The organism is Ralstonia sp. GX3-BWBA (assembly GCF_003290055.1).
In the GTDB taxonomy this organism is placed as follows: Bacteria; Pseudomonadota; Gammaproteobacteria; order Burkholderiales; family Burkholderiaceae; genus Ralstonia; species Ralstonia holmesii.
Genome location: NZ_QMKS01000022.1, coordinates 115,343 through 173,013, shown reverse-complemented (window position 1 = coordinate 173,013; position 57,671 = coordinate 115,343). Strand labels below are relative to the sequence as shown.

The following is a 57,671-nucleotide window of genomic DNA, read 5'->3' as shown; positions in this document are numbered from 1 at the left end:
GGCAATCGATCAGGTCCACCGCCAGAATCAGATGCCGTGACCAGCGAAGCGCACCGCCGCCCCTTCGATCTCGCCACGCTGGCCCCCAATGGCCTGCGCCGCGGCCGCACGACCGGCAGTTGCGCCACGGCCGCGGTCAAGGCTGCGCTGTTGATGCTGTTGCGCGGCGAGGTCGCCAGCGAAGTCGAGGTCAGCCTGCCCGACCCCGACTACTACCTGCTGGTGCCGGTGGAGAACGTGGAGCGGCTGGCAGACGGCTCGGTGCGCGCAGACGTGAAGAAGTACGGCGGCGATGATCCCGACAACACCGACGGCGCAACAATCTTCGCCAGGGTGACGGTCAATCACCAAGGCGCGGTGCGCTTTCTTGCGGCCGAGGGCGTCGGCATGGTCACCCAGCCGGGCCTGCGCGTGCCGCCGGGGGAGGCGGCCATCAACCCCGTGCCACGCCAAATGATGCAGATGGCGGTTGACGAGGTGCTCAACGGCGCAGCCAACCCAGGCTTTGACCTAGCCATCGGCTGCGTCGACGGAGAGAAGATCGCCAAGCGTACGTTCAACCCCATGCTCGGGATCGTGGGCGGTATCTCGATCCTCGGCACCAGCGGCATCGTTGAGCCGATGTCGCTCGCTGCGTGGATGGCGTCGATCGAGGTGTACATCCGCGTCGCCCTGGGTGAGCAGCCAGAGGCCATCGCGTTCACCCCCGGCAAGATCGGCCGGCGATTTGCAACCGACACGCTGGCCCTGCAAAAGAAGCAGGTGGTGCAGATCGCCAACTTCGTCGGCGCGTCCCTCGACTATGCCCAGCAAGCGCTGGAAGAGTCGCAGGCGCGTCTGGGAACGCTGTGGGTGCTCGGGCATCCGGGCAAGCTTGCCAAGCTGCTTGATGAGCGAATGGGGGACGCGTGGGACACGCATTCGAGCAAGAGCCGCATGGCCATGCATTCCGTGGCGGCCGTGGCGGCCGACCTGGGCTTTGCCAGCGGACTCACCCAACAGATAGAGAAAGCCAACACCGTGGAAAACATCGTGGAAATCATGCGAAATGAACCGGGCGCGCAAGCGTTCTGGACCGACATCGAACGGCGGCTGGCCGCCCTGATGCAGCCCCGGGTCCCGAGGGTCGACCGCGTGGCGGTCCGCCTGTTTGCCATGGACGGCACACCGCTCGGAGCGGCCGCGTGAGCGCGCTCGGTCATTTCGTTGGCGTGGGCGTCGGGCCGGGCCCGGCAGGGCTGATTCCGGTCGCGGCCCTGGCCGCATTGCAGGATGCCGAGCGCATCTACCTGCCGCGCGCGCGTGGCAGTGAAACCTCGGTCGCGCGCCAGTGCCTGGCAGGCTTGCCCATTGCAGAAGCCAAATTTTGCGAGATCGAGTTCCAGATGGACCCCGACCGCAGCGTGCTGTCGGAGCACTACGGCGAATTGGCAGACGCGATTGCCGGCGAGCTGCGCCAGGGGCGCAACGTCGCCTACCTGACCATCGGCGACTCGATGACATATTCGACCTACGGCTACCTGCTGGCCGCGCTGCGCGACAAGGTACCCGGCTTGCGCCACACCACCTTTCCGGGGGTCACGAGCTTTGCGGCCACCGCATCGGCGCTGTCCTGGCCACTTGGCGAGGGCAAGGAACGGATCCTGATCCTGCCGTGCCCCGACGACATGGCGGCCTTGCGCACGGACATCGAAAGCCATGACATCGTCGTGCTGATGAAGATCGGCGCACGCCTGCCGGCCGTACTGCAACTGCTGAACGCGCTCGGCATTGCCGGGCACTGCGCATTCGCGCGCCGCATCGGGCTGCCCGGCGAGGTGCTGTGTCAGGACGTATCGCGCTTGGATTCCAGCGCCAGCGGCTACCTCGCAACAATGCTGATCCGCAGTACCGCCAGAGAGAAACGTCACGCATGAAAGTCTATTTCATCGGCGCCGGCCCTGGCGCTGCCGACCTGATCACGCTGCGCGGCAGCCGCATCCTCGGCAACGTGCCGATGGTGTTGTATGCCGGCTCGCTCGTGCCGACCGAGATGCTGCAGCACTGCCGACCGGACGCCGAAAAATTCGATACCGCCGAGTTGTCGCTCGACGCACAGGAAGCGCTTTATCGGCGCGCCCAACTCGAAGGCAAGGACGTGGCGCGGCTGCATTCGGGCGACCCGTCCATCTACGGCGCCACGGCAGAGCAGATGCGCCGCCTGGAGAAGCTCGGCATCGCCTACGAGATCATCCCTGGCGTCTCGTCGTTCACTGCTGCTGCGGCGGCGCTCGGCAGTGAACTGACCCGCCCCCTGGTATCGCAGTCGGTCATTCTGACGCGGGTGTCGGGTCGCGCATCGGCCGTGCCGGAACTGGAGTCCGTCCTCCGCTTCGCGGAGCACCAGGCGACGATGTGCATCTTCCTCTCCGGCCAGCGCTTGAAGCAAACCGTGGCCGACCTGCTGGTGCACTACCCGGCCGACACGCCAGCCGCGCTGGTGCGGCGTGCAAGCTGGCCAGACCAGGCGATTCATCGCAGCACGCTTGGCACGCTGATGAGCGAGGTGCAAAACAAGGATTGGCTGCTCACCACGCTACTGCTGGTCGGCCGCGCACTTGCACACGAGGACGGTGTTGAATCCAGTCTCTACGCTGCGGGATTCACCCATATCTTCCGCGACGGCACCGACCGCAAGACGCGGCGCCCGCGCAAGGCTCGTGTAGCCCCAGTCACGCAAGCCGCCGGAGATCCGACATGAAGCCGGTCGCCGTCTGGTTGACGCGCAGCGACGCCCTCCCGCTCGGACACCGGCTGTCGGCCGGGTTGGATGCAGACGTGTATCAGCCCTGGCTGCATGCCGATGAAAGTCCGCGCGAGCACTTCCGTCGGCACTTCCGCCTGCACCGGCAGTGGGTCATGGTGAGCGCAAGCGGCATTGTCGTGCGCTACCTCGACGGCCTGCCGCAAAACAAGTACGAAGACCCCGCCGTGGTGGTGCTCGACGAAGCCGCACGCTTCGCGATCCCCCTACTGAGCGGGCACGAGGGCGGCGCGAATGCACTCGCCTACGCAGTCGCCAGGCTCACCGGTGCGAGCCCGGCCGTGACCACTGCAACCGAGGCGCTCAAACCGCTCACGCTCGGCATCGGCTGCCGGCGCGGCAAATCTGCCGAGGCGATCGAGCAGGCGATCGTGCACGCGTTGGGCGGCCGGAGCCTGACTGAAGTACGGGAGATCGCAACGATCGACCTGAAGGCCGACGAGGTTGGGCTGCTGGCGTTCTGTATGCACCACCAATTGCCCTTGCGCGTGATTGCGCGCGCCGACGTGGCCGCGCGCGCGTGGGTGGGACATTCGTCCGACTGGGTGCAGCAGCAAATTGGCGTGGACGGTGTATGCGAGCCGTGCGCGCTCATCGCCAGCCCGCGTGGCCAACTGATCGTGCCCAAGACCGCACTCGATGGCGTTACCGTCGCCATCGTCGAAGACCACATACTGCCCATTGAACACAACTGACCCATCCATGACCGGCAAACTTTATTTGGTGTCCGTCGGCCCAGGAACGCGCGAGCTGATTCCCCCGATGGTTGAAGCCGCGCTGCAGGCCAGCGAGGTGATCGTCGCCTACGACCTTTACCTCACCTGGATCCAACCCTGGATTGCGGGCAAGACCATCCACACCTTGCCGCTGACCCAGGAGCGCGACCGCGCACAACTTGCCATCGCGCAGGCACGCGCAGGCAAGACCGTGGCCCTGATCTCCAGCGGCGATATCGGCATCTACGCCATGGCGGCATTGGCATTCGAAGAGATGGCGGAGGACGACCGCTATGACGTGCAACTGATCCCCGGCATCACCTCGGCCAACGCCTGTGCATCGCTGCTCGGTTCTCCGCTGTCGCATGACTTCGCCACCCTGAGCCTGTCCGACCTGCTCTGTCCGTGGGCATGGATCGAAACACGCGCCCGCCACATCGCCCAGGCCGACCTCGCTGCAGTGTTCTACAACGTGCAGAGCAAGCAGCGCCAGGAGGGGGTCTACCGCATCCTCGACATCATGCTCGAACATAAGCGTGCGGAGACCCTGTGCGGTATCGTGCGCAATGCTTACCGCGAAGACCAGACCGTAGAAATCCTCACGCTGGCCGAGCTGCGCACGCGGCGCTTCGACATGCTCACCACCCTGGTGATCGGCAACCGTTTCACCAAACGCAAGCGCGGCTGGATCTATACCCCGCGCGGTTACGGCAACTGGGACGACACACCGGACACGGTTACCGCTGCCAACCTGCCGGTCGGCGCGACCTGGGTCTTCTCCGGCACCAGCGACGGCAACGCGCTGGCGCGGGAGATCGTTGCGGCGGGCCACTGCACCGTGGTCTCGAGCGCCAGCGAATACGGCGCCGAACTGGCCGGACAAGCGTGCCCCGGGGCCACCCCGATCGCGGGCCGGCTAGGCATCGAGCGCCGGCGCGAACTGCTGCGGGGAAGCCGTGCGCGCGCGATTGTCGATGCCACGCACCCCTACGCCACGGAGATCTCGCAGCAATTGATCGCGCTCGCCAAGGAGCTCGATCTGCCCTACCTGCGTTACGAACGGCCGCGCGCCATGAGCCTGCACAGTGCGCAGCGCGCAGCGTCGATCGAAGACGCCGCGCAACTGGCCATGCAATACGGAAAACGCATCTTCCTTGCCACCGGCTCCAAGGACGTCGCGCGCTTCGTGCAGGCGCCAGGCGCGGTGGACCACCAATGGTTCGTGCGCCTGGCGCCGGACCCGCAGCACCTTCAGCGTGCAATCGATGCCGGTATTCCGCGTTCTCACATCGTCGCCATGCAGGGCCCCTTCTCCCAAACGGCCAACGAAACGCTGTGGCGCGACTGGGCGATCGACTGCGTGGTCACCAAAGACTCCGGAGACGCCGGCGGGGTCCGCACCAAGGCGGCAGCGGCGGCAGCGCACGGTATTGCGCTGATCGTCGTCGACCGGCCCAGCCTCGACACTCCGGCCACGGCCTCTGACTTTGCGTCGGTGCTGGCCATGCTGCGAGGGCTGCACGCATGAGCCAGCCACGCATTCCCGTGACCGTCATCACCGGCTTTCTTGGCGCCGGCAAGACCACGCTGCTGTCAAATCTGATGCGCGACTGCAAGCAGCGCCGCCTCGCGATCCTGGTCAATGAATTTGGCGAAGTATCCATCGACGGTGCGCTTCTTCGCGGTGAGGGCGGCGAGGGCAAGGAAGGCAGTGGGGTTGAAATCCACGACCTGTCCAATGGCCTGGTGGCCTACGACGACGACGCGGATTTCCTGCCGACCATGCTGGCGCTCTGGCAACGCCGCAGCCTGATCGACCACGTGCTGATCGAAACCTCGGGACTCGCCCTGCCGACCGCCGTGATGGAGCAACTGCAGAGCGAAGCGCTGGCCCCCTACTTTGTTCTCGACGCCACGCTGGCAGTGGTCGACACACCGTTGCTGCTGGCGGGCGAATTCCGTCAGGCCACCGCCGGTGCGAACCAGGACCTCGATCAATCCGTGGCCGGTCTGTTCGACATGCAATTGGCCAACGCCGATATCGTGGTCTTGAACAAGATCGACGCGCTGGGCGAGCCAGCCTTGCTCGATGCCGAGGCACGCGTGCGTGCGCTTGCGCCGTCCATCCGCTTCATTGAATTGGCCCAGAAGGCGAAACTCGATACTCGCTTGACGCTGGGCCTGCATCTGCACGAGCCGGCCAACACAGAGCATCGGCACTATGGGCCGATGGCCAGCATACCCGGCCTGAAAATGCGCCCCCTTGCAAACCAGCGCCTGTTCGACGGCCACAGCCACGGCAGCCTCGGCGCACACAGCCACGGCCTCAGCACGCACAAGCATTTTCACGAGCAGGACCCGGGGTGGCTGTCATTCCTGCTTCGCAGCACCCAGGCGCAGGACGCCGACACGCTGCGTGAGGCCATCGCCGCCATTGCGCGCAGCGAACCCCTGCTGCGCATCAAGGGCTTCGCGCCCACGACCAGCGGTGAAGGCCGATTGCTTGTCCAAGGCGTACGCAGCCGGATAGAGCTGCGGCACGAAGCCGATGCGGCACCGGCGCGGCACGCACAATTGGTCTTCATCGGCTATCACCCAAGCCGCGCGCGCGTCATGGAAAAACTGAACGCGTTGACAGGCACCACGTGGCGGTAAGCGGACGAACCCAAGGAAGATCGCACCATGCAGACAGACCCGACCGCGCACCAGCGCATGACCGAACGGCGAAAGGCCGGCTTCGAAAAAAAGAAGGCCGCGGCAACGCATGAAAAGGGATTGCTGATCGTCAATACCGGCACCGGCAAGGGCAAGAGCAGCGCCGCCTTCGGCATGGGGCTGCGCGTGGTCGGCCACGGCATGCGCCTAGGTGTTGTGCAATTCATCAAGGGCGCGCTGCATACCGCCGAGCGTGACCTCTTGGGCGGCTTTCCCAACTGTGATTTTCTGACGAGCGGCGACGGCTACACCTGGAACACGCAGGACCGCGACGCGGATATCGCAACCGCCCGCAAGGGCTGGGCAGAGGCGTGCCGCATGATCCAAAGCGGCGAGTACGACATGGTCATCCTGGACGAGCTGAACATCGTGCTCAAGTACGACTATCTGCCGTTGGCAGAGGTGCTGGCCGTCTTCGCAGCGCGCCCGCCCGCGCTGCACGTGGTCGTGACCGGTCGGCACGCGCCCGAGGCCCTGATCGAGGCGGCCGACCTCGTCACCGAGATGCGCCTGGTCAAGCACCCTTATCGCGAGCAGGGTGTGAAGGCACAGCAAGGGGTTGAATACTAGAACCGAGCCATGCCTACGCAAACCGCAGCCCGCTCCTGTCCCGCGTTGTTCCTGACGGCGCCGGCCTCTCACCAGGGCAAGACCACGCTCACGGCCGGTCTCGCGCGCCATCACCGTAACCTCGGTCGCTCCGTCCATGGGTTCAAGACGGGGCCTGACTTTCTTGATCCCTTCATCCTGGAACGCGCATCGGGCAATCCGGTGTATTCGCTCGACCTGTGGATGACCGGCGAAGCCGAGTGCCGCCGCCGGCTCTACGATGCCGCCGCCAGCGCAGACCTGATCCTCATCGAGGGCAGCATGGGGCTGTTCGACGGTACGCCATCGAGCGCTGACCTGGCGGCGGTGTTCAACGTGCCCGTTCTTCCGATCATTGATGTCAGCGGCATGGCACAGACGTTTGCCGCGGTAGCGCACGGCTTGGCGACGTTTCGGCCCGGCCTGCCGTTTCACGGCGTCGTGGCCAATGGTGTCGCCAGCGCCCGCCATGCCGAGATGCTGCTTGAGATGCTGCCGCCATCGCTACCCTGCGCCGGTGCGGTGATGCGCGACCCGGCGATGGCGCTGCCCGAGCGTCATCTCGGCCTCGTGCAGGCGCAGGAGATCGACGATCTCGAATCGCGCATTGCCACCGCGGCAGCACGCATTGCCGAGACCGGGCTGGCCGAACTGCCCCCGCCCGTGGCGTTTGCGCCGGCAGCGGCTGTGGCAGTGCCACGACTGCTGGCCGGCGTGCGCATTGCCGTGGCCCGAGACCTGGCGTTTTCGTTCCTCTACCCGGCCAACCTGGAATTGCTCAGCGCGTTGGGTGCAGAAGTCGCGTATTTCTCGCCACTGGCCGATGAACCGCTACCTGCCGCCGATGCGGTCTACCTGCCCGGTGGATACCCCGAACTGCACCTGAAAGCGCTCGGTGCCCACGGGGCCACCCGGGCTACGCTGCGCGCACACGTCGCTGCCGGCAAGCCCCTGTTTGCCGAGTGCGGGGGCATGCTTTACCTGCTTGACGCGCTTACTGAGCGAACCGGCACCACGGGCCCGATGCTCGGGCTCCTGCCGGGCCACGCCACGCTGCACAACCGGCTTGCCGCGCTCGGCCTGCAATCGGTCGAGCTCGGTGGCGAGACGCTGCGTGGTCATGCCTTCCACTATTCAAGCGTGCAGACTCCGCTTGCACCCTATACCCATGCGCGCCGGGCCAATGGGGCAGCGCCTGGCGAGGCCATCTATCGCCACGGCAGCATCCTGGCGAGCTATCTGCACTGCTACTTCCCCTCCAGCCCGAGTGCCACCGCCGCGCTCTTCAAGCCATGAACCGACATCGTTACAGCGACAGTGAAATCGATGCCGTCTATCGGGTCATCCGCGAGCGTCGTGATATGCGGCATTTCCGTCCGGGCCCGATTGATCCTGATGTGCTGCGGCGCTTGCTGCATGCCGCACATCTCGCCCCCAGTGTGGGGTTCATGCAGCCGTGGCGCTTCATCCGCATTACCGACCGGCAACTGAGAACGCAAATGCATGCTCAGGTTGATGCCGAGCGCAGACGCACGGCCAGCGCGCTGGGCGAGCGCGAAGACGAGTTCATGCGGCTGAAAGTCGAGGGCATTCTGGACTGCGGCGAAGTTCTGATCGCCGCCCTTATGGACGGACGCGAGCGACATATCTTCGGCCGTCGCACCATGCCCGAGATGGATCTCGCCTCGGTCGCCTGCGCGATCCAGAACCTGTGGCTGGCTTCCCGCGCCGAGGGAATCGGCATGGGCTGGGTGTCGCTGTTCGATCCACAACTGCTTGGGCGATTGCTGAAGTTGCCAGCCGATGCCCGGCCCGTTGCCATCCTCTGTCTAGGCCATGTCGACAGTTTCTACGACAAGCCGATGCTCGAACAGGAAGGCTGGGCAGAACGGCAATCACTGTCCGACATGCTGCTCGAAAACTACTGGAGCACGGATTGAAGGGATCGGCATCGACGCATGGCCTGATTCTCCGGGATGCCTTCTCTGAGCGCATAACCGGCCAAGCGGGCGAGAAAATCGCTCTCGAATTCCGCCCGGACCCAGCACCGACACGGCTCGTCGCATGTCTCTGGTCACACTGGGCGAAGCCAGGCGAACCGGATCTGCTACTGGGACTACATCGCTGGTGAGGCGCGGCTAGCCGTCACGCTAGGCCGATCCAAAGAGGGGTTTCCATAGGAACAGTGGCAGATAACCGCTGCCGGCAAAGACGAATAGGCCGTCTTAACAGCAGTCAATACCTGCGTATATCAAGCTAAGCGCCGCGTGCCCACTTCGCCCGTCTCGTGGCCGCACCTCAATCAATAGGGATTAACGTTGCGTCAAAGCGCGGCCGCCCGACCTGCCCGCTCTTGCGATGCTGAAACGGCCGCGCGTGGCGTCGGCCACTGGCGACGGCACGGTACCGGCAAAAGCATCCGCCCAATGGCCGGGTATCACCGAAACTTGACGCTTACGATGAGCCTGAGCTCGGCTTCGGTGGTATCCAACGCGATGCGTCGCTTCGGGGCCGAGCAAGTATTCCCCCCCCGGTACGCAGCGGGCGTTCAGAGGCTTATTTCAGGGGGCGCACGCTCATGCCGTTACTTAGTGTCGTTGGGGGATACGTGACCACAGTGTCGTGGTCCTGAAGCCCATCGAGTATCTGGGCTTCTTCCGCGTTGCGCTGCCCGATCTGAATGATTCGCTGGGCAGCTTTTCCATTCTTGACGATGAACGTGCACCAGTGGTCGCCACAGCGGAATAACGCGCCGATCGGCAGCTTGAGCACATCAGGCTGGTCCGAGATGATGATGCGGCCTTGTACGCGGTAGCCATCATTCAATCTTCCCGGTGGGTCCACAAGGTCCGCGACAACATGGACGCGCTGCTCTTCGACCCCCAGCGCCGACACCTTGGTAAACGCCCCCGGGCCGACTGTCCGTACCGTGGCGTTGACCGCCAATGGGCCACCCCACTCCACGACCGATACACGCATGCCGGCGCTGATCTTGACAGCATCGGTCGACAGCACGTCGACCACCAGTTCATAGCGCGAAGGGTCAGCTAAGACCATGAGGACCGTACCTGCGAGCACGACGCGCTCACTTTGCTGTTCGATGCGTAGCAGCACTGAGTTGGCCGGTGCCCGGACTTCAACAGGCTGCCCTGCTTCCAACGCCTTCAGATTAGCCATCGCGACACGAACGTCGGCTGCGGCCGACGTCTCCCTCGCGCGTGCTGCGGACAGATCGCTGGCACTGGAGGCAGACATGGTCCGCATCTGCTCCACTTCCTGCCTTGACATGGCACCGCTGCTCAGAAGCGTTTCGCCCCGGGCCAGGTCTCGGCGAGCCTGTTCGTAGTCCGCCCTGGCGTGAGCGGCCCGCGCCTGGGCCTCACGAAAAATTGCCTCTGCCGCATCAACACGCGCCCGTTGCGAAGCTCGCTCCCCCGGCGTCATCGGCACTGGCACCAGAGCGGCGATCACCTGCCCGCCTTTAATCTGATCGCCTTCATGCAGTTCAACGCGAAGCAGTCGGCCTGTGATCGGTGCCGTGATGACGTAACGATCATGCGCACGAATTTCGCCGTCTTCGTCGATCGTGACTTGAAGCGGCCCACGTGTGACGCGCCCTGTGTCCACTGTCGCAGGCGTTGGCCAGAGCGCGTACGCGAGCGTCAATGCCAACGCAAGCGCGGCACCAGCAAGAGCAAGGGACTTTCGCAGAGCGCCGCGCTTCATGATTCTCTGGCCTTAAGCACTGCGACGATATCCAGCCGTCTGATCTTGCCCGCCACCAGCAGCCCCGAACACACAACCGCCCCACCCGCTACAAGGAATGCGTAAGCGAAGGTCGCGGCATGAACCACGAGCGGAAGGCGGTATAAATCTGTTGCCAGCCGAGTCGAGAGGAGCCCGCACACGCCATAGCCAAGCAGGAGTCCGGCTGGGAGCGCAATGGCGGTGAGCACAAACTGCTCCCCAAGCAGAATCCAAGCGACCTCGGTCTGCGTGAACCCGAGCACGCGCAGGGAAGCCAACTGCTGAACGCGCTCCGAGTAAGCGATTCGCATGCCATTGAACGCCACACCAAACGCAATCACACAGGCAAAGGCGAAGTTGATGGACGTGGACAGACGAACGCTTTCGTCCATGATCTTACGGAAGCTGGCGATGACGGACTGGCGCACTGCCACCGCATTCACCGTCGGCAGCCGCTTGAGCGTCGCATACAGATGCGCAGCCGCATGCTGATCGACTGACAGCCTTGCCCCTGACCAGTTTCCGCTCTCCCCCAGCAGTTTCGCCAGCGCTTTCTGGTCCATGTAGGCCGCGACGCCCACCAGATCGCCGGACAGCTGCATCAACGTGACCTGTCTGGTTTGACGCTCGCCTTCAAGCACTTCGATGGTGACCGGATCACCGGGTTTTATGCCAAGAACGGCGGCAAGTCTTGCCGAAACCACTAAGCCATCCGGGGGAATATGCAGCGGTCTGCCCTCATCATCAACCAGCCTGTGCAGATCTGCCTTCTGAGCGATTCCGCTCAGCGACACGCGCCGAGACCGATACCCAGCGGATAGCTTGACCGGTACATCGCGAAACCCCTCGACCTTCAGCACGCCGGGCAGACGCTCGATCGCGTAGACGGCGCGGTGAGATAACGGCTGAGAAAAGGCCACCGTCACTTCCTGGCGCTCGATTTGCTGAAATTGCGTATCGAAAAGGAAATCGATTGAATCGAAGAAGAACCCGCCGACGACAAGAATCGCGCTCGCGCATGCAATGGCTAAGGAACCAAGGAGCGACTTGACGGGTTGGCGCGCGATATTGCGCGCAATCATTCGCCACACCACGCTGAGTTGCCGATAGATGCCCGCCCGCTCCACCCAGCCCACTGAAAACGCCGGAGGAACGACTGCGCGAAGCGCCTCGACGGGCATCAACCTCATGGCCTTCGCAGTGCTCATGATGGCACCGCCAAGTGCCGTTCCGAAGCTGATGAAGAACGCCCAGGCCATCGTCGAAAGATCGGCGCGAAATTCGAGGTGAGCCAGCCGATAGTACCGGGCGTAGAGATCGGTCAGATACGTCCCTAATGCCAATCCGCCACCAATACCGATAGCAGTACCCGCCGCAGCAACGACGCACCCGAGCTGCAGGTAATGCAAACCTACTGAAAGATCACCGTATCCAAACGCCTTCATCAAGCCGATCTGCGAGCGTTGTGTATCGATCAGCCGGGTCAGGACGTTCTGCAAGAGAAACATCGCGACGAGAAAAAAGATGGCCGGCACATAGGTGGCAGTCACGCGGTTCTGTGCGATCTCGTCGGTAATGAACCGATTCGATATCTGGTCTTCCCGGCTGATTGTTCCAAGTCCGCCGTACGGCAACAACATTCGATCGATCTGCGCCATGAGGTGCGGCGCGGGCACGCTTGCATCGAGAGACAACACGAGATCATTGAAAGCGCCGTCCATGCGGAACGCTGCTGAAACCGCATTCGTTCCCATCCACACCACGCCGTAGTGACGGTTGTCGGGGAAGATGGAGCCGGCGCCTGCCTCGTAGACATACTCCGGCGAGATTGCAAGACCAACAATGTGCAGGCGCTTCCAGCGGCCGTTCAAGATGGCGCTGAAGTATTGGCCGGGGCGCAGGCCATTGGCATCTGCAAAGGCCCCGCTGACCAGCACCTCGTCTTCGCGGCCCGGCGAAATGTATCGGCCGCTTTGAAGATGCAACAGGTTCAGCGCGGGCCAGCCGAGTTCCGGGATCGAAACAAGGCGCGCCGTGGCTGGCTCGGAAAGGCCGGGTATGTCGACCGTGACATCTGACACCACGCGTGCGTCCACATGTGACACCCCCGGTAATGCAGCAATGCGCGAAGCCGTCTCCAGTGGTGCGCGCTTCAGATGCACGAAAAGATCGGCAAAGCGATATGACGCGTAGTAGTCCTGCTGGGCGTTCAACAAAGCCAGATAGGTGCTGCGCATCGCCACAAACGTAGCAACGCCGCATCCGACAACCAAGACCGCCGCTACCACCTGCGCCCGCATTTGCCAGAGGTCTCGCCAGAGTAGCCGGACAAGCATGGTCACCATGCCAGATCCCCCACGCGGGCACGCTGAGCGTTGCGGCGTTGCTCGACAATGGTGCCGCTGCTCATGCGAACGACACGATCCGCCATGTCGGCGATGACGGCGTTGTGCGTGACGATGACGATCAGGGTGCCGAACTCGCGGTTCACCTGTTCGAGCACCTCTAGCACCAGTTGCCCCGTCCGGAAATCCAATGCGCCTGTCGGCTCGTCGCACAGGAGGACATCTGGCCGCTTTGCGACAGCGCGGGCGATGGCAACACGTTGCTGCTCACCCCCCGACATCTGCGAGGGAAAGTGATCCGCCAGCGCCCCGATCCCGACCCGGTTCAGGGCCTCAGTGGGGTCCAGCGGGCGCTCTGCGATGTCCGTCACCAGTGCGACGTTCTCGCGAGCAGTCAGGCTTGGAATCAGGTTGTAGAACTGAAAGACGAATCCAACGTGTTCCCGGCGGAATCGCGTTAGACCTCGTTCCCCCGCGTGGGAAAGATCGTGGTCCCGATACACGATGGAACCGGTTGTTGGTGTATCCAGCCCGCCCATCAGGTTGAGTAACGTGGATTTGCCACTGCCCGATGCCCCGAGCAGCACAACGATCTCACCCGCGCCGAGTTCCAGATCGACGTGTTCCAGGGCGCGCACGCTCACGCTTCCCATTGGATAGACCTTGCTGACGGCCTGAATATTGAACACCGTTTCCACGACACACCAGTCGGCTAAGGCGGCTGGCGAGTAAGCCGCTCAGATGTTCGGCGCTGCCCAGAAAGCGACGTCCAGCGTTCTGCGATTGCCCTTCCGACCAGCATGCCTGCCGCAATTGCAACATCCACAGAATCAAAGTCCGGAGAGACGTGGTGGAAGCGCTCCAATTTGGGATATTCCAGCGCGGCTGACTTGGGCGAGCAGACAAAGCCGGTGTAGGCGTACTTGAATTCATCGCACCGCCCAACGACCGCCAAGATATGAATAGAGCAGCCCCGGTACTGTTCAATTGCCCAGGCCGACATATCGATCTCCTGCAAAGCATACGGGGCTGTCATGCATGCCAGCCTCATCAAGCTCTGCCCTCGCATGTCTGGGCAGGGTTTTCCGGGCGAAGAAGAGAGGGCCAGCGCACGGGTTCTTTCAGGCTACTTGCATTTGCCCGCCAGACGTTGACTTACCTCAATCAGTACAGATGCCAGCGCTGAGGGGCCAACGTATCGGTAATCCGCCGCGTATTCAGTGAGTTGATATCCCACTCCAAATGCGCACTGTCGATGACATGCGCGACGACCGGTCCGGAACCAGGCGCTGCCCATTGCATTCCCGACTCAAAGCTTGTGGGTCTGCTCATCGCCCTGCCTTTGTCCGTGCGGCTTTGGCGGACGATGCGATTGAATCCGGTCGCCGCCAGCGCAGACGCTTCGCTTGCACAAGGTACTGCCAATCCAGTTTGGCAAACCCATAAACGAGCGCCAGAAACACGAGCTGCGACACGACGAAGTACACACCCATATACGCGCCGTCGATCTCCGTTTCCACATCCAGATAACGGGCACCAATCTGGGCAATGCGCGTCCAGGTCAGGTAGCTTATCCAGCGGCCAACGAAGAACGGAAGCCCGATCAACCAAAGCCGCATCCCGGTCAAGCCGTAGGCTATGAAGATGTAATTGGACGGGAACGGGCTGAACGCGTACGCGAGCATCAGCCCGACCGTCATACCTTTGCGGTCTTCGAGCCAGGCGCGGACAACGTCGATGTTCTGACGATCCGCCTCGCGCATCCAGCGATTGCGTACGAGCGAGCAGGATAGCCGCGCCAGAACCAGACGGCCGAGGGTTGCCGCGCAAGCGGCAATGCCCGCAAGAAGCACCGGGTTGGCATCAGGCCGTGAGAAGCCGATCCATGACATCACCATCCACGTCGGCGGTGCGAAGGCCGGCATCACATTCAGCAGCAGGACGGTCGCGAACAATGCGAGCAGGTTTGTCATGACGATCAAGCCTCTCCTCCGAGCACATGGAACAGTTCGTCTTCTTGTGCGCAATGCAGCCGCAGGATGGCATCGAGCCCATACAGCAAGCGTTGCAGCTCCTGCGTCACAGCGGCGTCAGGGCCGTCGGAGGAAACATCCGCCACGATCCGGCCCAACAGGTTTGTCACGCGGAATATCTCGCGATGCATGGCGCTCATGGCAGCCATCGGGTCATCCCCACCAAGCAGGCGGGCGACGTCAGGATAGAGCTGGGTATCGTCGCGGCGCTCATGCGGCACCAGTACGTCTGCCAAGGACTGGTTGAGCGATAGCAGCGCGGCTTTTGCCGCACCACCGGCCATATGGGGCAGTGAGTCCGCGACCACGCGGATCCGGCTCAGGATGGGTTCCAGCTCCGCGTGTTCGGCCGTGAGGCGCTCGACGTCTGCAGAGACGAGTGACCGGGTTGCCTCGTCTTCTGTTGGCCGCAGTGCTCGCAACGCGCTGGCGATCGCCAATACATCAATGACCTCTTGCAGCATTGCGCCTGGCAAAGGCGCCAGATAACCGAGTGCAGCGACAACCATAGCGGCCAGCGATAACGACATGCCGATCATCACGCTCTGCAGCGCGACGCGGCGTGTGCGGTGCGCTATCCGGACCGCGTCAACGAGCCGATCCAGACGGTCCACCAACAAGACAATGTCTGCAGCTTCCGAAGAGGCAGCAGCGCCGCGCGCACCCATTGCCACGCCAATGTCCGCAGCAGCGAGCGCAGGCGCATCGTTGACGCCATCGCCAACCATGACCACCCTGCCGTCGGCGCGTGCCCCCCGGATCACCGCAAGCTTGGCCGCCGGAGACAGGGCCGCATAGACCTCCGTCACCCCCAACATGGATGCGACGGATTCGGCAACGTCTGCCCGGTCCCCGGTCAACATCGCCTGCCGGGTGATGCCCTCTCGACGCAGGAGTCGCAGCGCGCGAGGTGCCTCAAGGCGAACGCGGTCAATCAACTGCAATGCGCCCACCAGTTCACCATCCACGCCGACAAAGACAGCCGACGCACCGGCATAGCTCACGCGCTTGACGAACGCTTCCACCCAGCGCGGCATATCAGACGAACCCAAGACATACGGCAACGCGCCGATGGAAACGACATGCCCTTCAACGCGGCCGCAAACGCCGGCTCCCGGACTCTCGACAACGGCACTCGGAAGTTTCAGCGTCGCGCCCTGTTCGCGCGCGGCCTTGGCGACGGCTTCTGCCGTGACGTGATTCGATGCCTGTGCGAGTGAACCGGCCAAGCCCAGCACAACATCGGATGCGTATTGCGGGGCGCATTCGACGTCGACCAATCGTGCATATCCGCTGGTCAGGGTGCCCGTTTTGTCGAAGAACAGCGTGTCGGCCAACGCCAGTCGCTCCAATGCGCCGCCGCCTTTGACCAGTACGCCTCGCTTGGCGCAACGCGATAGCCCTGAAACGATGGCGACAGGCACTGCCAGGATCAATGGGCACGGCGTGGCCACGACGAGCACGGCAAGACAACGCGCCGAATCACCGGTAAGGATCCAGCTTGCCCCCGCCAGGAGAACGGCGACGCCCCCAAAGGCAAAGGCGTACCGGTCAGCCAACCTTACGGAGGGGCTACGTTCTGCCTGCGCTGCACTGACCAGCCGGACAACGCCCGCAAACGTGCTCTTTTCGGCAGACGCACTGGCGATCATTTCGAAAGCGGCGCCCACATTCAGCACGCCGCTGCAAATGGCATCTGCCGCCTGGCGATGGCGGGTGAGGGATTCTCCTGTCAACGTGGATTCATCCAGATCGGCAGGCTCGGACAAGGTGCCGTCCACCGGCACGACTTCGCCGTGCCGCACCAGCAACCGGTCACCCGCTTGAACCTTCTCCAGGCTGACCTGATGCCACTGCCCGTCGTCGAAGCGATTGGCCCGCTTGGGTGCATGGCCAAGCAGCGCAGTCATCTCGCGCTGCGCACGCGCTTGGGCAAAGTCTTCCAACGCGCGCCCGGTCGCGAGCATCAACGCAATGACCGAGGCGACCAGCACCTCGCCCGACAAGAGCGCAAAGGTAATCGACGTCACCGCCAGAACATCCACCCCGGCCTGGCGTCGCATCAGTGACTGAACAATCGTGACGACCAGGGCCACCCAGTTCGGCACGACGCCAATCAGCCAGAGTTGCCGCGCGAGCACATCGGCACCGAGGTACCGTGCCCATAACCCTGCCGCCAAGGTCAGCACCGACAAAGCAAGCAATGCAACGTTGGCAAGCAAGCGCGCGGAGTGCATCGCTGAGGCTCTTGTCGGCGCAGTTTTCATGTGGGCTAGATCATGCGGCGCAGCAGCCGATCCTTCAGGATGAACTCATGCCAGAGCGCCGCGGCGGCATGCAGCCCGACCACGATATAAACGACCGTCGCGCCCGACTCATGAATTTCCTTGGCCAAGTGGGCCAACGACTTGTCCTGCGCCAACGCCAGCGTCAGATTCAGTCCGAACGGTTGAATCGGCTTGCCTGCCAAAGCCAGCGCCAGCAAACCCAAAACGGGCATCCCCACCATCAGGACGTAGAGCACGCCGTGCGTGAGTCGCGCGACAAGCTGAACCAGCGGTGTGCCCGGCACGGGAGGCGGTGCCTGCGTGCCCACCCGGGCCAGCAAGCGCAACACCATCAGGGCGAACACGGAGAGCCCTGCTGTCTGATGGACCATGAACAGAGCGGCACGCTCGGCGCTGCCTTTCGGAAAGAAATCCATGATTTCGATGGCCACGACGGCGATCAACACCGCCAGAACCACGAGCCAATGGAGCGAGCGCATGGTGAGGGAGTATTTCGGTTCAGATTGCATAGCGTTATCCAGAATGTGTTGAGTAAGGGGTGAGGCTGGAGCAGGTCAATCGTCAAAGTCCCACATCCGGTGCAGATCGAGCTGGAGGCGGCTGTCTGCCTCCAGCAGGTCGACGCGTGCGAGCCGCTCGCCAAGCAGGGCCTCAGCCAGACTACGGCGCGTTGCCAGTAGTTCAGTCAAGCCCGACTCACCTGCGCGATATGAACGGGTTGCCCTGTCGGATGCGCTTTTCTGCAGCGTAACCGCTTCCACCTGCGCTTGCGCGCTCGCCCGTTTGCCTTGCAAGTTGCCATAGAGCACGTCGAACTCGGCACCCAGCCGACGCTCAGAACCCAATCTACGCCGAGCTGCCGCTTCCGCATCGGCCGCCGCCGCAGCAGCCGTTGAGCGCCGATGCGCCGAACCGATCGGCATGGCAACGCTCACGCCCATGATGCGTTCCGCACCGCCGCGCTCCACCGTAACAAACATGCCGACGGTCGGGTCAGGCCGACGCTCCAGATCTGCACGCTTGGCCATTTGTTGTGCCTGGGCCTCTTCTGCCATCGCAAGACGGTATTCGTGGCTGTCTTGAATGTACTGTGTCCGTAATCGATCTGGTGGATCTTGCGGCAATGCGGGCAGCGCGGTGTCGGGGCCAGACGTGGGGTGGCCCAACCCCGGAAACCGCGCTTGCAGCTCCGCCTGCGCCGTCTGTTCCGTAGCAACGGCTGTCGCCAGCGCAGCTTGCGTGCGCGCCCGATCGGCGGCGGCCAATTCAGCATCCAGGCGAGAGGCATCGCCCAGTTGCACCCTCCGGGCAGTCAGCGCCGCCAGATCAGTGGCCGCTTTGGCATTCTCCTGCGCCGCCTGGCGTGCCTGCCCTGCACGCACGGCGGCAAACCAGAGGGCCAGAATCTGGCGCGATGCCTCGTGGCGCGCATCCTTGACGGCCAGCTGCCCAGCCTCGGCGGCGGCATCGGCAAGCTGCCCATCGGCCTGCGCTTTGCCCCAAAGCCGCAACGGCCGCTCCACAGCGATCTGCCCTTCGGCATGGCGCTCTGAGGGGTCGCGTACCTGGCGCCCTTGGCCAATTGCGCGCACCACAGTTTCCGCTGTGCCAGCGCGGATGCCTTCTGCCCGAGCCAGTACGGCATCGCGGCGGGCCTCTGCCGCAAGCACGTCAGGCGACTGCGCGACGGCCTCGCGCACTGCGCTCTCCGCCGGCAGATAGGTCGGCGGGATTTGCGCTTGCGCTGCGGCACTCCAAAGCAGCATCGCGCTAGCTCCCGCCAATACGATGCGAAACAGGTCCAACCTCATTGTGAATCTCCCTGCCCGGCGGCCGCACGCGGCCGAGGCAACCCAAAGCGTTCAAACAGCAGGGGTAGAAGAAGCAGCGTCAGCGCAGTCGAAGAGATCAGCCCGCCCGATACGACGATCGCCAGCGGCCGCTGAATCTCTGACCCCGGCCCGCTTGCCAGCAGTAGCGGAATCATCCCCAGTGCGGTAATGCAGGCCGTCATCAGGACGGGCCGCAGGCGGTCGCGTACGCCGTCGCGCACGGCTTGCGCCATACCCAAGCCGGACTCCAATAGCGTGTTGAAGTGCGAAACCAGCACCACGCCGTTGAGCACCGCGATACCGAGCAATGCGATAAAGCCAACGGAGGCCGGCACCGAAAGGTATTCGCCCGATATCCGCAGCGCCGCAATGCCGCCGACGAGCGCGAACGGAATGTTGGCGACCACCAGCACTGCCTGCCGCACCGAGCGGAACGTCAACATCAGCAAGAGAAAGATTGCGCACAGGGCCAATGGGACAACCAACGCAAGGCGCGCTGCGGCGCGTTGCTGGTTCTCGAACTGGCCACCCCACACCACCCGCAATCCTTTTGGCAACGTGCCAATACCGCCGACTGCTGCCTGGGCTTCCTGCACGAAACCCGCCAGGTCACGACCGTCAACATTGGCCTGGATCACGGCAAACCGGGCGCCGTCTTCGTGGTTGATACGCACGGGCCCATCCACGCGTTCGATACGTGCCAGAGAGGTGAGCGGCCATGCTTTGCCGTCGGGTGCCGTTACCAGAAGGTTGGTCAGGTTTTCGGGCGCCTGCCGCAAGCCTGCTCCGCCACGCAAGATCAACGGCGTGCGGACGATGCCCTCGGGCACCACGCCAATCCGGTCGCCCTCGATCAGGGCGCGCAGTTGCGCCTGGAGGGCGTCGCCGGAGAAGCCAGCCTGACCGACCGCAGCGCGGTTCAGTGACACTTTCAGGTATTGCACGCCGCTGTTGCTGGGCGCAATCACCTCTGCCGCGCCCGGGATGGTGCGGACCTTGGCAGCAATGGCCTGCGCGGCTGCATCGATGGCAGCAAGGTCGCTGCCGAAGAGCTTGATGGCAACGTCGCCACGTGTGCCGGTCAGCATCTCCGAGACACGCATCTCAATGGGCTGCGTGAAGCCGTAGATCACGCCCGGGAAGCGCTCCATCACGCGCCGGATCGCAATCGCGATGTCTTCCTTGCTGCCGCGCCACTGATCCTTGGGCTTGAGTACCAGGAAGGTATCGGTTTCGTTCAGCCCCATCGGGTCAAGGCCGAGATCATCCGAACCCGAGCGTGCGACGATCGAGCGTATTTCCGGCACCTCCTTGAGCAGCGCCTGCTGCACGCGTTGGTCCATGTCCAGCGAAGCCGTTAGCGAAACGGACGGTGCTTTCTGCAACTGCACGATCAGGTCGCCCTCGTCCATCGTTGGCATGAATGTCTTGCCGACCGACATGTACAACACCACGGCCAGCGCCAACGCCGCCCCGGCCAGGCCGAACACCGTGCGGCGATGCGTTGTCGTCCATGCCTGGATTCGCGCAAAACCGCTCGCGACCTTACGCATCAACCAGGGTGGCTCATCTGCATGCGCAAGCAAGAGCAAAGAAGCGAGCGCCGGGACCACCGTAAAGGCAATGACCACGGACGAGGCCAGCGCCAGCACGATGGTGAGCGCCACCGGCCCGAAGAGCTTGCCCTCCAGACCTTGCAGTGACAGCAGCGGCAGGAACACGATGGCGATAATCGAAACGCCCGACAGCATCGGTACCGCTACCGTTGCCACTGCATGGCGGATGACCGCACCGCGCAGAGCAGGATCTGTCTTGTGGTCTTGTGCGCGCGCCATGGCCGTCTCGATGTTCTCGACCACGACGACGGCTGCATCCACGAGCATGCCCAGTGCAATGGCGAGCCCCCCAAGGCTCATCAGGTTGGCCGTCAGGCCCACATAGCGCATCAGGAGAAAGGTCGCCAGCATCGACAGCGGTAGTGTGGCCGCCACGACCAGGGCCGACCGCACCCCACCCAGGAACAGATACAAGGTGATGACGACCAGCACGCTGGCCTCAATCAAGGCGCGAACCACAGTATTGGCCGCCCGTGTTACCAGCTCACCGCGGTTGTAGAAGACGTGGGTCGACATGCCCTTCGGCAACTGGGGCCCTAGCGCATCCAGCCGCTCCTGCACCGCCTCGACCAGCTTGCGGGCATCGCTGCCGCGCAGGCCCAGCACCAGCCCTTCAACCGCTTCACCGTTGCCGTCTTTGCTGACAGCGCCGTTGCGGGTGGCTTCACCCAGCCGCACGGTCGCAACATCACCAACCGTGACCGCAGGGGCGGAAGTCAGGCTCTGCGCCGGTACCACGACAATCGCACGCAGATCATCCAGCCCGCGTATGCCACCTTCCACGCGCACGACCCAGTGCTCGTCTCCGCGGTCCAGCCGCCCTGCCCCGTCGTTGCGATTATTGGCGTCCAGCGACTGACGCAGTTGCTCAAGGGTGACGGAGCGTGCGCGCAACCGGGCTGGGTCGGGTGTTACCTCATAGCTGCGCACCTCGCCGCCCAAGGCGTTGACGTCGGCCACGCCTGCCACGGTGCGCAGCGCTGGCCGGATCACCCAGTCCAGCACGCGGCGCCGCTCGGCCAAGGAGTAGCCATCGCCCTCCACCGTGAACATGAACATCTCGCCCAACGGCGTGGTGATAGGCGCCAGGCCGCCCACTGCGGTCGACGGCAGATCACGCGCCAAGCCGGCCAAGCGCTCCGATACCTGCTGGCGCGCCCAGTAGACGTCTACGCCCTCTTCAAAATCGACGGTCACGTCGCTGATGCCGTATTTGGATACCGAGCGCACGATCGTCTTGTGCGGCAGGCCGAGCAGCTCCTGCTCAATAGGCGTCGAGACCCGCTGTTCGACCTCCTCCGGGGTCATGCCCGGCACCTTCAGCACGACCTTGACCTGCGTCGGCGAGATATCGGGAAACGCGTCGATCGGCAGGTTCAGATACGCCCACACGCCGGCCACAGCGAGCACGCCAGCCGCGATCAGCACCAGCACGCGTTGGCGCAAAGAGAACTCAATCAGGCGGGGCAACATCACTGCTCTCCCGCCAGCAAGCCCTTGAGCGCGCCGACACCTGTCACCGCCACGCGTGTACCCGCTGGCAGGTTGGCACGGACGACAGCGACGGCGTCGTCTGTACTGGCGACTGCGACATCCTGGAAGCGGAAACCCTTGTCGGTCGCGACGAATACGCCGGGCACACCCCGCACGTAGACCAGCGCAGCCACAGGAACCCGCAGCAGGCCCGGCGCGTTTGCATTGGCCGCGCTGCGCAGCTTGAGCGTGACGTTGACGCTCTCTCCGGCACGCAGGTCCCCACGTCGCTCCAGCGACGCACGCACGCGCACACCAGCAGTGCCATCACCGGAAGGCGCGACACCGATGACGGTGCCGCCCGCGCCGCGTTGTGCGATCTCGACCCGGTCGCCTGGGGCCGGCACCGGTATGTCGCGGCCAACGAGCAGGTCCAGCTCCAGAGCCGCCGGATCAACGATCCTGAAAAGCGGTGCCGCCGCATCTACTCGCGCCCCCGGAACGGCGTTGACTTCGGACACCACACCGCCACGGCTGGCAACCAATTGCGCCTCACCGCCCGCGCCGCTGAATGCGATGCCTGCGGAGGCCAGCTCTGCCCTGCGCGCCTTGACCATGGCGCTGGCTTCAGCGGCCCGCGCCTGCGTGGCCTGCCAGCGGCTTGCAGCGATGATGCCGTCGTCGTATAGCGCCTTGTCGCGCGCGAGCGACTGCTGCGCGAGCCGCGCCTGGGAGTTGGCTTCCGTCAGTGCGCGGCTGGTTTCGAAGAGCTGCGGGCTCAGAAAACCGGCCAGCGGCTGGCCCGCCCGGACGGTTTGCCCGACCGACACCAACACCCGGGGCACCATGCCCGCGTATGGGGCAGCCACCACATATTGTGCATCTGGCTTGAAGACGACACGCGCATGCGTGCCGACCTCCAGCCCTGAAGAAGCGGCGACTGGGCTGAAGCGCACGCCGAGGGAGCGCGCCTGCTCAGCCGATAGCGGCACCACCTGGGGGCCTGCTTGGGCAGCGGCCTGCTCAAGGGGAAACGCGATCAGCGCAATACACGCACTGGCCGCGACGATTCGTTTGAAAGACATGCCTGACTCCAATCCTCGGAGGCAGCGCCACGGACGCTACCTCTGATTGCCGCGCATACGCGAGCGACCTAAAGATCAACCGTCGCTCAGCATTTCCATGCGACGCGAACGACAAACTCTTACGGTGGATGGCCGATGGAAGTGGAATTGCTACCACCGCGTAGCGTCAGGCGTGCGCCATGAATCAGAAGACAACACTTCTGACACATTCATCATCGCCAATGCAGACACGAGAGGCTTGTTGCAAGTCAACAAGTTGCGGAGCAACCCGCCCGCCGGCCGTCAACCGGGTACGGATCAGAACTGCAGCGGAGGTGCCTGGGCAGGAGGCGGCCGATTGATGCGATCGCGCCAGCGCGCTCGAACGGGCGTTGGGCGATAGGCGGGACGAAATACTGCGGCGAAAGCAAGCGCCGCAAGCAGGAGGAACGTCAGCGCGGATACCCCCGGCGCCGCCGCTGCCCAAAGAAATGCACCCAGGTCCGCAGGGCCAAGGGCGGGCTCGACGTCCACCTCGAAGGGCTCGTGGTTCGTCAATGCCCAGTCATGAGGGGCGGCGTCGACCGATTCCTTGATGGAAGCGCGGTGGGCAAACGGTAAAGATTGGAAATGAGAATCAACCGCAGCAGGAAGCGCGGTGTGCACGTGCAGGCCAAATTGTTTCGGTGTTCCGAGATGGCCGTGCAGAAGCGGGCTTAGCAGCTGCATCAACACGATGGTCAACAACAGCATTGCCCGAAGCGAGATGCTTGCGGTCGCACGTGGCATTTCAAGATTGTAACGCAATGTGCCTTTCGTTTAGTGCTTGATATCAGCCCGCGTCCATCGGAGACAGACCCACCACAGCATGCGTCAACGCATATGCCGACGAATACTCCAGCTCACCGGACGCTTGCGCGTGAATCGTAAACAGCGGCTGCCCAACACTGACCTGATCGCGCAGTCGCACATGCATTTCCACCCCCGCGACTTGACGCATCGGTGCGCCTGCAAGTTTTGCGATGCGCGCAAGGTGGCGGTTGTCGATGTTCGTGACGATGCCATTTTGCTCGGCAACGACCTCTCGGCGGAAGACGGCTTCTCCGGGGATGCGCAAGCCGCCCTGCGCCTCGCAAATCGCCTCGAACTTCCGCCATGCGGCGCCGCTATCCAGCAGGCCGGTTGCCATGTCGAGCCCCGTTCCGGCAACCGCTGCGCCGCAGAACTCCAGCAATGCGCTGGCGAGCAATAAAGACCGTTCCCGCAAGTCGAAAGGCGCCGTAGGAGACCGCTCAAGTACAGCCAGAACGTCTCTGGCTTCCAGCGCGGGGCCAATTCCACGGCCAACGGGCTGCGCGCCATCCGTGCGCACCATCAGCACCTGCACCCCAAATGCCTGGGCCACGCGCTTGAGCAGCATTTCAAGGCGCTCGAGGTCTTCGACACTGCGGACTTTGGCCGTCGGGCCCACGGGCACATCGATCAACACATGCGTGGACCCGGCTGCAATCTTCTTGGAAAGAATGGACGCCACGAGCTGTGCATCGCTGTCGACATCGAGTGCCCTTTCCACGCGAATCAGCACATCGTCCGCAGGGCTGAGGCTCAACGCCCCGCCCCACGCAAGCGATGCCCCAACCTGCCCGACAACGCATCGCAGCTCGGCAGCGGTCAGGTTGACCCGGGTGAGCGTTTCCATCACGTCTGCGGTACCCGCCGGCGAGGTGATGGCGCGTGATGAGGTTTTGGGCAGCAGCAGCCCCGCCGCCGCACAGATGGCAACGACGATGGGGCTGGTGCGATTGCCGGGCAACCCGCCCACGCAGTGCTTGTCTGCCACGACGGCGCGATCCCACTGCAGGCGCTCGCCCGAGTCGACCATGGCTTGTGTGAGGTCGATGGTTTCCTTGATGGTCATGCGGCCCGATGCACAGGCACTCAGGAAGGCTGCGATATGGACATCGGCGTAGCGCTCGTTCGAAATGTCCGCGATTATCTCGTGCAACTGCTTGGCGTCCAGATGCCCACCATAGATCTTGGCCCGCAAGGCGCGCAGGGACTCGAGCGACGGCGCATGCCTGACACAGATCTCGTCACCCGGGCGCGCCATCAATGCATCGACCGCGCTGGCTGACAGGCTCACCTCATGCTTTTCCAGCAGCCCCGACCCGACCAGGTTCAGCGTGGCGATCGTCGATCGCTGCCCGATCTGGACTTCCACACGGGCCTGCGCGGTAAAGCCCTCCGACCGGCAGATCGCGCTGTCCGGGTGCATGTAGATGACATGCTCCTGCCACGTGTCAATGCCAAGCGCCTTGAACCGGAGGCACCCCTGCGGCACAACGGCTGCGTCAACCGCGAGCATGGAGAGGGTGCTCATGACACGCGCATCAACCGGCGAACCGGAAGTGCCCGCTGTGTAGCGTGATCTCCTTGGAACCGGTCTGCTCGAACAGCATGCGTGCGACTTCTTCGATATCACTGCGGTGCACTTTGAATGCACTGAGCAGATCGTCCGACTGGCAGGAGCGCGCGCCAAAATGGTCCTCAAGGGCCTCGGCCGTGATTGCATAGCTTGCGGAGCTGCCATCGACCGACGCGCTGCATTGCAGACGCGGACCCGCTGCGCAGTATGTCGGGTCGTCAGGCAGGAACCTGATCTGTTTCATGATGGCCTCCAGATACGAAAGCGCCCTCGTCAAACAAGCATCTGCTTGCTCGAAGGCATGGGTAAATCAAAGATGCGTGAAATGGCGTCGACCAGCGGCTCTGTGAGTGCAATCTGGTTCGAGGGATGCGGGATGGTGTCGCACGTGACCACCTCTGCGCTGGCGGCACACAGTTGGCTATACGCGTTGTCGGCAAACACAGCGTGTACCCCAACGCAAACCGGCTTCGGCTGACCGGCGCGCCGCAGCAAGTCCGCTGCGGCGAGCATCGTGCGCCCGGTCGAGATGATGTCGTCGATCAGTACAGGCACACAGTGCGTTGGAATATTCGGCAATTCTGCGATTTCCACGTGCCACGCGCTGTGCCGCGTCTTGGTCAATGCTGCCCATGGGGCTTGGCAAATGCCGGCCACATGCGCGACCCACTGTCTGCTTTCTTCGTCTGGCCCGATCAGGAACGGCGCCTGTACATGGGTTTGGATCCATGCGGCAATGGCAGGCGCGGCTTCCACGGCGGCCGTCGGCATGCAATAGACATTCGACAAATGCGAAATGCGATGCAAATGCGGATCCACCGTGACAAGCCAGTCGAATACGGGATTCAACAAGGCAGCAAAGTGTTCTGCAGCGCGAATCTCGCCCGCTTTGAAGATGACGTCCTGCCGCATGTAGGGCAGGTATGGCGCAATCAATCCAACGCGGCGCGCGCCGCCCTCGCGTGCGGCAATCGCCAGCCACAGCAGCGGCAACAGTTTCTCGTCGGGATGATCGAGTGTGCACACAATGGCAACTTCGGCGCCGTGCACGGGCGTGCACAGGCGCACGTAGGATTCCCCGTCCGGAAAGTGGCTCACGGCGGCATGCCCCAGTTCCGCGCTCAGCGGGGTGGCAAGTCGCATGGTGGCGGCTTCGCAGCCGGGCATGGCAATCAGCACACGCTGCGAAGCCAGACCAACAGCCGGCGCGGTCATGAACCCTCCAGATCGTAGGACTGGCGATACTCCGGCATGCGGACTGGCCACTGTAGTTCGCGCTCGATGCGCTGACGCAACGCGTCGCTGGCGGACGGCTCGCCATGCACGATGAAGGTCTGCCGTGGCGGCCGCGTAAAGCCCCGTAACCAGGCCATCAGTTCATTGGCATCCGCATGGGCGGACAGATTCTGAATCTGCTCAACCGAGGCCCGGATGGCGACCTCACGTCCGTGCACGCGCAACGCCCGCTGACCGGCCAGCAGCGCCGCGCCCCGTGTGCCGGCCGCCTGGAACCCAGACATCAGGATGGCGTTGCGCTTGCCGCCGCCAAAGCTCTTGAGGTGATGCAGCACCCGGCCACCCGTCGCCATACCGCTTGCCGCAAGGATGATCTTAGGCGCGCGATCGCTCCCCAAATGCCTCGACTGTTCGGGGCTCTGCACCGGAACGGCCAACGCACAAGCTGCCTGGCAGTCGGCAGCCCCGATATGCAGATCGTCAACATGATGCGAAAACACCCCGGTCGCCAGTTCGGCCATCGGGCTGTCGAGGTAGATCGGCACATGCGGAATCCGATGTTCGCGGATCAGCGTGTAGAGGCAGTACAGCAGCTCTTGCGTACGCCCCACCGCAAAGGCAGGAATCAGCAGCGTGCCGCCCTGCCCGATTGTCCGCTGCACAACCTGCTGGAGTGCATCGAGCGGGTCACCCTCCGGATGCACGCGATCGCCATAGGTGGATTCGACCAGCAAGGTATCGGCCTCCGCAATGGGTTCGGGTGGCCGCATGACGGGATCGACCTGCCGCCCCAGATCGCCAGAAAAAACAATGCGACGGCCCTCGGCCAGCAATGTCGCCGTTGCGGCACCGATGATGTGTCCTGCACGGTGGAACTCCGCTTCCACGCCCTCGGCAACGGGAAAGCGCTCGCCGTAATCAACGGGATGCAGACGGCGTAATGCCCTGGCAGCGTCCTTTTCATCGTAGAGCGGCAAGGCGGGATGATGGCGGGAGAACCCCTCGGCATTGGCGTAGTGCGCATCCTCCTGCGCAAGCCGAGCGCTGTCAGGCAGCAGGATGTTGCACAGTTCCGCCGTGCCTTTCGTACAGTAGACCGGGCCATGGAACCCATTTCGGACCAGCAGCGGCAGGTAGCCGCTGTGGTCGATATGGGCATGCGTGAGTACGACCGCATCGATGTGGTGCGGATTGACGGCGAGCTTGTCCCAGTTCCGCAATCGCAATGACTTGTAGCCCTGAAACAGCCCGCAATCGACCATGACACGGCGTGCGCCGGTCTCAAGCACGTACTTCGAGCCGGTCACCGTGTCGGTGGCGCCAAGAAATTGCAGCCGCATGCCACACCCCTCACGCTCAGCGAATCGTGACGCGCTGCTGTTGGGACGCTTCCTTCTTGGGCAGCGTCACGCGCAACAGTCCGTTCTCGTACGTTGCGTCGACCTTGGTTTCATCGACCGCCGCATCCAGCGTGAACATGCGCTGCATGGATCCGCTGTAGCGCTCGCTGCGGATGATGCGCTCGCCTTCCTTCTCCTCGGAGTTGCGTTCCACCTTGGCCGAGATCATGACCGTGCCGCGATCGACCGTCACCTCGATGTCTTCCTTCTTCGCACCCGGGATTTCTGCGACAACGTTGTATGCCTTGTCGGACTCGGTCACGTCCACCTTGAACGGCAGCGCGCCATCCATGCCGCCGCGAAACGAGCGCAGGAGCCCTTGGAAAATGTCGCCAACCGGCTCGATGGCGAACGGGTCATAACGCTTGAGTTGACTCATGGCTGCCTCCTGATGATTGGGCCCCGGGGATCTTCGGGCTAACAGATTCATCGTGGCACGGCCGTGCCGGAGCGCCTTGCGGCAGATCAACGGCGGCGCACTGTGGCCGCCGCACAGGCGCCGTGGGATTCGTACCCAGCACATTGCTTCTGAGGCGCCGGCCACCTTGTCAGGCTTTTCTGACATGGAAACCCGCAGCTCCGACAGCATTCTCAGCACAGCCTGCATGACGACGGCGAGCACGCTGCCAATACTGGTGAAACGCCAACAAGCAACGCTGCGTCTTGTCGAATCGCCCCCGGGAACCCGACAACGAGCCAGTACAACGGAGCGCGCCATGAGCCAGAACATCGAATGCATTGCCCAGTGGATTGACTCGCGCGACTCCGCCGCTTTCGACACGGTGCTTCCTGTTGGCGCGCACCTTGTGGCGGAACGCGATGGATACGAACATCACGGCATCTATGTCGGAAACGGGCAGGTGATTCACTACGCCGGCTTCGCTCACCGTCAGCGCCGCGGGCCGGTCGAGTGCATCTCCATTGGCTGCTTTGCGTGCGGCTTTGCAGTGACCATCCAGCGCGACGCCAGTCCCTGCTACGACGGCGAAGAAGTCGCCCGCCGTGCCGGGTCACGCCTGGGGGAGCGCGACTATCGGCTGCTGACCAACAACTGCGAGCACTTCTGTTCGTGGTGCTTGTTTGGAGAGTGCCGCAGCGCACAGGTGGAGGCGTGCATGAAAAGCCCCGCGCGGGCTGCGCGCACGCTATTGAAGCTGATGCTGCTGGCACTTTTCGCCGAATGCCGCACTGCACAGCCACCGGCTCAGGCCGTATGACGCCGGAGAGCACCATGCCCCAATACGACACCTCGCTGCGCGGTCTGGTAGCCAAGTGGTTTGGCATAAGCGACACACCACATCTGCGAATCACGCGCCTGCATTGCCCCGGCGTTGATTGTGGCTGCGTGCGAGCAGAGTTGACGACATCCGCCCGCCCACTTGCGATCGTCTTCTTCCGTCACCAGGCGGGTTGCTGGAGGCTGTTTCCGCCATCGCACGTACGCCGCCACTAGCGGCAATGCGAGTCTTCCTGCTGGAAGGCAACGCCGACTTGCGGACTGGTTGATCCGCATCAACCGTCTTTCCGGCCCAAGCACGAACATCAAGGTTCGATCAGACGTTGGTTGACGCACGACCATGCGAAGGTGAAGAAGTGAAAGAGAGTATGCAGCCACGGCAGCAAAGGTTCTCGCTCTGGTACGCCGTCATCGTCGCGTTGACCGTGCTCGCGTTCCAAACGCTGTTCATGTCTGAACAGGTCGACACCCTCCCCTATAGCGATTTCAAGCTCCTGCTGCATGCGTGCAAGATCAAAGACGTCGCCATTGGTGATCAGGACATCACCGGCACCTTCTCGACGGAAGGCGTCGAGGCGTTGCTGACGCAGCAGCAGATCGATGCCATCCGACGCACGGGCACGGGCAAGGGCGACCATCCTTTCCAGACCCTTCGCGTGAATGACCCGGCTCTGGTTCAGGAACTGGAGGCGGCCAAGGTGCGCTTTGTCGGTCGGCCGGACAACAAATGGTTGAGCACGCTCCTGTCGTGGATTGTGCCTGCCCTGCTGTTCTTCGCTGTCTGGAACTTTCTGATCCGGCGCATGGGCGGCGCCGCAGCCGGTGGGCTGATGGAAATCGGAAAGAGCAAGGCAAAGGTCTACATGCAAAAGGAAACCGGCGTGACCTTTGCCGACGTTGCCGGCATCGACGAAGCCAAGGAGGAACTGTCAGAAATCGTGAGCTTTCTGAAAGAGCCACTGCGGTATCAGCTCCTGGGCGGCAGGATCCCAAAGGGCGTGTTGCTTGTGGGTGCGCCCGGCACGGGCAAGACCCTGCTTGCCAAGGCAGTTGCCGGTGAGGCGGCCGTGCCATTTTTCAGCATGAGCGGCTCGGAGTTTGTCGAAATGTTCGTCGGCGTAGGTGCGGCGCGCGTGCGGGATTTGTTCAGTCAGGCCGAATCCATGGCGCCGTGCATCATCTTCATCGATGAACTCGATGCCTTGGGCAAGACGCGCGCGTTCAACCTGGTCGGCGGCAATGAAGAGCGCGAGCAGACGCTGAACCAGCTTCTGGTCGAGATGGACGGCTTTGACAGCAACAAAGGCGTCATCATCATGGCCGCGACGAACCGGCCCGAAATACTCGACCCTGCCCTGCTTCGTCCCGGACGGTTCGACCGCCATGTCGCCCTGGACCGGCCGGACCTCAAGGGACGAGAACAGATACTCAAGGTCCACGCCAAGAACGTCACGCTGGGGGCCGACGTCGACCTGAGCAAGATCGCCGCGCGAACGCCGGGCTTTGCCGGTGCCGACCTGGCCAACCTGGTGAATGAGGCGGCGCTTCTTGCGGCGCGTGAAGGTAAATCCGCCGTGGAGACCGTCGATTTTGACGAGGCGCTTGACCGCATCGTGGGCGGCCTGCAGAAGAAGAACCGCGTGATGAACGCCAGGGAAAAGGAGACGATCGCCTACCACGAAGCAGGTCATGCCATCGTGGCCGAGCACCGGCCCCTGGCCGATCGCGTTTCGAAGGTTTCCATCATTCCAAGAGGTATCGCCGCCCTGGGCTACACACAACAGACCCCCACGGAGGACCGCTACCTCCTCAAGCACAGCGAATTGCTGGACCGGATCGATGTGCTGCTGGGCGGCTACGTTGCCGAGCAGATCGTGTATCACGACGTATCGACTGGTGCGCAGAACGACTTGCAACGGGCAACTGACATGGCCCGTCAGATGATCACCCAGTTCGGCATGAGCGAACAGCTCGGTCTGGCCACCTACGAACAGACACCCAACCCGCTGCTTGCCGGTGCCGGCTTGATGCAGCGCGAGCGCAAGGAATATAGCGAAAACACAGCTCAGTTGATCGATGCGGAAGTCCGCAAGGTGTTGTCCGATGCCAGCGCACGCGTGACCGCCACGCTGGAAGGCCAGCGTGCCAAACTGGAAGCGCTGTCGCGCATGCTGCTGGACAAAGAGGTGGTTGACCGCCACGACCTGGACATGATCCTGTCTGGCAATGTGACCCCAATGCCGCCTCCGAAATCAGAAGCGGGGTCCTCCGCCAGCGCTCCGGCGCCGCTGCCCGCGCAACAGCCGCATTAGCCCACGGGACACGGGCAACGCTATCCGACAGACACGTGTGGTCAAGGTAGCAGCGCTGTGCTCAATGGTTCGATGGCAGAGGTTTCGTCCAGATGGAACAGCGCGTCAAACTGCGCGCCGATGGCCGCGTCGAAGTAATGCGAGGCGTACTCGGTCTTCGGCAGGTACAGCACACCGATTGCCCGTTCCAGCATTGGCTCGCGAAACACCTCTGCCGCCGTATCTCCAAGCGGCAGGAAGAAGCGATCCAGCCCGGTGCTATGGAACAGATGCTCCCAACTGTCTGGCCGCGCTGGCCGTACCCATTTCCGCTCGGCCTCGCCGCCCCACTCGGATGCGGCGCAGACGTGGCCCGTATACGTAGTAAAGCCCACAAGCAATGCGGCACCGCCCACCTGCTCACGCACGAGTTGCCCAAGATTCCACTCACGCCGGTTGGCGGATTCCGTTGCCCGTGCATCGCCCACATGCGAGTTGTGCGCCCACACGACGATCCGCCCTTCACCGCCACGGCGCTGCCGATACGCAGCCAAACCAAACAGCGTTTGCGCCATGTGGGCATCGCGCAGGTTCCACGTATTGACGCGGTGCCCGAATGATTCGCGGTAGTACGCTTCTGCATTGACGACGACGACGGCGTTTTGCTCGGCAAAGAAATGCGAGTCGATGGCACCGAGGCCGTCCTGCTCGATCAACCTGGCCTCGCTCGCCCGAAGCCGTCGCAGTTGCTCGATCACCTCGCGTTGCGCTGGCAACCTCAAACCTGCAGCAGCTTCGTAGCCGTACGTCATGGGTTCACGCACGTGGTCCAACGCCGCATAGTGCATGCGTGCCACCGCTGCCTGCTCCGGGTCGGTCTTCTGCAGGTATTCGACGACAGCCTCGGCTGACCTGTACAGGCTGTACAGGTCCAACCCATAGACGCCAACACGTTCCGAGGCGGCAAGGGCCGCGTTGTGCGCATGCAGCCAGCTGATGAAGTCGAGCATCTGCGGATTGCGCCACATCCACTCAGGAAACCGCTGGAAATCGCCCAGCGCCTCGGCGGCGGTGTCGGTGCCATCGCCCTGAACATAGCGGTTGATGCGCCACACATCCGGCCAATCTCCTTCGATGGCGACAGCGTCAAAGCCGCCTTGCGTAATCAACTGCTGTGTGATGTCTGCGCGTGTCTGATAGAACTCACGTGTTCCGTGCGTCGCCTCGCCAAGGAGAACGTAGCGCTTTCCACGTGCCATCTCCAGCAGCCGGTCGTAGTCGGCAGCGCTGCCGGTGAGGCGGCTGGCCACTTCACGTACACCAAGGAAAGGTGTGAGAGGTGTGGACATGGGCGATGCACTCCATGGACGTAACGGCAGTATCTGCAGTCTAGGCAGCCCCGCCGCACGCTGATTGCGCTATCGCAAACGACGGCCCCCCGGTAGGCGTACCGCCGTGCGCGCGTTCTGGCGCGGATGTTGCCCATGCGTTGACGCCCGTCAATCGCTGTCCTATCCAATCGCCCAATATGAATCGGGGCCCCGCCCAGTTTGCGACGTGTGGCCGCCATTCTTTGCGGAGGCAGCCAATGAAGGTGCAATGGGTAAAGCAGCTGGCCATTGCCCTGGCACTCCTGCTCTTGTTTGGCCGCCCGGCGATGGCGCAGCCAGACGCATTGGAAAACGATCCGCAACCGGCTACCGCGGCACAGCTCGATCAAATGCTGGCGCCCATCGCGCTGTATCCGGATGCGTTGGTCGCGCAGATCCTCATGGCAGCCACGTATCCGCTTGAAGTGGTGCAGGCCGATCGCTGGGTGCGTGACCCCGCTCATGCTGCCCTTGGTGGCGACCAACTGGCCGAAGCCCTGGCGCCGCTGCCGTGGGATCCGAGCGTGAAGTCTCTGGTGCCGTTTCCCGGGCTCTTGCACATGATGAACAGCAACCTGGATTGGACAGAACACGTGGGCAATGCGTTTCTGGCCGACGAAGGCGCCGTCATGGACTCGATCCAGCGTTTGCGCAGCCGGGCTCAGGCCAACGGCACCCTGGGATCGACAACGCAAGCCGTCGTGTCAACGCAGGATGGCGCCATCATCATCGAGCCTACCAACCCGAACGTGGTCTACGTTCCGGTCTATGACCCTTACCTCGTCTATGCACCGTGGCCATATCCCGCTTACCCGCCATACATCTTTCCCGACATCTGGGGCGGGGCGATCATTAGTGGCATCGGGTTTGGTTGGGTGGGTTTTTCGGTGGTCGTTCCGTTGTGGGGCTGGAGCCATTGGAACTGGCACGGTCGCCACATCGATATTGACCGTGGCCGCTTCGGGAGCATCGACCGCCATCGTCCCCCACCCAGCGGCATCTGGGCCCATGACCCGGGGCATCGCCATGGCGTGCCATATCCGGGAGCATCGCGGGGGCGGTTTGGCCCGGGCTCTGCCATCTCGCCGGACGCGCGACGCGGTTTTCGCGGCTACCCAACGCCCCCGAGCCCGCCAGCAGGCTCCGTGATACGTCCCTCCCCGGTTTCGCCTGCGCATCCGGCAATCCGGCCGCCGCCGGCCCGGCCGGCGCCTGCTCCCGGAGCACGCTCCTCCCGGCGCCAGTCACCTGGCTACCCGCCCACGTTCGAGTCGTTCGGGCGCGGAGCTGATGTGCGCGGACAGGCCCAGCGTGGGCAAGCCAGCCGCATGTCGCCCGCAATGCCGCAACCGCAACCGGCTGGGCCGCGCTCTGGTGGCTTTGCACCCCATGGCGCGGCGGGCGGCGGAACCAGGAGACGATGATGCGCACGATCTGTAGAACGCTGCGCCTACGCCGCCTAGCCATGCGACTCGCGATGCTGGCTGCCTTTGCGAGCACCCTTCCGGCCTGGGCCGACAAGCCCACACAGCAGGCATTCTCTTCGCCCGAGAACGCTGCCGAAGCATTGGCATCCGCATGGCGCTCGGGCAATGCGGATGCCCTGCTCGTCCTGTTCGGTCCGGCCGGGGCAACGCTCGTGAAATCCGGTGACCCCATCGGCGAACAGATTGCCCGAAGCAAGCTGGCCTCCGCGTACGACGAGGCGCATCGAATCGAACGAGACGCTGAGGGCCATGCCGTCATCCTCCTGGGCAAAGACGAATGGCCCTACCCGATCCCGCTGGCAATGCGGGGCACGCGCTGGCGCTTTGATACGAAAGCCGGCGCACAGCAGATCATCGATCGACGCGTTGGCCACCACGAGGCACACGCAATCCGCGTCTGCCGAGCGTATGTCGAAGCGCAACTGGCCTATGGCGTTTCGCACCGCACCGGAGATGGACGCGCCGAATTTGCCCAACGCCTTGGCAGTTCACCAGGCAAGCATGATGGCCTGTTCTGGGTGCCTTCCGCCGGAGAAGAAGAGAGCCCGCTGGGCCCGCTCATCGCGCTCGCCGATGCACGGCGCCAAGACACGTCGGGCGCGGGCAAAGTCATCCCCTTTCATGGCTACCTCTTCCGGGTCCTGACCCAGCAAGGAAAACACGCACCGGGCGGCGCGCGTGGCTATGTCGATGGTGGGCAGATGACAGGCGGATTCGCGCTGGTCGCCTTTCCTGCAACGTTTGGGGCATCGGGCGTCATGACGTTTATCGTGAACCAGGATGGCGTCGTGTACCAACGGAACCTCGGCCCGCATACCGCCGAGATCACGCGGCACATGCGCGCGTACGACCCCGACGAGAGCTGGAGCCCAGCATTACCGTGACGCTGCTGCCTGGCCGCCGGAAACGCTGCTCGCCGTGTCGGCCGTGATGCTCGGTATCGCGGCGCATCTGTACGCAAGCCTGGCCCGATGCGTGCTGCTACGCGCAGACTTGATTCAGCCCAAATCGTGTCGCGCTGCGGGGGGTACTCTGAGAATTGTCCACCGCGACTGCGTTGCAGGTTTTGGTCTGCAGCAGGCCGGAGGAATTCGCCCTCATAGGAGTCAACATGAAACAACGCTCTCAATCCGAACGAGTGCGGCCGGCACGCTGGAGCCCATTTGCCGTCGAGCCGATCCACAACCGGTATCGGCAACCCGACAAGGCACCGGCTGTAAGCTGCTGCCCCGTTTGCGGCGCCGTCTATCTCAAGGGCCGCTGGCTGTGGCGCAGTCCACCGCCCGGGGCCACCTCATTGATCTGCTCGGCATGCCAACGTGCCGCCGACCAGATGCCTGCGGCCCGAATCCACCTCTCAGGGGAGTTCGAGGCGGCCCATCGGGAAGAGATCCTGACACTCGCCCGCCACCGCGAGGCAGATCTGCGCGCGGATCATCCGATGGAGCGCATCATGGCCGTCGAAAGCACGAGCAGCGGCACTGACATCCTGACGACCGGGTTTCATCTGGCGCGCGACATCGGCCACGCAATCCACCATGCATTCCACGGACACCTGACGTTTGACTATGGCAATGCAGAAACCGAACTGCACGTGAAATGGAGTCGGTAAAACTCCGGGGGCGTTCCGCAACGCCTCCTGCTGCCTTTCACACAGATTGGTCATCCAGCCAAGAGATCATGGAGCCGCCCTTGCAAGCCAAGCGGCGGTCACCCCGGTCCAATCCCGCCCAGGCAGGCGCGTATCAAGACACTGAGACCTCTGCGTAGCGCTGCTCGATCTCGGCGGCGCTGCCAAGTTCGGTACCGGCATGGCTCAACGCTGCTGCTGCGGCGGCCATGCCGTATCGAAATGCCTCCTGCATCCCCGCATTCCGGTTAAGCGCCCAGACCATTCCGCCCACGAAGCTGTCACCCGCCCCAATGGTGCTGAGGAATGACGTTGCGACAGCCCCTGCGCGTACAACCTCTTCCTGCGTGACGAGCATGGCCCCGCCTGCGCCCAGTGTGAGCGCAACGGCATGCGCATGCCCATTGCGGACAATCTCCTGGGCGGCCTGCAGGCAATCCGCTTCTGTCTCCAACGCGCGCCCAGTCAGTTGCCGAAGCTCGCTCAGGCTGGGCTTGATCAGGTATGGCGCATGTGGCAACGCAGCACGCAATGCCGGACCTGAGGCATCCAGTACGATGCGGCTGCCATGAACCTTGGCCTGATCAATGACGCGCGCGTAGAAGTCTTCTGCTACCCCGAGCGGCAGGCTTCCGCTTAGCACGAGGTAGCGCGGCGCAGGGTGCAGCGCATCCAGGTAGTCCAGGCAGCGCTGCCATTCCGCTTCCGAGACGACCGGCCCGGGCATCACGAACCGGAATTCCCGGTGGCTGCACAGTTCCGTCACGGAAAAGTTCTCACGCGTCTCCCCTTCGATCCCGAGGGCGACGAACGGCAGGCCCTCTGCCGACAGGAGACGCCCCAATCGCTCGGCCACCGGGCCGCCGGCAAGGTAAATGGCCAGGCAATCCCCGCCCAGCCGATGGACAACGCGGGCGACGTTGATTCCACCTCCTCCGGGGTCACTGCGGGCCGGGGCGCAGCGCATCTTGTGTGTGTCCGTCAAGCACTCCACCGACGTGGCGATATCGATTGCGGGATTGACCGTGAGCGTGACGATTTCCGGCATTGCGTACCTCCAGGGGGCACGACGGGCAGCATGACAAGGCCAACGTGTCCGGGCGATTTTTCGCGGCGCGGAGTAATCAGCCCTCGTTTGATACGGCACAAAATCAGTGCCATCCATCATGCCAGTATTTATTGGACTGGCCGAATCACCCTTGCTGCCTGTTGAAAACATAGGAGACGCAACCGCCATGAAAACCGCTTCCCAAAGCCACGACCACCTGACCGCGAAGGAGATCAGAGAGGTCATCGGCCCGTTCGAGATGGAGGTGCTGACTCGCATTCTCGCAATCGAACCCAGCATCCAGGACGTGCAGCTCGCCTATAAGTGGCTCCGTTCGGATGAGCATCTCATCCGCGGCATGGATATCGAGCTCACCGGCAAGGCCAAAATGATCTATGAGCTCCTTGACGCCGAGTTTCCCGACTTCGACGCATCGGGGCGTGGCGTCTAGTTTCTTTTCCAAAGATCCCCGAACCCCGCCGCTAGGGAGGCTCACATGGTCAACGACACTGCACACGTTGTCTGGTTCGAAAACCTGCGACGGACCGACGTTCCACGGGTCGGCGGCAAGAATGCGTCGCTCGGCGAGATGGTGGCCAACCTGGCTGGCAAGGGCGTCAATGTTCCACCGGGCTTTGCACTCACTGCCGATGCTTTCAGGCACTTTGTCGAGGCAAATGACTTGCAGCCGATCATGTGCTCCGCGCTCACTGACTTCGATGACGGCAAGCTTCCCCTGGCCGAGGCGGGGCTCATCATCCGACGGGCCATGCTTCGCGGTGAGTGGCCAAGTGAGCTTGCTGAGGCAATCCGCCTTGCTTACGGCGAACTGAACCGCCGAACGGGACAAATCGACCTGGACGTTGCCGTGCGATCCAGCGCCACCGCCGAGGATCTGCCCGATGCCAGCTTCGCCGGCCAGCAGGAGACGTATCTCAACATCAAGGGCGAACGCGTCTTGCTTGACGCTTGCCGGCGCTGCTACGCGTCGCTTTTCACCGACCGCGCGATCAGCTATCGCCAAGCGAAGGGGATCGATCATCTGAAGGTCGCGCTATCGGTGGGTGTCCAGCGCATGGTGCGATCAGATCTGGGCGGCGCAGGCGTCATGTTCTCCATCGATACCGAGACGGGCTTTGACAAATCCATCCTGATCAATGCGGCCTGGGGGCTGGGCGAAAACGTGGTGCAAGGAGAAGTTGATCCCGACGAATACGAGGTGTTCAAGCCACTCCTGTCGGAACCATCGCTATCCCCGATCGTCGGGAAAAAGCTTGGCGGAAAAGGTCTCAAAATGATCTACACAAGCGATAGCGAACAGCCGACGAAGAACGTTCCAACATCGAAAGCCGAGCGTGCGGCTTTCGTCCTGAGTGACCAAGAGATTTTGACTTTGTCGCGCTGGGCCTGCGTGATCGAACAGCACTATGGCCAACCGATGGATATCGAATGGGCAAAGGACGGGCTCACCAACGAGGTGTTCGTCGTGCAGGCTCGGCCCGAAACGGTGGAGTCACGTCGTGAAGCCGGTGCGGTAAAGACCTGGCACATGAAGAGTGCGGGTCGCAAGATCCTGTCCGGTGTCAGCATCGGAGAAGCCATCGCTGCCGGCAAGGTCTGCATCATCGAAAGCCCCCGAGACATGGGGCGTTTCATCGACGGCGCCATCCTCGTCGCCCAGACGACGGATCCGGACTGGGTGCCTGTCATGCGACGGGCGGCAGCCATCATCACTGACCAGGGTGGCCGCACATCGCACGCGGCGATCGTCAGCCGCGAGCTTGGGCTTCCCGCCATCGTCGGGGCCGGTAACGCGACGCATCTGCTGCATGACGAGCAGGAGATCACTGTGTCTTGCGCAGAGGGCCGAGAAGGGTTCGTCTACGAAGGCATTGCGGACTTTGTGGTCGACGAGATCGACTTTGGCGATATCCCCGCGACGCGCACCAAGGTCATGCTGAACCTCGCCAATCCGGCGGCGGCGTTTCGCTGGTGGCGGATCCCTGCCGACGGGGTCGGGCTCGCACGAATGGAGTTCGTCGTGAGCAACCATATCAAGATCCATCCGATGGCCCTTGCCCGCTTCGATACGCTCAAGGACGAAGATGCCAAGCAGACGATTGCAGCATTGACGACGGGCTACAAAGACAGGACGGAGTATTTCGTCGATCGACTTGCGCGTGGGCTGGGACGGATCGCGGCGGTCCAGTATCCGCACCCTGTCATTGTCCGAATGAGCGACTTCAAGACCAATGAGTACGCGCATCTGATCGGCGGAACCGAATTCGAGCCGAAAGAAGAAAATCCCATGCTCGGATTCCGTGGTGCGTCGCGGTACTACTCCCCCCGCTATCGGGAAGGCTTCGCGCTCGAGTGCCGGGCCATCCGTCGTTTGCGCAATGAGATGGGCTTCAAGAACGTCGTTGTGATGATCCCCTTCTGCCGTTCAACAAGCGAAGCGGACCACGTGCTTGAGGTGATGGCTGACAACGGTATCCATCGCGGAGAAGCCGGTCTTCAGATTTACGTGATGTGTGAGATCCCATCGAACGTGATCCTGGCGAAGGCCTTCGCGCAACGTTTCGACGGCTTCTCCATTGGCAGCAACGATCTGACGCAACTGACGCTGGGCGTTGACCGTGACTCTGCCGATCTTGCCGCGCTTTTCGATGAACAAGACGACGCCGTAAAGTGGATGATCCGCAGTGTCGTTGCGAGTGCGCACGAGGCCGGTGCCCATGTCGGCCTGTGCGGTCAAGCACCGAGCGACCACCCTGAGTTTGCTGCCTTCCTTGTCGAGTGCGGCATTGATTCCATATCGGTGAGCCCCGATAGCTTCATCGCGGTCAAGCGCAGTGTGGCGGCTGCGGAGAGCACTGCAACGAAAGCCTCGTGATACGGATGGTGCTCAACACGGCCCTGATCCGTCGCCGCGCTTTTTCACCCGTACCGCCGTCACCTTATATTCGGGCGCGTGCACCAAGCGGTCGCGTACGGGGGATGTCAATCGGTTGATCAATAGATCGGCGCGGTGGAAGCTGCAGAACAGTTGTCCAATTTGCATCGCACGGCTGATATGCAACGGCAGGATCGCGGAACCATACCTGCTTGACACCTCGACCACGTCGCCTTCCATCAAGCCATGGCGTGCTGCATCCGCTGGTGCCATATCCAGTGTGTCCGATGGCCTCAGCGCCGCGTTGGGGGTGCGGTAGCTCATCGTGCCGGCGTTGAAGTGCTGCAACACGCGGCCTGTGGTCAGAAGGAAGGGATAGTCGTCGTCTGGTTGCTCGGGCGTGGGCACGTATGCGATAGGGGCCAGCGTGGCGGTCTTGTTACCGAAAAAACGGTCCTGATGGAGTACGGGTGTTCCGGGATGCGTTTCATCCGGGCATGGCCAGTGCAGATCTTCGCCATCGAGGCGCGAGTATGCCAAGCCGGCCCCTAGCGGCCAGACCGAACGCACTTCGTCCCAGATCTGCTGAGCGCCCTCGAATTCGAAACCCTTCGACTTGCCCATGCGGGCAGCGAGCGCCTGGATGATCCACCAGTCAGAACGTGCCTGCCCGGGAGCCGCAGTGACGGCGCGAACACGCTGTACGCGTCGATCCGAGTTCATGAAGGTGCCTTCTTTCTCGAAGGCCGATGCCGCCGGCAGAAACACCGTGCCGAACGTTGCAGCAGTCTGGTTGATGAACAGGTCTTGCACGATCACCAGATCCAGGGCGCCAAGTGCGGCTGCCGTTGTGGACGCATTAGCCAGGGAGAGATAGATGTCGTAGCCCATTACCCACAGCGCCTTGAGTCGGCCCGCGCGGGCAGCGTCCATCATTTCCAGAACATCCAGCCCCCGTGTTGCAGGCAGTTGGGTTCCCCACACTTGTTCGAATCGAGCGCCCGCCTGGCCAATCGACTGGGCGCCCGTGAGCGTGGCGGGGTCGCATCCCATCTGTGCCGCGCCTTGTACGTTGTTCTGTCCGCGCAATGGATTGATGCCGCTGCCAGGCCGACCAAGGTTGCCCGTCAGCAACGCCAGGTTGATGAGCGCCATCACTCCTTCGCTGCCTTGCAGGTGCTCGGTTACGCCCAGGCCATGAAAACACATGGCGGGCCGCCCTTTGGCGTAGATTCGGGCGGCGGCGCGAATGGCCGGCGCCGAGACCCCACACAACCCGGCAACGCTCTCCGGAGAATAGGCAGCGACATGCGCGGCGAAGGTATCGAAGCCGCTGACCCGCTCGGACAGAAACACGCGATCAACCCACCCTTCCTCGATGATCACGGCGGCCAACGCATTGAACAGCAGCACGTTGCAGCCCATGCGCACAGGCAGGTGCACGTCAGCCAACTCTGCCAGCTCTGTACGGCGCGGGTCGATGACCACGAGCTGCGCGCCCGCCAATACAGCCTGTTTGATGCGCGCACCGACCACCGGATGGTTCTCGGTCGGATTCGCCCCGCAGATCAGGAACGTGCTCGCATGCTCAATATCATCGAAGGTGTTGGTGGCTGCGCCAATGCCAAGCATCGTCTTCAGCGCTTTCGCACTTGGGGTATGGCAAACGCGCGCGCAACAATCGACGTTGTGGGTGCCCAGTACCACGCGAGCAAACTTCTGGGCCAGATAGTTCTCCTCATTGGTCGCACGCGACGATCCGAGTACGCCAATGGCATCTGGCCCGTTCGCGGCGATGATTTCCTGCAGCCGCGCCGCCGTGAAGCCAAGCGCCTCATTCCAGCCCACCGTTTGCCACCTCCCATTACGCCGCAGCATCGGTTGGGTAACACGGTCCGGGGCGTGGTTGTACTCAAACGCATACCGGCCCTTGAGGCACAGATGCCCGCGATTGACAGGGCGATCGGCAGGTCGCACGGCGACGACCTGACCATTGGCCGTCCCGACTTCCATTTGGCAGCCGACACCGCAATATGCGCAGGTTGTACGAGTCCAAGCCGTTGGCTTGACGCCGGACCGTTTGTCGAACAAGGCACCGCTCGGACAAGTGTCTACGCAGGCGCCGCAACTGACACAGCCTGCGGTGAGTAACGTCGGCCCTTTGCCGACCGCGATGTGCATCGCATCGCCGCGCCCGGTTGTCTCCCAGATGAACTGCCCCTGGACCTCCTCGCAGATGCGCACACAGCGCTCGCAATAGACACAGCGCTCCATGCCGACGCCAAGGTAGGGATGGCTGTCATCCTTGAAGAAGAGTCCGTCCTCCTGCTTACCGCCAGGGGGTACCCCGTATTCGGCCAACAGGCGGTGAAACGGGTGTTTCGGGTCTGCTGCATACGCCGTTCGCGGATAGCGTGCGGCGATGAGTTCCAAGTTGGTGCGGCACAGTGCGTCGAGTGCATTGCTGCGGGTCTGCACGACCATGCCCTCAGCCACTTCTGCGGTGCAGCTTGCAACAGGCCGCGGTTGGCCTTGCACCTGCACAAGACACAGACGGCACGCGCCAGAAGGCGTCAGACGTTTATCGTGGCACACGTGCGGAACGGCCTTCCCCGCCGCCGACAGCGCGTCGATCAACAGGGAGCCGTCCGCCGCTTCCAATGGAATACCGTCGACCGTCAGTCGCACCATGCTTGTAGCTCCGACGGATAGTGGCGTCGCACAGACTGGACAAACTCGGCCAGCCCTCGGCCATGCCCGCAAAGGCTGGTCGCTTCCAAGGCCTCAATCAAGCGGCGGAAGCGGTCCGCATCGATTGGTAGACGGTTGGCCGCCGCATCTGCCATGGCTGCCAGAACGGGCACACCAAGATGACAGGGCGTGCACTTGCCACAAGACTCGCGAGCGCCAAAGCGCAAGACCTGCGCAACGATGCGTGGGATGGATGAGTCGTCGGCAAACGCGATGACGCCGCCGTGCCCCACGGCACAGTCGATGGACTGCATCTCTTCGTAGCCAAGCCGGATGTCGAGCAATGTCGGCGGGACAATGCCGGCCAGAGGCCCCCCGACCATCAACCCCTTCAGCTTGCCACGCCGCAACCCTTGACCGAGCCGCTCGACCACATCCGCCAGACTGATGCCGAACTCGACTTCGTAGAGCCCGGGGCGGCGAAACAGAGAGTTCAGAGACAACAACTTGGTCCCTCGGCTGTTTGAGAAACCGAGGGCGGCATAGGCGGCCGCGCCATGGGTCACGATCCAGGGAATCGCGCACAAGGTCTCAACGTTGTGCACGAGAGTGGGAGCGCCAAACAGTCCGCGCTCGCTGATCTGTGGTGGTCGTGGCCGCACTTCCGGGCGTCGACCTTCCAGCGCGTTCAGCAGTGAAGTTTCTTCTCCGCAGATGTAGGCACCCTGCCCCACGACCAGTTCAAGCTCGAGTGTCGGGCCGAGCCAGCCGGCCGCGCGCGCCTGTTCCAACGCATGCGACACGACGCGCACCGCTTCCGGATACTCTTTGCGGATGTAGATGTAACCGCGTCGCGCGCCTACGGCGTGGGCGGCAATCGCGGTGGCCTCAATGACGCGAAACGGGTCATCTTCCAGCAAGAACCGATCAGAGAACGCCCCGGGGTCACCTTCGTCCGCGTTGACGACCACATACTTGGTTTGGGCGCGTGCGTTGGCAACGGCTTGCCATTTGATGCCAGCGGGGAATGCGGCGCCGCCTCGCCCTCGCAATCGGGACGCCTCCACCATGTTCACCAAAGCTTGCGGCGCCATCTGCCGAGCCTTTTCGAGCGCGGCCCCGTCGCCGCGATAGGTCGGCAGATCACGCACACCGCCGCGCAGCACGTTGCCCAGCAGAACCGGCTGGCTGGCATGTTGGCCGACGTGCGGTCGAATATCGTGCATGCCGTCACTTGGTGCGTCATAGCACTTGCCAAGGCAGTAGAGCGCAGGTGTCTGTGTGGTCGCGATCTGCCAGAGGTCCGGCCTATCAGCGCGAGCAGCGAAGCACGCCAACCCCGCACAAGCGCACTCGCTGATCGCAGTGTGCTCAAGGTGATAAAAGCCGCTCGGGGCCAGATGCCGTTGCCGTCGCATCTTCATGGCCTGGCTGGAATCTCGGTTCGTGAGCGACGTCGGCGTGGCCTCTGGGGTAGACACGACGTCGCTGCCGTTAGCCTGGTTCGCGCCTCCCCGCCGTTTATGCCGGTGCAGGCGCCTGCGCAGCACGTCTCGCATAACTGGCTTCATCTTCGTGGCCGAACAATGGAAGGACAGAATCATTGTTCGCCAGCCTAGCGCGCGCAGCTTGATGCCGGTCAAGCCGCCGGTTGATACCGAGTCATTACGGTGCTGCCGAAAGGTCGGATTGGTGTTTTGCGAGGCACATTTTTTCGAGAAATTCCCGCTGGCCATGCGACGCCCTGGCCGCCGTAAATGCACGGCCTTTCTCTGACAGAAACGTCCGGGCTGCCCGTGTCCGTGCGGAGTCTCTCAGCGCTTTCATGATCTGCCGCGCGACTTCCGCACCTGTGTGCTGCTTATGCCCGTTGAATGGGCACCATCCCGCTTTCCGTTATGTGCCTGCAAGCCTATATTTGGCCTCAGGGGGGGCACGATGGACACGTCACCGATCATCCACAAAACCGCTGACGACTGGCGTGTCGAACCAAACCTTGTCGACTATGAAGCCGAGTGCCGCAGCTTTTCTTGGGACGCCATCGGTCGTGAGTTGACGGGACTGCCTTCCGGGGTGGTCAACATTGCGTGGCATGCAGTGGACCGCCACGCAGTCGATGGTGCCGGCGAGCGAATCGCGTTCCGCTTCCTCGCTGCTGACACGCCCGGCCGCCCGGTCAGCTACGCACAATTGCGCGCGCAGACCAACCGCTTTTGCAACGCACTGCGCGCGCTGGGCGTTGGCAAGGGCGATCGGCTCTTCATCCTCTCGGGGCGTATTCCGGAACTCTATATCGGCCTGTTGGGCGCCCTGAAGAATGGCACGGTGGTCTGCCCTCTGTTTTCCGCTTTTGGCCCCGAGCCTATTGCCACCCGCGTCAACCTCGGTACGGGCACCGTGCTACTGACAACCGATGCCCTCTATGCACGCAAGATTGCCAAGTGGCGCGACCGCATGCCAAGTCTCAAACATGTGCTGCTGGTGGCGGAGGACGGCGGCACGACGTCTGAGCCTGGCACGCTTGATGTCGCTTCTCTGCTGCGCAGCGCATCGGACCTGTGCGAGATCACGCCGACGACGGCCCAGGACATTGCGCTGCTGCATTTCACTAGCGGCACCACCGGCACCCCGAAGGGCGCGGTCCATGTGCATGGTGCAGTCGCGACGCACTGGGCAACGGGCAAGTACGCGCTGGACCTGCACGCCACCGATATCTACTGGTGTACCGCCGATCCCGGCTGGGTGACCGGCACCTCTTACGGCACCATTGCCCCGCTGCTGCATGGCGTGACCTCGGTCGTGGACCAGGAGGAATTTGATGCTGAACGCTGGTACGGCATCCTGCGCAACGAACGTGTCAGCGTCTGGTACACCGCGCCAACCGCGATCCGCATGCTGATGAAAGCGGGCGCGGACACGGCAAAGCGATACCCGCTCACACAGCTTCGCTTCATCGCCAGCGTCGGTGAGCCATTGAACCCGGAGGCTGTCTGGTGGGGCAAGGAGGTGCTGGGGCTGCCAATCCACGATAACTGGTGGCAAACCGAGACGGGCGGCATCATGATCGCCAACACGCCAGCGTTCGACATCAAACCAGGATCGATGGGCCGGCCCCTGCCCGGCATTGAAGCCGCGATTGTGCGGCACCGTGAAGATGGCGGTGTAGAGGTCATCAATGAGCCCAACATGCAAGGGGAGCTCGCGCTCAAACGAGGGTGGCCGTCCATGTTCCGAGGCTATCTCAACAATGAAGAGCGCTATCGAAAGTGTTTTGTCGGCGACTGGTATCTGACTGGTGATCTAGCTGAGCGCGATGCAGACGGCTATTACTGGTTCGTTGGCCGCGCCGACGATGTCATCAAGTCCGCCGGGCACCTGATCGGCCCCTTTGAGGTCGAAAGCGCCCTGATGGAGCATCCGGCTGTGGCCGAAGCCGGTGTGATCGGCATGCCGGACCCGATCATTGGGGAGCGGGTTAAGGCCTTTATCTCGCTCAACCAAGGATTCGAGCCCACCGAAGCACTGCGCATGGAATTGCTTGCGCACGCCAGGACGCGCCTGGGTGCTGCGGTCGCCCCTAAAGAGATCGCCTTTCAGGAACAACTCCCACGCACACGCAGCGGCAAGATCATGCGGCGCTTGCTGAAAGCCCGAGAGCTAGGCCTTCCCGAGGGCGATACATCAACGCTGGAGGGTGGAACATGACCGTCATCGACCATCCGCCACCGCCGCCGCCTACAGGGCCTGTCCCCTACGACCGGGCCTTCGCACAGGCGCTGCTGCGCGACATGATGCGCATTCGCCGTTTTGAGGAGAAATGCGCGGAGCTTTATGGGGCGGGCAAGATACGCGGCTTCCTGCACCTATACATCGGCGAGGAGGCCGTCGGCGTGGGTGCCTTGCGTGCGTTATGCGCGGAGGACAACGTCGTTGCGACCTACCGTGAACATGGCCATGCCCTGGTGCGTGGCATGGACATGGGTGTGCTGATGGCCGAAATGTACGGCAAGTTCGAGGGCTGCGCCCGCGGACGCGGTGGGTCCATGCACCTGTTTGACCGCAAGACCCGACTGTTTGGTGGCAACGCCATTGTTGGCGGGGGGCTGCCCATCTCGGTGGGTCTGGCGTTGGCGGAGAAGATGCAAGGCGCCAACCGTATCACCGCCTGCTTCTTCGGTGACGGTGCGGTGGCTGAAGGCGCGTTTCATGAGTCGATGAATCTGGCCGCGCTGTGGAGGCTCCCCTTGCTTTTCTGCTGTGAGAACAACCTCTATGCCATGGGCACCGCCTTGGAACACCATCAGGCGCAGACCGACCTGTGCGCTAAGGCCGCTTCCTACGCCATGCCTGCGAAGTTTGTGGACGGCATGGATATCGTCGCCGTTCATGAGGCCGCGAAAGACGCCGTCGCGTATGTCAGAAGCGGCGCCGGGCCAGCCTTCCTGGAGTTTCGTACGTACCGCTTTCGGGCTCACTCGATGTACGACCCTGACCTCTACAGGCAAGCGGCGGAGGTTGAAGCCTGGAAGGCACTCGGTCCAATCCACACGTTCACGGAGCGCCTGAAGGCCGAGGGGAAATTGGCTGAAGACGAGTTTCTTGCCCTCGATGCTGCGATCAATGCCGAAGTGGCCAAAGCTGAGGCCTTCGCGGACGCTGGCACCTGGGAAGCCGAAGAAGACTTGCTGAAGGACCTCTACACGCCTGCCGGAGCCGCGCCATGAGCCGCCGCCTCAGTTACCGCGACGCGTTGCGCGAAGCCTTGCGGGAAGCGCTCCTCGGTGATCCGCGCGTGTTCCTCATGGGCGAGGATGTCGGCCGGTATGGCGGCTCCTACGCAGTTTCCAAAGGGCTGCTGGCCGAGTTTGGTCCCGAGCGCATCCGCGATACACCGCTCTCGGAACTCGGATTCACTGGTGCCGGCATCGGTGCGGCACTGGGCGGCATGCGACCCATCGTCGAGGTGATGACTGTCAATTTCAGCCTGCTGGCACTCGATCAGATCGTGAACACAGCTGCGCTATACCGGCACATGTCGGGCGGACAGTTCTCGGTGCCGCTGGTCATTCGCATGGCCACGGGCGCTGGTCGCCAAGTGGCCGCACAACACTCGCACAGCTTCGAAGGCTGGTATGCCGGAATTCCAGGGCTCAAGGTGGTGGCCCCCGCCACAATCGAGGACGCACGCGGCATGCTTGCACCCGCCTTGGCCGATCCTGACCCCGTACTGATCTTCGAACATGCCGCGCTTTACAACATGGAAGACGAACTTCCCGATGTCATTGCGGTTGACATCCGCTCTGCCTGCATCCGGCGACCCGGAAAGGACGTGTCGATCATCACTTACGGTGGTTCACTCCACAAGGCGCTGCAAGCAGCCGAAACGCTTGCTGCCGGTGGCATTTCCGCCGAGGTGATTGACCTGCGCTCGTTGCGCCCGCTGGACGATGCCACGATCATGATGTCGGTCGCCAAATGCCGTCGTGCGGTCATCGTTGACGAAGGATGGCGCAGCGTCAGCCTGGCCTCCGAAATCATGGCGCGCATTGGCGAGCAGGTGTTCTACGAGTTGGACGCGCCGGTGGCCCGGGTCTGTACTGCCGAGGTGCCGATTCCTTACGCAAAGCACATGGAAGAAGCCGCACTACCGCAGCCAAACCGGATCGTCGATGCGGTCAAGCAGATGCTGGCATGACGGTCCCTTCAAGCGTTGCGACCTCCGTGGAGACCGCATGATCGAATTTACGCTGCCCGCTCTGGGCGCCGACATGGACGAGGGCACGCTGCTCGAATGGCTGATCAAGCCCGGCGACACCGTGAAGAAAGGCCAGATCGTTGCCGTGGTCGACACAAGCAAGGCGGCGATCGACATCGAGAGCTGGCACGAAGGCACCGTTGCCGAATTACTGGTCGAGCCTGGCACGAAGATTCCGGTCGGGACGTTGATGGCAACATTCCTGGAACCGGGCGAAGCGCCTGCTTCCGTCGTGCATTCGCGCAAGATTCCGGTGACTACGGGCTCACAACCATCCTCGGGGCGGCGCCAAATGGTCTCGCCCGCTGCTCGCCAGGCGGCGCGCCAGCGCGGCATCGACATCGGCTCCATTGTCGGCACCGGCCGCGAAGGCGCCGTCACGCTGGCCGACGTTGAGCATGCCGCGCGAGAAAGCGGCACCGCCGGCACCGCCTCAAGCGACAAATCAGCCGACATACGCAAAACCATTGCTGCCGCAATGACGCGATCCAAACGCGAGATCCCGCACTACTACGTCGCCGAAACCATTCCCTTGGCGACCATGTTGGCTTGGCTTGCAAAGGAGAACAGTGAGCGCCCCTTGGCGGAACGTCTATTGCCTGCCATCGCTCTCATCAAGGCCGTTGCCCTGTCACTCAAGCAGTTTCCCGAGTTCAATGGCTTCTTTCGCGATGGTGCCTTCCAAGCGGCAACTGCCGTCCACGTTGGGGTGGCAATCTCGTTGCGGCAAGGCGGGCTGGTAGCGCCAGCGCTATTGGACGCTCATGCGAAACCTCTCACACAGTTGATGCAAGAACTGACCGATCTGGTTAGGCGCTGCCGGGCCGGATCATTGAGAAGCTCCGAGATATCCGAACCCACAATCACCGTGACCAACCTGGGCGACCAGGGTGTCGCGCAGGTGTTCGGCATCATCTATCCGCCGCAGGTGGCGTTGGTAGGTTTTGGCCGCATAGCCGAGCAGCCGTGGGCAGAAAACGGCAAGTTGAAGGTCATGCCTGCTGTTACGGCAAGCCTATCGGCAGATCACAGGGTGTCTGACGGACATCGCGGCGCCCTATTCCTGACCGAATTACGCGAACGGTTGCAGCATCCGGAGGCATTTGATCAATGAGCGACGCAGAAATTCGCGCGATCGTGCTTGCGGCACTCCTTGCAATCGCCCCCGAAATCGACACCGCCGAACTCCGCCCCGACCGGCCATTGCGCAGACAGGTGGATCTCGACTCGATGGATTGGCTGAATTTCCTGATGGGATTGCACGACAAACTCAAGGTTGAGATTCCCGAATCCGACTATGCGCGCCTGGTAACGCTGGACGATGTCGTCGCATATCTCGTCAGGGCACGAGAAAACTTGCATGGCCAGTAGACCTTGCCTGTTACCAACAACCGCAGGCGCTGCCACCGCCGGTTGTCATGCAGCGCATCGGCGTTTCGATCCCGCTGCTCTGACCATTTCATGCATGTCCCGAAGGGCATTGAGAAGCGCGACATACACGTCCACATCAGATGCCTGGTCGATTGCAAGCTCCTGCCCTTGCATCTTCACCTCGACGTGAACGAAATAGGGACCGCCGCAAAGCGGTTCGGCTCTTTCGGAAGCCAACCTCACGCTGCACCTTTCGACGCTGCATGGCAGACCATTGAGCTTGTTGAAAAATCGCCTCACGGCTTCCTTGATGGCATCGGAGGGAGGCAGATGCCGGAACTGAATCTCGACTCGTCGAGTGTCCATGATCTAGACGAATATAAAACCGAAGTTCAACAGCGAAGCGGAACCAATCGGAGGGTTCTCTTGCGGATGAACCAGTTGATCAGGCAGCGATCGCGCGCTCGACTTCATGCCTCGCTTCAGGCTAACCAGCGGAATATCTGCGCTGCCTCATATTGATACGCTTGCTTGCAAGCTAAGGTTGAAGCCTACAGAGGTGAGTCAACGCGAGTAAGCAGCCTGGGATGAAATGCACATCAGCCCGATGGCGCTCTGCATGTCAGGAAAACCTGACAAGGTCCGAAGCCAGCGCGCGCGGTCAAGCCCCACATTTCGGAAAAGCGTGCCGCGTGCGCCGGTTCTAGTTATCGGAGAGTGATTTTGAGCGACCCCGGGAGCAATCCCCGCATCTTCCTGTCGACCGTCGTGCCGCGACCGAATCAGAAGCGGTTGGTCATGGCAGCAATGCTGGCGTCTGTCGTGGTCTTTGTGGCCGTATTGCCGTTCGCTCAGTGGCAACTGGCGCAAGTTTGGGGGTTCATTCCCGTCTATGAATCCGCGGTCGTCATCAACGATCTTGTCACCGCTGCGATGCTGGTCGGGCAGTTCACCCTGCTCCGCTCGCCGGGGTTGCTGGCGCTTTCATCCGGCTACTTCTTCACCGCCACGGTTGCGGCGGCGCACATGCTCAGTTTCCCCGGGCTGTTCTCTGCATCGGGGCTTCTGAATGCAGGCCCGCAAACGACGGCGTGGCTCTATATGTTCTGGCACGGCGGGTTTCCGCTCTCGCTGATCGCCTATGCCCTTCTGCAGGAAAACGAGCGCACGCGGCATATCCGGTTGCGGCACGCACTCTCCCCCGTTCTATGGGCGGCCGGCGTCGTACTGCTTTTGACTTACGGGCTGACTGCGCTGGCTACGCACCCATCGCTCTTGGCAGCCATCATGAGCGGGCACGGATATACCGGTGCAATGTCAACGACAGTCGGCATTGTGTGGATGCTCAATGTGCTGGCCGCTGCAATTCTGTGGCGGCACCGCGGCCACTCGCTGCTGAATCTATGGTGTGCAGTTGTCGCCGTCACATCGGCATTTGAAGTGGCACTGTCTGCCGTGTTCAACCACGGTCGGTTCGACCTCGGCTTCTACGCCGGCCGCGCCTACGGCCTTGTCGCGTCCAGTTTTGTCCTTGTCGCGCTGATCATCGAACATGCCAGGCTCTACGCCATGCTGGTGAAAGCACTGGATAACGAGAGCGCAGCGCGCGCACGCGCGTTGGAGAAGACGCAACAATTGAACGAAGCGAACGAGCATCTCGAACAGCGCGTCAAGGACCGCACCGCTCAACTCAGCGTCACGAACGGCGAGCTTCGACAGGAAATCATCGAGCGTAAGCGCGCCGAACAGGCGCTTGAGCGCTCGAGAGAGGAATTGCGTGAGTTGGCAACGATCAGTTCACGGGCCGGCGAAGAAGAGCGGCGGCGCATTTCCCGCGAGCTTCACGACGAGCTTGCCCAATCGCTGGCAGCGCTTAAGGTCGACATGCAGATGTTGGAGCACAAGCTTGACGCCACGAACAAGCCGGCTGCCGAACGCTTGAGTTCAATGGAGCAAGCTGTGGACGACATGATCGGTGCGACACGGCGGCTCGCTTCCGATTTGCGCCCGTCCATGCTCGACGATCTAGGTCTTGTACCTGCGTGCAGATGGCTCGTTGATTCGTTTCAACGGCGGCACCGTATTCGGTGCGAGCTGACGATTGCGCCCGAGCACTTTGAGCTACCCGAGCCTTTCGCATCCACTGTGTATCGCGTGCTGCAGGAGTGTCTGGTCAATGTGGCACGCCATGCTGGTGCGTCGGTTGTACAGGTGCGGCTGATCTATGAGGCCCCCACCGTCCAGCTTTCCGTGCGGGACGATGGCATTGGCTTCGACCCTGCGCATCCGAGAAAAGACCTGTCTTTCGGGCTTGTTGGCTTGCGTGAGCGCGCCTATCTCGTACAAGGGAGCTTAAGCATCGACTCATCGCCCGAAACCGGAACATTGATCGAACTGACCATTCCACAAACGATAGCCGCAACGCCGCAAACACGGCTGCCAGCAGCCGATGACCAACCCAGGGCAATGTAGTTCGGCATTGCGGCACTGCTCGCTGCGGCCAGCTCATGCCAACCCATGGCTGAGCGCGTACCGGACCAAGGCGACATCATTCTGCAAGTGCATTCTTTCCAGAATGCGCGCTTTATATGTGCTGACAGTTTTTTTGCTGATGCAGAGATCGTGCGCAATCGTCGCCAGCGACTCGCCTTTCGATAAGCGCAGGAAAATATCGAACTCGCGGTCACTGAGCCGCTGATGAAGCTGCCTGTCGTCTGGGTCGCCGAGATTGTGCACGAGTAGCTCTGCCACGGCCTGCGTCATGTATGTACCGCCCGAGGCGGCCTTGCGGATAGCCTTCTCCAGCTCCTTGACCGCCCCCTCTTTCGTCAGATAGCCGACGGCCCCTGCTCGGAATGCGCGTAGCGCGTACTGGTCCTCAGCGTGCATGGTCAAGACCAAGACTTTGAGCTGCGGAACATCCCTGCGAACCTGGGCGATCAGGTCAATGCCGCTGCGCCCTGGCATCGATAAGTCCAGCACGATGACGTCGGCCGGTGTACCGCGCACCAGATCGATGGTTGATGCGCCGTCAATTGCCTCGCCAACAACTTCGATATCGCAGGCATCGCTCAGAATGCGGCCCAATCCCTCACGAAAGACGGCATGGTCATCCGCTATCAGCACCTTGATCATCGCGTCTCCCTTAGATCTGCGCTCCCATCATTTCATGGTAGGTGGCGCGGCAATTCGCATACAACGCTTGCCATATGGCTTTCTGATCAATGTCAGGAACAGGAATGTGCGCTGCTTGTGGCAACGCGACGAGGCCTCAAAACGCTCGCCAATCCTGCTCGGGCAACAGCAAGATCGTTTGCGTGATCGCGAGGGGAACGCATGGATCCGACGGAAAATGGAGCACAACATCGCAAGCATAGGCCCGTTGATGTCCATCAAGATGCGGTTCGCATCCGCGTCCAGAATGGTTTCTCCCAGTCCCCCCATAGGAGAAAGCATCATGGCTGAATCCGACACCAAGCCCGCCGTGAAGACCGGAACGGAAGCTTCGCCCAAGCAACCGGGCTCCATGCAACCCTGGCGCGCGTTCGACAACCTACGGCATGAGGTTGCGCGTGTCTTCGATGATTTCGACCGCGGATTTCATCTCTTTCCATTTCATCGTGCTGCGCTCGATATCGCGCCATTCTGGCGTCGCGAATGGGCTTTGACGTCCGCACCTGCCGTAGACGTTGTCGAAACCGATACGGCTTACGAGATCAAAGCCGATCTGCCAGGCATGGAAGAGAAGGACGTCGAGGTCAAGCTGGCCAACGGCGGCTTGACAATCAAAGGCGAGAAGCAGGAAGAGAAGGAAGAGAAACAGAAAGACTATTACCTGCATGAACGCCACTTCGGGGCATTCGAGCGTTCATTCCGCATGCCCGATGGCGTCGACGCAGACAAGATCCAGGCCAGCTTCAAGAATGGGGTGTTAACGGTGACACTCCCCAAGACGGACGCAGCGCAAGCCGCTTCCAAGACGATCCCCGTCAACGGGGGCTGATGTCTCGGATGGCTTGCCGTAAGAACGGCGGGGGACGTAGAGCGGCAAATCGTTGCACTGTTCGCACTCGCACTCGCACTCGTACTCCGTCGCTTGCGGTCTTACTCGCGGCCCGAGCCCCTACGCTCCGGCCGCGCCATCCGGTTGACAGAAACCGACCTTGAAATTCTCTGCTACCCATGATGGCGTGGCGGCGCCCAACATCGGGTCAAGGAGTTCGAGCGTGACCTTGCCATTGGATATTTCATTCCAGGACTTTCCGCACTCCAAGGCGATCGAGGCGGCTGTCATCAAACAGGCGAACAGCCTGGGCGCCGTTCAGGCGGAGATCGCACGTTGCCGCGTCAAGTTGATTCAAGCCCCACGACAACAGACACACAACCGACCCGTCAGGGTGCACGTTGATGTGATGACACGCCACCATCGCCACCTCTCGGGCCAAGCCCTCAGTGACGACGCCCGTGAGGCACTTCGCGAAGCGTTCAGAGAAATCGAGTTCGCATTGCGAAGCGAAATGGTCCGCACGCAATCGAACGCGCTCCTCGAAGCCAAGGGGGGAATATGAGTTTGACCGTTCAAGCCGGGCGCGGTTGGGTGGACGTTCGTACAAAACGGCGAAGCGACAAGCGTTGGGATTGCGAATGCAGGTTCGTTTCGCCTAATGGGAAATGCTCGTCCTGGGTTTCCGCCGCCAGCGCTGAAGGCTATGTCTCCCGAGACCTCGCATTCAGTGCGGGTGTCCTGCTCGGCCGCGAACTCGCCGCGCGCTATGCGGCAAGGGTGCAGCCGGCTCCGCCAAGCATGTATCAATGAAATGGCATGGCAAGGACTGCGCACGTCCTGCCGCTCCACGCCGTTATAAGACGCGCTGACGTGGTACTTGCCACACTGCAGGGACGTAGAGCAGCGGGCCTTCCGATATCGCAGTCAGAGACACCGCGCCGTTTGCGGAACGAATACGTGTGTCGACATCTGAAACGTATGCCCCCCTGCTCGATCAACATCAAGCGCAGCTTGCAGTCAGCCGCGGGGGGCGGGTCAAGCTTTGCTCACGATCAAATAGGCTTCCAAGCCGTCTTCTACAGTGATGACAAGACACCTCGACACGCAGGACTTGCCATGATCGCTCCCGCCTTCGTCCACCATCAGTTCGCTACAGCGGCAACCATTCGGCACATCAACGAAGACGCATTGGCAACGGCCTTTCTTCCGGATGCCAGTTCCTGTCTGCTCCCGGATCCGGCGCTTGCCGTTCTGGCAAAAACAGCCGCTAACTGGTTTGCGCCGTCGTTGGCGAACAGGCTTCATGTTAGCGCCGAGCATGGGCGCATTCGCGTCGCTGGCCACGTCAACAACGCCCGCCCGCTGGCCTATTTGAAGATGACCCTGCTCCGCTTGCCTGGCGTCGGCGGGCTGGACATGACGGTTACGGTGGAAACCATCACCAATCCGCTGCGAGCGTATTCCCCCGCCATGTCACCCCAACACGTCGGATAACCCGGAGCGCGCAAACATGCGTACGACCTATTTCTGTGCGACCGATTGCCCGTGCCCGCATATCGCCGTCGACCCGGCCTGCCGCGAGTCAGTGGAAGAGATTCTCCGGGCGTATGCAGCGCTCTTCTGGTTCAACTTCTACCTCAGGTGCCCTGACTTCTCCACCGGAGATGGCATGTTTCCGCGGGAGCCAGACGTTCGCCAGAGATATCTGGCTGTGCATTCGAAAGTCTTTACACACTGGGCCACGGCAGCCAATCGCATGGGCATCACCACCGCGAGGTTTCGTGACATCTGCGCGAACGTGCGCGCGGCATGGATTGGACCAGACGACCCGCTGCGCGCATGCCGTTCCCGAGCCGACGTTCTGTCCGACCACCCAGAGTTGGATCTGGACTAGGCGCCGACCGGCCTGCTCAGCAGATGCGATGAGGGCACTGCTCTCGGAAGAAGGTCTTTGGCTCAGGCAGCCAACCGCCTCAGGAAAGCCGCCCAATCTGCGGCATACGGCAAGCCGCTCCAGAGACTTGCGTCAGGTCAACTCCGGCAATAACGAAGTGCCTACCCTGCAGTCATGTCAACCGGAGATCGTGATGCCACAGCCTACTGATGCAGCCCGTAACCTCGCCTGCGCGACCCTGCGCAATGCCAGCCGCGCGGCCGAGTTCTTTGTCGATAGCCAGCTTCATCTCGCGCGCCTTCGCGTCAAGATGGCGGAAACCGCGCTGCAGAATCTGTCCCAGCTGGAGGGCCAGTTGGACGCAGTCAAAGACTGGAGCACACTGGCCTCGGCGCAGAGCGCCTATATGAAGCTCCAAGCCGACCAAAGCGCAAATGCAGTTCGGCAGTGGGCCGACTTCCTCAATGACACACAGCGCTCTTATCTGCGCCAAGCGACGGACTGGAACGATCAGTTCCAACATCGTCCCGGAACGACTGCAACTCCTGCACAACTGTTGATCGCGTCCCTGGACTCTTGGCAGACGTTGGTCAACACCTTCAACGTGATAGCCGCGTCGGCTACGCAAGCCCGATCAACGTCACAACCACAAACGACGCCCAAGAGCGCGCGAGGCGCATGAGGGCTGTCCTGGCGAATGGAAATACGCCCGCCCAAAGCATGTGCCATGCAGGCGTCGACGAAAGAGCACGGCTTGATTCCTGTCAACGAGCGTCTCTGGCAGCTATCTATTCTTGAAATAGCCATCGGGCAAGCACGTGGTGGATGGAACAGGTTCTTTGATCCAACGGTTGGACTTGATTTGTTTGCAGGAGCACAAAATGCGCGGAAAACTCATGATGACTTTGCTCGTTGTCGCGGCAGCTTCCACGTCGGCGTACGCACAAAGTAAGCCCGACACAGCACCGAACAGCGACGGACAAAGGGCCGGCAAGGTGGATCCCTACACGGATGGCGCCAAACGGGCCAAGCCCGACCCGTACACGGAAGGGTCGAGGAGCGGCAAGTTTGATCCCTACACGGAAGGCGCAAAGGGCAAACGCGACGCATATACCGACGGCGCCAAGCAAGCCAAACGCGACCCGTACACGGAAGGATCAAGGCGCGGCAAGTTTGACCCCTACACGGAAGGCGCAAAGAGCAAACGTGACCCCTATACGGACGGGGGCAAACAAGCCAAGCGCGACCCGTACACAGAAGGATCAAGGAGCGGCAAGTTTGATCCGTACACCGAAGGCGCAAAGGGCAAACGTGACCCATACACGGATGGCGGCAATAAGACGAAGTAGCAGCGTCTGGTATTGCCTTGTCGAATTCCGTCAGTGCGCGTAGCTGCCGTCGTCAATACAGCAGATACGCCGCTCGCTCGGGAAGAAAGGCATCGGTCTGTGCAATGTAGGCGTGCTCGATCGCGTCGAGCGAAACACCATCACGCAGCATCGCCCAGACCGTCTCCGAGCCAACCGAAGTGCGGATCGCCTCCAGTTTGAAATGCTGTGGATAGCGCTGCGACAGCACCCGGGCCAGCGCTAATCCGATGCGACCCGGGCGCGTGAGCGCAGACGTCCGGTGGATCGCCACACCCGAGCACGAGCGGCCATGGTATGGCCCCTCCGCGGGAACAAAATGGACGGGCGTATAGGTGGCACCGGTA

At 62.5% G+C, this 57,671-nt stretch carries 52 protein-coding genes (2 of these 52 running past the window's edge); 29 read left to right on the top strand and 23 right to left on the bottom strand.

Annotation, left to right across the window (positions count from 1 at the left end; genetic code table 11):
• The 10 genes in view from DOD19_RS21220 to bluB are tightly spaced (at most 27 nt apart) and all read left to right on the top strand, a layout consistent with a single transcriptional unit that may run on beyond the window.
• Nucleotides 1-40 carry the final stretch of a precorrin-8X methylmutase gene (locus DOD19_RS21220; RefSeq protein ID WP_112187899.1) on the top strand. The gene continues 1,547 nt to the left of window position 1, outside the view, so only the last 40 of its 1,587 coding nucleotides appear in the window; its start codon lies off the left edge, out of view; the stop codon is at nt 38-40.
• Nucleotides 37-1,188 (top strand): cobalt-precorrin-5B (C(1))-methyltransferase CbiD, encoded by a 1,152-nt coding sequence (cbiD, locus tag DOD19_RS21215; RefSeq protein WP_024978867.1) that lies wholly within the window; start codon nt 37-39, stop codon nt 1,186-1,188. Before DOD19_RS21220 ends, cbiD begins: the two co-directional genes overlap by 4 nt.
• The gene (gene cobI / locus DOD19_RS21210; protein WP_112187898.1) at nt 1,185-1,916 is read left to right on the top strand and encodes a precorrin-2 C(20)-methyltransferase; all 732 of its coding nucleotides are present in this window, start codon (nt 1,185-1,187) and stop codon (nt 1,914-1,916) included. Before cbiD ends, cobI begins: the two co-directional genes overlap by 4 nt.
• A complete protein-coding gene (gene cobM / locus DOD19_RS21205; protein ID WP_024978869.1) occupies nt 1,913-2,740 on the top strand; it encodes a precorrin-4 C(11)-methyltransferase in 828 nt (275 codons plus the stop codon). Before cobI ends, cobM begins: the two co-directional genes overlap by 4 nt.
• Nucleotides 2,737-3,498, top strand: coding sequence for a cobalamin biosynthesis protein (locus DOD19_RS21200; RefSeq protein WP_112187896.1), 762 nt, complete (start codon nt 2,737-2,739; stop codon nt 3,496-3,498). The genes cobM and DOD19_RS21200 overlap by 4 nt, the downstream gene beginning before the upstream one ends.
• 7 nt (nt 3,499-3,505) lie before the next feature.
• The gene (gene cobJ / locus DOD19_RS21195) at nt 3,506-5,047 is read left to right on the top strand and encodes a precorrin-3B C(17)-methyltransferase (RefSeq protein ID WP_112187894.1); all 1,542 of its coding nucleotides are present in this window, start codon (nt 3,506-3,508) and stop codon (nt 5,045-5,047) included.
• Nucleotides 5,044-6,174 carry a GTP-binding protein gene (locus DOD19_RS21190; protein WP_112187892.1) on the top strand — a complete coding sequence of 377 codons (1,131 nt, stop codon included), beginning with the start codon at nt 5,044-5,046 and terminating at the stop codon, nt 6,172-6,174. The genes cobJ and DOD19_RS21190 overlap by 4 nt, the downstream gene beginning before the upstream one ends.
• Before the next feature lie 27 nt (nt 6,175-6,201).
• A complete protein-coding gene (gene cobO / locus DOD19_RS21185; protein ID WP_024978873.1) occupies nt 6,202-6,804 on the top strand; it encodes a cob(I)yrinic acid a,c-diamide adenosyltransferase in 603 nt (200 codons plus the stop codon).
• Nucleotides 6,805-6,813: 9 nt separating this feature from the next.
• Entirely contained in the window at nt 6,814-8,118 is a 1,305-nt protein-coding gene (locus tag DOD19_RS21180; RefSeq protein ID WP_112187890.1) for a cobyrinate a,c-diamide synthase, read from the top strand.
• Nucleotides 8,115-8,762, top strand: coding sequence for a 5,6-dimethylbenzimidazole synthase (gene bluB / locus DOD19_RS21175; protein WP_112187888.1), 648 nt, complete (start codon nt 8,115-8,117; stop codon nt 8,760-8,762). The genes DOD19_RS21180 and bluB overlap by 4 nt, the downstream gene beginning before the upstream one ends.
• Nucleotides 8,763-9,378: 616 nt before the next feature.
• On the opposite strand, the gene DOD19_RS21165 is transcribed toward bluB, so the two are convergent.
• The 16 genes from DOD19_RS21165 to DOD19_RS21090 all read right to left on the bottom strand — a co-directional run bounded on the left by DOD19_RS21165 (nt 9,379) and on the right by DOD19_RS21090 (nt 28,660).
• Complete coding sequence (locus DOD19_RS21165) at nt 9,379-10,548, bottom strand: HlyD family efflux transporter periplasmic adaptor subunit (RefSeq protein ID WP_112187883.1); 1,170 nt, start codon at nt 10,546-10,548, stop codon at nt 9,379-9,381.
• On the bottom strand, nt 10,545-12,914 hold the full coding sequence (locus DOD19_RS21160; RefSeq protein WP_112187881.1) for an ABC transporter permease: 2,370 nt from the start codon (nt 12,912-12,914) through the stop codon (nt 10,545-10,547). The genes DOD19_RS21165 and DOD19_RS21160 overlap by 4 nt, the downstream gene beginning before the upstream one ends.
• Entirely contained in the window at nt 12,908-13,612 is a 705-nt protein-coding gene (locus DOD19_RS21155) for an ABC transporter ATP-binding protein (protein WP_112187879.1), read from the bottom strand. The genes DOD19_RS21160 and DOD19_RS21155 overlap by 7 nt, the downstream gene beginning before the upstream one ends.
• 14 nt (nt 13,613-13,626) lie before the next feature.
• Nucleotides 13,627-13,917, bottom strand: coding sequence for a hypothetical protein (locus tag DOD19_RS21150; RefSeq protein ID WP_112187976.1), 291 nt, complete (start codon nt 13,915-13,917; stop codon nt 13,627-13,629).
• A 325-nt stretch (nt 13,918-14,242) separates the two neighbouring features.
• Nucleotides 14,243-14,887, bottom strand: a complete 645-nt coding sequence (locus DOD19_RS21145) for a hypothetical protein (RefSeq protein ID WP_112187974.1) — start codon at nt 14,885-14,887, stop codon at nt 14,243-14,245.
• A gap of 5 nt (nt 14,888-14,892) precedes the next feature.
• A complete protein-coding gene (locus DOD19_RS21140) occupies nt 14,893-17,184 on the bottom strand; it encodes a heavy metal translocating P-type ATPase (RefSeq protein WP_112187876.1) in 2,292 nt (763 codons plus the stop codon).
• Between the two features lie 35 nt (nt 17,185-17,219).
• Nucleotides 17,220-17,744 (bottom strand): cytochrome b, encoded by a 525-nt coding sequence (locus tag DOD19_RS21135; RefSeq protein WP_112187874.1) that lies wholly within the window; start codon nt 17,742-17,744, stop codon nt 17,220-17,222.
• Nucleotides 17,745-17,789: 45 nt separating this feature from the next.
• Entirely contained in the window at nt 17,790-19,046 is a 1,257-nt protein-coding gene (locus tag DOD19_RS21130; RefSeq protein WP_112187872.1) for a TolC family protein, read from the bottom strand.
• The gene (locus DOD19_RS21125; RefSeq protein ID WP_112187870.1) at nt 19,043-22,156 is read right to left on the bottom strand and encodes a CusA/CzcA family heavy metal efflux RND transporter; all 3,114 of its coding nucleotides are present in this window, start codon (nt 22,154-22,156) and stop codon (nt 19,043-19,045) included. The genes DOD19_RS21130 and DOD19_RS21125 overlap by 4 nt, the downstream gene beginning before the upstream one ends.
• Nucleotides 22,156-23,241 carry an efflux RND transporter periplasmic adaptor subunit gene (locus tag DOD19_RS21120; protein ID WP_112187868.1) on the bottom strand — a complete coding sequence of 362 codons (1,086 nt, stop codon included), beginning with the start codon at nt 23,239-23,241 and terminating at the stop codon, nt 22,156-22,158. Before DOD19_RS21120 ends, DOD19_RS21125 begins: the two co-directional genes overlap by 1 nt.
• 297 nt (nt 23,242-23,538) lie before the next feature.
• Nucleotides 23,539-24,027 (bottom strand): hypothetical protein, encoded by a 489-nt coding sequence (locus tag DOD19_RS21115; protein WP_235193249.1) that lies wholly within the window; start codon nt 24,025-24,027, stop codon nt 23,539-23,541.
• A gap of 25 nt (nt 24,028-24,052) precedes the next feature.
• Nucleotides 24,053-25,600, bottom strand: a complete 1,548-nt coding sequence (locus DOD19_RS21110; protein ID WP_112187866.1) for a thymidine phosphorylase family protein — start codon at nt 25,598-25,600, stop codon at nt 24,053-24,055.
• 10 nt (nt 25,601-25,610) lie between these two features.
• Nucleotides 25,611-25,889, bottom strand: a complete 279-nt coding sequence (locus DOD19_RS21105; protein ID WP_024978888.1) for a DUF1488 domain-containing protein — start codon at nt 25,887-25,889, stop codon at nt 25,611-25,613.
• A gap of 29 nt (nt 25,890-25,918) precedes the next feature.
• Nucleotides 25,919-26,860: a ribose-phosphate pyrophosphokinase gene (locus tag DOD19_RS21100; RefSeq protein WP_112187864.1), complete on the bottom strand. Its 942-nt coding sequence runs from the start codon at nt 26,858-26,860 to the stop codon at nt 25,919-25,921.
• On the bottom strand, nt 26,857-28,221 hold the full coding sequence (locus DOD19_RS21095) for an MBL fold metallo-hydrolase (protein ID WP_024978890.1): 1,365 nt from the start codon (nt 28,219-28,221) through the stop codon (nt 26,857-26,859). Before DOD19_RS21095 ends, DOD19_RS21100 begins: the two co-directional genes overlap by 4 nt.
• A gap of 16 nt (nt 28,222-28,237) precedes the next feature.
• A complete protein-coding gene (locus DOD19_RS21090) occupies nt 28,238-28,660 on the bottom strand; it encodes an Hsp20/alpha crystallin family protein (RefSeq protein WP_024978891.1) in 423 nt (140 codons plus the stop codon).
• A gap of 337 nt (nt 28,661-28,997) precedes the next feature.
• Between DOD19_RS21090 and DOD19_RS21085 the strand changes: the two genes are divergently transcribed.
• On the top strand, nt 28,998-29,498 hold the full coding sequence (locus DOD19_RS21085; protein ID WP_112187862.1) for a lecithin retinol acyltransferase family protein: 501 nt from the start codon (nt 28,998-29,000) through the stop codon (nt 29,496-29,498).
• Nucleotides 29,499-29,886: 388 nt separating this feature from the next.
• The gene (gene ftsH, locus DOD19_RS21075) at nt 29,887-31,830 is read left to right on the top strand and encodes an ATP-dependent zinc metalloprotease FtsH (protein ID WP_112187860.1); all 1,944 of its coding nucleotides are present in this window, start codon (nt 29,887-29,889) and stop codon (nt 31,828-31,830) included.
• Between the two features lie 41 nt (nt 31,831-31,871).
• On the opposite strand, the gene DOD19_RS21070 is transcribed toward ftsH, so the two are convergent.
• Nucleotides 31,872-33,158, bottom strand: coding sequence for an erythromycin esterase family protein (locus DOD19_RS21070; RefSeq protein ID WP_112187858.1), 1,287 nt, complete (start codon nt 33,156-33,158; stop codon nt 31,872-31,874).
• 239 nt (nt 33,159-33,397) lie between these two features.
• Between DOD19_RS21070 and DOD19_RS21065 the strand changes: the two genes are divergently transcribed.
• The 3 genes from DOD19_RS21065 (at nt 33,398) to DOD19_RS21055 (ending at nt 36,278) form a co-directional block, all read left to right on the top strand.
• Nucleotides 33,398-34,603, top strand: coding sequence for a DUF3300 domain-containing protein (locus DOD19_RS21065; protein WP_162634421.1), 1,206 nt, complete (start codon nt 33,398-33,400; stop codon nt 34,601-34,603).
• Nucleotides 34,604-34,644: 41 nt separating this feature from the next.
• Nucleotides 34,645-35,550 (top strand): DUF2950 domain-containing protein, encoded by a 906-nt coding sequence (locus tag DOD19_RS21060; protein WP_162634419.1) that lies wholly within the window; start codon nt 34,645-34,647, stop codon nt 35,548-35,550.
• A 227-nt stretch (nt 35,551-35,777) separates the two neighbouring features.
• Nucleotides 35,778-36,278: a BCAM0308 family protein gene (locus DOD19_RS21055; protein ID WP_024978898.1), complete on the top strand. Its 501-nt coding sequence runs from the start codon at nt 35,778-35,780 to the stop codon at nt 36,276-36,278.
• Between the two features lie 133 nt (nt 36,279-36,411).
• On the opposite strand, the gene DOD19_RS21050 is transcribed toward DOD19_RS21055, so the two are convergent.
• Entirely contained in the window at nt 36,412-37,344 is a 933-nt protein-coding gene (locus DOD19_RS21050; protein WP_112187852.1) for a 1-phosphofructokinase family hexose kinase, read from the bottom strand.
• Between the two features lie 187 nt (nt 37,345-37,531).
• Between DOD19_RS21050 and DOD19_RS21045 the strand changes: the two genes are divergently transcribed.
• Both DOD19_RS21045 and ppsA read left to right on the top strand, forming a co-directional pair.
• Nucleotides 37,532-37,795 carry a hypothetical protein gene (locus DOD19_RS21045; protein ID WP_112187850.1) on the top strand — a complete coding sequence of 88 codons (264 nt, stop codon included), beginning with the start codon at nt 37,532-37,534 and terminating at the stop codon, nt 37,793-37,795.
• Nucleotides 37,796-37,840: 45 nt separating this feature from the next.
• Nucleotides 37,841-40,240, top strand: coding sequence for a phosphoenolpyruvate synthase (gene ppsA, locus DOD19_RS21040; RefSeq protein ID WP_112187848.1), 2,400 nt, complete (start codon nt 37,841-37,843; stop codon nt 40,238-40,240).
• A gap of 12 nt (nt 40,241-40,252) precedes the next feature.
• Here the strand turns inward: ppsA and fdhF are convergent, their stop codons facing one another.
• Nucleotides 40,253-42,931, bottom strand: a complete 2,679-nt coding sequence (gene fdhF, locus DOD19_RS21035) for a formate dehydrogenase subunit alpha (RefSeq protein WP_112187845.1) — start codon at nt 42,929-42,931, stop codon at nt 40,253-40,255.
• On the bottom strand, nt 42,919-44,574 hold the full coding sequence (locus tag DOD19_RS21030) for an NADH-ubiquinone oxidoreductase-F iron-sulfur binding region domain-containing protein (RefSeq protein ID WP_239498069.1): 1,656 nt from the start codon (nt 44,572-44,574) through the stop codon (nt 42,919-42,921). Before DOD19_RS21030 ends, fdhF begins: the two co-directional genes overlap by 13 nt.
• Nucleotides 44,575-44,869: 295 nt before the next feature.
• Here DOD19_RS21030 and acsA point away from each other — a divergent pair, with 295 nt between their 5' ends.
• Genes acsA through DOD19_RS21005 form a run of 5 tightly spaced genes read left to right on the top strand, consistent with a single transcriptional unit; the run spans nt 44,870 to nt 50,057 of the window.
• Nucleotides 44,870-46,636 carry an acetate--CoA ligase gene (acsA, locus tag DOD19_RS21025; RefSeq protein ID WP_112187843.1) on the top strand — a complete coding sequence of 589 codons (1,767 nt, stop codon included), beginning with the start codon at nt 44,870-44,872 and terminating at the stop codon, nt 46,634-46,636.
• A complete protein-coding gene (gene pdhA / locus DOD19_RS21020) occupies nt 46,633-47,655 on the top strand; it encodes a pyruvate dehydrogenase (acetyl-transferring) E1 component subunit alpha (RefSeq protein WP_112187841.1) in 1,023 nt (340 codons plus the stop codon). Before acsA ends, pdhA begins: the two co-directional genes overlap by 4 nt.
• Nucleotides 47,652-48,626, top strand: a complete 975-nt coding sequence (locus tag DOD19_RS21015) for an alpha-ketoacid dehydrogenase subunit beta (RefSeq protein WP_112187839.1) — start codon at nt 47,652-47,654, stop codon at nt 48,624-48,626. The genes pdhA and DOD19_RS21015 overlap by 4 nt, the downstream gene beginning before the upstream one ends.
• A gap of 37 nt (nt 48,627-48,663) precedes the next feature.
• Nucleotides 48,664-49,800, top strand: coding sequence for a dihydrolipoamide acetyltransferase family protein (locus tag DOD19_RS21010; RefSeq protein WP_112187838.1), 1,137 nt, complete (start codon nt 48,664-48,666; stop codon nt 49,798-49,800).
• The gene (locus DOD19_RS21005; RefSeq protein ID WP_112187836.1) at nt 49,797-50,057 is read left to right on the top strand and encodes an acyl carrier protein; all 261 of its coding nucleotides are present in this window, start codon (nt 49,797-49,799) and stop codon (nt 50,055-50,057) included. The genes DOD19_RS21010 and DOD19_RS21005 overlap by 4 nt, the downstream gene beginning before the upstream one ends.
• Before the next feature lie 45 nt (nt 50,058-50,102).
• Here DOD19_RS21005 and DOD19_RS21000 read toward each other — a convergent pair whose 3' ends face one another.
• On the bottom strand, nt 50,103-50,423 hold the full coding sequence (locus tag DOD19_RS21000) for an HPF/RaiA family ribosome-associated protein (protein WP_080693724.1): 321 nt from the start codon (nt 50,421-50,423) through the stop codon (nt 50,103-50,105).
• A gap of 357 nt (nt 50,424-50,780) precedes the next feature.
• Between DOD19_RS21000 and DOD19_RS20995 the strand changes: the two genes are divergently transcribed.
• Nucleotides 50,781-52,529 (top strand): sensor histidine kinase, encoded by a 1,749-nt coding sequence (locus tag DOD19_RS20995; protein ID WP_024978910.1) that lies wholly within the window; start codon nt 50,781-50,783, stop codon nt 52,527-52,529.
• Nucleotides 52,530-52,562: 33 nt separating this feature from the next.
• On the opposite strand, the gene DOD19_RS20990 is transcribed toward DOD19_RS20995, so the two are convergent.
• Entirely contained in the window at nt 52,563-53,192 is a 630-nt protein-coding gene (locus DOD19_RS20990; protein ID WP_024978911.1) for a response regulator transcription factor, read from the bottom strand.
• On the opposite strand from DOD19_RS20990, the gene DOD19_RS28010 reads away from it, so the two are divergent.
• The 6 genes from DOD19_RS28010 to DOD19_RS20950 all read left to right on the top strand — a co-directional run bounded on the left by DOD19_RS28010 (nt 53,185) and on the right by DOD19_RS20950 (nt 57,306).
• Nucleotides 53,185-54,060, top strand: coding sequence for an Hsp20/alpha crystallin family protein (locus DOD19_RS28010; RefSeq protein ID WP_239498068.1), 876 nt, complete (start codon nt 53,185-53,187; stop codon nt 54,058-54,060). The two genes, DOD19_RS20990 and DOD19_RS28010, sit on opposite strands and share 8 nt — an antisense overlap.
• 223 nt (nt 54,061-54,283) lie before the next feature.
• Nucleotides 54,284-54,625: an HPF/RaiA family ribosome-associated protein gene (locus DOD19_RS20980; protein WP_112187831.1), complete on the top strand. Its 342-nt coding sequence runs from the start codon at nt 54,284-54,286 to the stop codon at nt 54,623-54,625.
• Between the two features lie 554 nt (nt 54,626-55,179).
• Nucleotides 55,180-55,557 carry a hypothetical protein gene (locus DOD19_RS20965; protein ID WP_239498067.1) on the top strand — a complete coding sequence of 126 codons (378 nt, stop codon included), beginning with the start codon at nt 55,180-55,182 and terminating at the stop codon, nt 55,555-55,557.
• A gap of 16 nt (nt 55,558-55,573) precedes the next feature.
• Nucleotides 55,574-55,957 (top strand): hypothetical protein, encoded by a 384-nt coding sequence (locus DOD19_RS20960; RefSeq protein WP_112187827.1) that lies wholly within the window; start codon nt 55,574-55,576, stop codon nt 55,955-55,957.
• Between the two features lie 28 nt (nt 55,958-55,985).
• Nucleotides 55,986-56,639, top strand: coding sequence for a hypothetical protein (locus tag DOD19_RS20955; protein ID WP_239498066.1), 654 nt, complete (start codon nt 55,986-55,988; stop codon nt 56,637-56,639).
• Nucleotides 56,640-56,853: 214 nt separating this feature from the next.
• Nucleotides 56,854-57,306 (top strand): hypothetical protein, encoded by a 453-nt coding sequence (locus DOD19_RS20950; RefSeq protein ID WP_239498065.1) that lies wholly within the window; start codon nt 56,854-56,856, stop codon nt 57,304-57,306.
• A gap of 52 nt (nt 57,307-57,358) precedes the next feature.
• Here the strand turns inward: DOD19_RS20950 and DOD19_RS20945 are convergent, their stop codons facing one another.
• Nucleotides 57,359-57,671, bottom strand: the 3' end of a protein-coding gene (locus tag DOD19_RS20945; protein WP_112187820.1) for an exo-beta-N-acetylmuramidase NamZ domain-containing protein. 2,081 nt of this gene lie beyond the right edge of the window; 313 of the gene's 2,394 nt are visible here — the last part of the coding sequence; its start codon lies beyond the right edge, outside the window; the stop codon is at nt 57,359-57,361.

Excerpts from the sequence above, each read along its gene's own strand:
- cobM (WP_024978869.1), top strand. The coding sequence starts at position 1,913 with ATGAAAGTCTATTTCATCGGCGCCGGCCCTGGCGCTGCCGACCTGATC.
- DOD19_RS21200 (WP_112187896.1), top strand. The coding sequence starts at position 2,737 with ATGAAGCCGGTCGCCGTCTGGTTGACGCGCAGCGACGCCCTCCCGCTC.
- cobJ (WP_112187894.1), top strand. The coding sequence starts at position 3,506 with ATGACCGGCAAACTTTATTTGGTGTCCGTCGGCCCAGGAACGCGCGAG.
- DOD19_RS21190 (WP_112187892.1), top strand. The coding sequence starts at position 5,044 with ATGAGCCAGCCACGCATTCCCGTGACCGTCATCACCGGCTTTCTTGGC.
- cobO (WP_024978873.1), top strand. The coding sequence starts at position 6,202 with ATGCAGACAGACCCGACCGCGCACCAGCGCATGACCGAACGGCGAAAG.
- DOD19_RS21180 (WP_112187890.1), top strand. The coding sequence starts at position 6,814 with ATGCCTACGCAAACCGCAGCCCGCTCCTGTCCCGCGTTGTTCCTGACG.
- bluB (WP_112187888.1), top strand. The coding sequence starts at position 8,115 with ATGAACCGACATCGTTACAGCGACAGTGAAATCGATGCCGTCTATCGG.
- DOD19_RS21165 (WP_112187883.1), bottom strand. The coding sequence starts at position 10,548 with ATGAAGCGCGGCGCTCTGCGAAAGTCCCTTGCTCTTGCTGGTGCCGCG.
- DOD19_RS21160 (WP_112187881.1), bottom strand. The coding sequence starts at position 12,914 with ATGGTGACCATGCTTGTCCGGCTACTCTGGCGAGACCTCTGGCAAATG.
- DOD19_RS21150 (WP_112187976.1), bottom strand. The coding sequence starts at position 13,917 with ATGTCGGCCTGGGCAATTGAACAGTACCGGGGCTGCTCTATTCATATC.
- DOD19_RS21145 (WP_112187974.1), bottom strand. The coding sequence starts at position 14,887 with ATGACAAACCTGCTCGCATTGTTCGCGACCGTCCTGCTGCTGAATGTG.
- DOD19_RS21140 (WP_112187876.1), bottom strand. The coding sequence starts at position 17,184 with ATGCACTCCGCGCGCTTGCTTGCCAACGTTGCATTGCTTGCTTTGTCG.
- DOD19_RS21135 (WP_112187874.1), bottom strand. The coding sequence starts at position 17,744 with ATGCAATCTGAACCGAAATACTCCCTCACCATGCGCTCGCTCCATTGG.
- DOD19_RS21130 (WP_112187872.1), bottom strand. The coding sequence starts at position 19,046 with ATGAGGTTGGACCTGTTTCGCATCGTATTGGCGGGAGCTAGCGCGATG.
- DOD19_RS21125 (WP_112187870.1), bottom strand. The coding sequence starts at position 22,156 with ATGTTGCCCCGCCTGATTGAGTTCTCTTTGCGCCAACGCGTGCTGGTG.
- DOD19_RS21120 (WP_112187868.1), bottom strand. The coding sequence starts at position 23,241 with ATGTCTTTCAAACGAATCGTCGCGGCCAGTGCGTGTATTGCGCTGATC.
- DOD19_RS21110 (WP_112187866.1), bottom strand. The coding sequence starts at position 25,600 with ATGAGCACCCTCTCCATGCTCGCGGTTGACGCAGCCGTTGTGCCGCAG.
- DOD19_RS21105 (WP_024978888.1), bottom strand. The coding sequence starts at position 25,889 with ATGAAACAGATCAGGTTCCTGCCTGACGACCCGACATACTGCGCAGCG.
- DOD19_RS21100 (WP_112187864.1), bottom strand. The coding sequence starts at position 26,860 with ATGACCGCGCCGGCTGTTGGTCTGGCTTCGCAGCGTGTGCTGATTGCC.
- DOD19_RS21095 (WP_024978890.1), bottom strand. The coding sequence starts at position 28,221 with ATGCGGCTGCAATTTCTTGGCGCCACCGACACGGTGACCGGCTCGAAG.
- DOD19_RS21090 (WP_024978891.1), bottom strand. The coding sequence starts at position 28,660 with ATGAGTCAACTCAAGCGTTATGACCCGTTCGCCATCGAGCCGGTTGGC.
- DOD19_RS21085 (WP_112187862.1), top strand. The coding sequence starts at position 28,998 with ATGAGCCAGAACATCGAATGCATTGCCCAGTGGATTGACTCGCGCGAC.
- ftsH (WP_112187860.1), top strand. The coding sequence starts at position 29,887 with ATGCAGCCACGGCAGCAAAGGTTCTCGCTCTGGTACGCCGTCATCGTC.
- DOD19_RS21070 (WP_112187858.1), bottom strand. The coding sequence starts at position 33,158 with ATGTCCACACCTCTCACACCTTTCCTTGGTGTACGTGAAGTGGCCAGC.
- DOD19_RS21065 (WP_162634421.1), top strand. The coding sequence starts at position 33,398 with ATGAAGGTGCAATGGGTAAAGCAGCTGGCCATTGCCCTGGCACTCCTG.
- DOD19_RS21060 (WP_162634419.1), top strand. The coding sequence starts at position 34,645 with ATGCGACTCGCGATGCTGGCTGCCTTTGCGAGCACCCTTCCGGCCTGG.
- DOD19_RS21055 (WP_024978898.1), top strand. The coding sequence starts at position 35,778 with ATGAAACAACGCTCTCAATCCGAACGAGTGCGGCCGGCACGCTGGAGC.
- DOD19_RS21050 (WP_112187852.1), bottom strand. The coding sequence starts at position 37,344 with ATGCCGGAAATCGTCACGCTCACGGTCAATCCCGCAATCGATATCGCC.
- DOD19_RS21045 (WP_112187850.1), top strand. The coding sequence starts at position 37,532 with ATGAAAACCGCTTCCCAAAGCCACGACCACCTGACCGCGAAGGAGATC.
- ppsA (WP_112187848.1), top strand. The coding sequence starts at position 37,841 with ATGGTCAACGACACTGCACACGTTGTCTGGTTCGAAAACCTGCGACGG.
- fdhF (WP_112187845.1), bottom strand. The coding sequence starts at position 42,931 with ATGGTGCGACTGACGGTCGACGGTATTCCATTGGAAGCGGCGGACGGC.
- acsA (WP_112187843.1), top strand. The coding sequence starts at position 44,870 with ATGGACACGTCACCGATCATCCACAAAACCGCTGACGACTGGCGTGTC.
- pdhA (WP_112187841.1), top strand. The coding sequence starts at position 46,633 with ATGACCGTCATCGACCATCCGCCACCGCCGCCGCCTACAGGGCCTGTC.
- DOD19_RS21015 (WP_112187839.1), top strand. The coding sequence starts at position 47,652 with ATGAGCCGCCGCCTCAGTTACCGCGACGCGTTGCGCGAAGCCTTGCGG.
- DOD19_RS21010 (WP_112187838.1), top strand. The coding sequence starts at position 48,664 with ATGATCGAATTTACGCTGCCCGCTCTGGGCGCCGACATGGACGAGGGC.
- DOD19_RS21005 (WP_112187836.1), top strand. The coding sequence starts at position 49,797 with ATGAGCGACGCAGAAATTCGCGCGATCGTGCTTGCGGCACTCCTTGCA.
- DOD19_RS21000 (WP_080693724.1), bottom strand. The coding sequence starts at position 50,423 with ATGGACACTCGACGAGTCGAGATTCAGTTCCGGCATCTGCCTCCCTCC.
- DOD19_RS20990 (WP_024978911.1), bottom strand. The coding sequence starts at position 53,192 with ATGATCAAGGTGCTGATAGCGGATGACCATGCCGTCTTTCGTGAGGGA.
- DOD19_RS20965 (WP_239498067.1), top strand. The coding sequence starts at position 55,180 with ATGATCGCTCCCGCCTTCGTCCACCATCAGTTCGCTACAGCGGCAACC.
- DOD19_RS20960 (WP_112187827.1), top strand. The coding sequence starts at position 55,574 with ATGCGTACGACCTATTTCTGTGCGACCGATTGCCCGTGCCCGCATATC.
- DOD19_RS20955 (WP_239498066.1), top strand. The coding sequence starts at position 55,986 with ATGAGGGCACTGCTCTCGGAAGAAGGTCTTTGGCTCAGGCAGCCAACC.
- DOD19_RS20950 (WP_239498065.1), top strand. The coding sequence starts at position 56,854 with ATGATGACTTTGCTCGTTGTCGCGGCAGCTTCCACGTCGGCGTACGCA.